Genomic DNA, 45,819 nt, shown 5'->3' on the forward strand with positions numbered 1-45,819 from the left:
CCGTCATGAGCCGCAGGACGGACCGCTCCGGTCAGGGCTGCCGGATCGCGGACACATCGAACTCCAGCACGACCTTGTCGCCGACCAGGACACCGCCGCCCTCCAGCGGGGCGTTCCAGGTGATGCCGTAGTCCTTGCGGCTGATCGGTACCGAGCCCTCGAATCCGACGCGCAGATTGCCGGCCGGGTCCGTGGCGCTGCCCTGGTACTCGAAGTCGATGCCGATCGGCCGGGTGACGTCCTTGATGGTGAGGTCCCCGGTCAGCCGGTAGTGGCTGTCGTCGAGCCGCTCGACACCCGTGGACACGAAGGTGATCTCCGGGAAGTTCGGCGCGTCCAGGAAGTCGTTGGTGCGCAGGTGGCCGTCGCGCTGCGCGTTGCGGGTGTCGATGCTCGCGGTCTTGATGGTGACGGACACGGAGGAGTTGGCGGGGTCCGCGCCGTCGAAGTGGCCGGCGCCCTCGAACTCGTCGAACGCGCCTCGGACTTTGGTGACCATGGCGTGCCTGGCCACGAACCCGATCTGGGTGTGGGCCGGGTCGAGGATGTAGTTCCCTGACAGGGAGGCGAGGGGGGTGGTGGTCATGGGTCTGCTCCCAGGGGGCTCGGGGACGGGATGGGAAGGCGCCCGCCCACGCTAGCCAGGCCCGGCGCGACGGGCGTTCGACCGCGCCCGCACGTCACCCGATCGGCCGGAACGGGCCCATGGCGAGGTCCGCTGCGAGGTTCGCGGCGAGGTCCATGGCGAGGCCCGCTGCGAGGTTCGCGGCGAGCGAGGAGGGGCGGCGCGGACCTCCGCCTGTACGCCGCTCCCGCTCAGGCGGCGGGGTCGATGGTGACCTTGACGTGCTTCATGATCGGCTGGTCGCTCTGGGTGCTGTAGTCGCTGAGCGCGCACAGCACGTTCATCTCGGGCATATAACCGGCCGCGCAGCCGCGGGGGATGTCGTAGGGGATGGCGAGGTAGCCGTTGAGGGACCGCCGGCTGCCGTCCTTCGCGGTGCTCGTGATGTCCACGGGGCCGAGGTCGGCGATACCGCGTTCGCGCATGTCGGCCCGGTTCATGAAGACGAGCGTGCGCAGGTTCTTGATGCCGCGGTAGCGGTCGTTGTCGGAGTAGATGGTGGTGTTCCACTGGTCGTGGGACCGCATGGTGCCCAGTGCCAGGGTCCCCGCGGCGGGGACGACGTCGGGCAGGACGGCGCTGGAGAACTCGGCGCGTCCGGACGGGGTCAGGAAGACCAGTTCACGGGCGGGCTGCTTGATGCGGAAGCCGAGGGGCAGGCGCACACGGCGGTTGAAGTCCTCGAAGCCGTCGAGGGCCCGGGCCATGGTGTCGCGGATACGGTCGTAGTCCTCGATGTACCACTCCCAGGGCGTGGCGCTGTCGGGCAGGGCGGCGCGGGCCATGCCCGCGACGATGGCCGGCTCGGACAGCAGGTGCGAGGAGGCGGGCCGTTTCATGCCGATCGACAGGTGGACCATGCTCATCGAGTCCTCGACGGACGTGCTCTGGACGCCCTTGCGCTGATGGTCCTTCTCGGTACGGCCGAGGCACGGCAGGATGAGTGCCCGGCGGCCGTGGACGATGTGGCTGCGGTTCAGCTTGGTGCTCACCTGGACGGTGAGTTCGCAGGTGCGCAGTGCCGCGCAGGTGACCGGGGTGTCGGGTGCGGCGAGGGCGAAGTTGCCGCCCATGCCGACGAACACCTTCACCTCGCCGCGGCCCATCGCCTTGATCGTGCCGACCGTGTCCAGGCCGTGCTCATGGGGCGGCTCGATCTCGCAGGCCGCGGCGAGACGTTCCAGGAACGCTTCGGTGGGGCGGTGATCGATGCCGCAGGTGCGGTTGCCCTGGACGTTGCTGTGTCCCCGCACGGGGGAGGGGCCCGCCCCTTCGCGTCCCAGATTGCCGCGGAGCAGAAGCAGGTTGACGATCTCCCGGACGGTGTCGACACCGTGCTCGTGCTGGGTGAGCCCCAGACACCAGCTGACGATGCTGCGGTCGGCCTCCCCGTACACGCGCGCCGCCTTGAGGATGTCGGCGCGGCTCAGCCCGGACTGGTTCTCGATCTCCTCCCAGCACGTGGCCTCGCAGAGCGCGCGGTACTCCTCGAAGCCGGAGGTGTGGCGGTCGATGAACTCCCGGTCCAGGGCCCTGGGGTCGGTCTCGGACTGGTCCAGGACCGCCTTGGCCATGCCGCGCAGCAGGGCCATGTCGCCGCCGATGCGGGGCTGAAGGTTCAGGGTGCTGGTCCGCGTCGTCTTGTAGAGGGCCATGTCCAGGAAGTCGTGGGGGACGATGGTGCGGGTCGCCGCCGCCTCGACGAGCGGATTGATGTGCACGATCTGTGCGCCGCGGTGATACGCCTCTGCGAGGGCGGTGAGCATCCGGGGTGCGTTGGAGGCGGCGTTGACCCCGAGGATGAACAGCGCGTCGGCGGACTCCCAGTCCTTGAGATCGACGGTGCCCTTGCCGGTGCCCAGGGAGGCGTGGAGAGCGCGACCACTGGCCTCGTGACACATGTTGGAGCAGTCGGGCAGGTTGTTCGTGCCCAGTTCACGGGCCATCAACTGGTAGAGGAAGCTGGCCTCGTTGCCGAGCCGGCCGGAGGTGTAGAACGCTGCCTGATGCGGATGGTCCAGCCCCCGCAGAGCGCGGCCGACCACCTCGAACGCGTCCTTCCAGCGGATCGGGACGTAGTGGTCCGACTCGGGGTCGTAGACCATCGGCTCGGTCAGCCGGCCCTGGTTCTCCAGGTCGTAGTCGCTCCATCCGGACAGCTCGGTCACCGAGTGGGCGGCGAAGAACTCGCGGCCGACCCGTTTGCGGGTCATCTCCCACGTGACGTGCTTGATGCCGTTCTCGCAGATGTCCAGGTGCAGGCCCTTGGTGTCGTCCGGCCACGCGCATCCGGGGCAGTCGAACCCGGTGTTCTCGTGGTTCATCCGCATGATGGCCCGCGGTCCGTCCACCAGCGCCCGTTCGTCCACCAGAAAGCGGCTCACGCTCCTGGCCGCGCCCCAGCCGGCGGCGGGGTGGTGGTAGGGCTGGAACCGCGGATCGCCCTGGGGTGCGGGACCGACCGAGGGTTCCAGGGGTTCCTGCTCGTCACGGTCGGTACTCAAGGCACTCAACCCTTCCACCATTCGGGCACGGGGCGATAAATCGATACTTTCGGGCAGGCTATGCAGGCGGACCGGCCCACGCCACTCGACTTCGGCGCGCTACGCGGAGTGCGGCTCGACGCACGGTCCCCGGCGCGTGCCCACGGGGACCGTGCGCCGAGCCGCTGGACTGCACCCCGGCAGACGCATGGATAGGCTGAGGGCCCCGTTGGATCAGATCCGATCCCCCACCCGTCCCATGGGCGGCTTCCCGGGCCGGAGATGTCGCCACCTGGTCGAAGGGGAAGCCCGAGGCCCTTCACCGAGCCGTCGAAGGCGGTCGCTCTTGAGGTCGATGAACCGTTGGCAGGCGTTCTCCGCCGTTCCTCGACTCACCGGAGGGATCGTCGTCGGGGCGCTGATCGGTGTGGTCGCGGGCATGCTGTCCAACGCGCCGCTGGGAATTCTCGCCGGTATCGCCGGGGCACAGCTGATCTTCGTCGTGACGGGGTGGATCGTGCTGTGGCCCATGGACGCGGCCACCACGCACAGCAATGTCCGGCGCCAGGAGTTCCGGCCCGTTCTCGAAGAGCTCGTCGTCGTCGCGGCCGCCCTGTGCGGGCTGGTCGGCATCGTGGTGCTGCTCCTGGTCGGCCACTCGGACCTGAATCAGGCCGCGGCCGCGATGGCACTCTGCGGCGTGTTCATGGCATGGGCGTCACTCCACCTGATGTACGCCACCCGCTACGCGCACCTCTACTACCTGCCGGCCGAAGGCGGGATCGACTTCAACTCCCCCGACCGGCCGAAGTACGTCGACTTCCTCTACTTCAGTTACAACCTCGGGATGACCTATCAGGTCTCCGACACCGACGTCTCCAGTTCCCTGATCCGCGCGGTCGCCCTCCGGCACTGCCTGCTGTCCTATGTGTTCGGCGCCAGCATCCTGGCCACCACCATCAACCTCGTCGCCGGAATCGTCACGGGCTGACGGGCTGACGGGCTGACGGGCTGACCGGCCGACGGGCGCGGGCCGGGTGCGCCGGTCCGTACGGCGGGGCGTTCCGCTACGACCTGCCGCGGTTGCTGTCGCCGCTGTCGCCGCCGACCGACAGCACGAGCACGGTCGTCCGCCCCTCGGGGGCGTCATAGGTGAGGGAGTCGCCGGCGCGATGCCCGAGCAGCGCGTGCCCCAGGGGGCTGTCGGCAGTGATCAACGTCCGGTCCAGCACTGCGGCGACCTCGCCGATCTGGAGGGTCATCTCCGTGGAGTCCGCGAACCGTACGGTCACGGTGCTGCCCACGCCGACGGCTTCGGTCGGGGCGGGCCCCGCGACGTCCGCCTCACGGAGGCGCGTACCGATCTCGGTGATACGGGTGTCCAGGCGGTCGAGTTCCGTGGCGCGTTGCAACTCGTCGGCCGAATCGGCCATGTCGCTCACCTGCTCGCCGCCGCTCAAGGTGGCGGCGACTGTCGCGCGCTCGGCCCGCAGATCGGCGAGCTCTCGATCGAGCGCCTCGCGGGCGGCAGTGCTGATGGGTTCGGGTCCACCGGTCATTCCTGCTCCCGTCGTGCGGGCGGCACGGTTGAGTGTCGCAGGCTCTATACGGCATTTTTCACGGTATCAGGCTAATCGGCACGCTGTGGGGGTGGGCCGATCCGGCGGCAGGCTCGCTTCAGCCCCTGCCCGGCAGGTTGAAGAGCCGCTGCGCCCTGCGTGCGTTCTCCCGGCGCAGGGCGGTTCCCCATGGCCAGAGGTCGTCCGCTGCGGACCAGGGGCAGACCGAGCGGTGGGAGATCCGGCAGCGGGATCCCGGGATCGGTTCCGCGTCCCAGGTGTTCCAGGCGATGCCGTCCGGGGTGATGAGCCACCGGCGCCGGGGCTGCACCCTGTGGGACGCGACCGTGATGCCGGGTTCCAGCAGCACCCAGGTCTGCGGGTAAAGGGTGGGGTAGCGGTCCTGCGGGAGTGCGCAGCGCGGGCAGACGGGTGGCGTCGGCGGCGGGGGAGCGGTGGCTCCTTCGCATGCGGCCTGCAGAGCGTCGTCGGGGTGGTACGGGGCGGGCGCGGCGTTCTCGGTGTACCCCATGGTTTTCAGGGTCCGGACCCAGTGTCGGCTCCGGTAGGACGCGATCCGGCCGTGACGCATGAGACAGGTGTCAACCGGAGTGACATCACGCGCCACATGAGGCGCGGACCGGCTCAAGCGTGGTGGGACCGCCTGGCCGGTTCCTTACTGGCGGGTGCCGGACCGGCCGGTTCGCCGGGGACAACTCCCGTGCCCGGACAGGTGAGGAACCCCGATCGGCCCGTCTCGGGCTTGCCCTTGACGCGCGGGTGAGGGTTTAGCGTCTGCGTGCCTTCCGGCCGTCCGGTCGAAGGGGACCACGCCTCCGAGGAGTTCGTCATGTCCGTCGCCGAGTCCGCCCCGTCCCGCGCGCTGCCCACCCCTCGCACGTCGAGAGAAGTGCGGCTGGCAGCCTTCCCCGACGGTCTCCCGCGCCCGGAGCACTTCGAGGTCGTGGACACGGAGATCCCACCGTTGGGCGAGGGCGAAGTGCTGGTGCGGAACCGGTACTTCCAGGTGTTCCCCGCCCTGCGCACGGTCATCGCCGGAGGTGTGGAAGGGGCGCCCTTCCCCGGCGTACGCCCCGGTGAACCGCTGTTCGGAGCCGCTGTCGGCCAGATCGTGGCCAGGGGGGACGCCGTGGCCGAGGGCCGGAGCGGTGGCGCGGCGGGGCCCCAGGCCGGTGAGTGGGTGTCGCACTGGCTGGGCTGGCGGGAGTACGCGGTGATTCCGGCGGGCGGGTACACCCCGCTCGGTGACGTACTGCCCGACCCGGCGGCCCATCTCTCCCAGGGGGCGCTGGGGTACGCGGCACTCAGCCGGGTCGCCGGACTCCGTTCCGGGGAAACGGTGTTCGTGTCGGGCGGGGCCGGTGCGGTGGGTTCCATGGTGGGGCAGACGGCCCGGCTTCTGGGCGCGGGCCGGGTGATCGGAACCACCGGCACGGCGGTGAAGGCGGAGCGCATGACGGCCGACCTGGGATACGACGCGGCCATCCTGCGGGAACCCGGAACCTCGCTCGCCGCCCGGCTGGCCGAGGCCGCGCCCGACGGCATCGATGTGTTCGTCGACATGGTCGGGGGCGAACAGCTCCGGGCCGCCATCGAGGTGGCCCGGCCCGGTGCGCGGTTCGTCCTGATCGGCGCCCTGTCGGGGCAGTTGGCGGAGCGGGGGAACGGAGCTTCCGCCCCGGTCGAGATCGACTCGTTCCAGCTCATCGTCAAGCGGATCACGATGCACGGCATCAGCGGACTCGACCACCCCGAAGCCAACGAGGAGTGGAACCGGAAGTTCGGCGAGTGGCTGCGCTCCGGGGAGATCGCCTTCCCCCATGTGCGTATCCCGGGCATGGACAACGCGGCCCGCGCGTTGTACGAGTTGATCGACGGTCAGCATCTTGGCTCGGTGATCGTCGAGGTATAGGCATAGACATAGGCATAGGTATCGGTGAAGGCGCACGTGCTCGTACGTGCGGCCGAGGGTGCTGGTGCTGTTGAGGCTGTCGGGGGTGGCGGATGCGGATCGGTGACGCGGCGGCAGCGGCGGGGACCACGCCGAGGGCACTTCGGTTCTACGAGGAGCGAGGTCTGCTGCCCCCTCCGCCGCGCACCGCGACGGGCCAGCGCGAGTACGGTACGCGCGACATCGCCCGGGTCAGAGTCATCCGCGATCTGCTGGCGGTCGGACTCACCGTCGGGGACGTACACCGTTGCGCCGACCGTCTCGACGTGCTGATGGACGCCCCGCCGCAGCAGTGCCGCGGCCTCGCGGACGCGGACGGGGGCAGAGGAGGCGAGGGAGTGGCGGCACGGCGGCTCGCCGCCCTTGACGCGGAGATCGCCCGGCTCACCGTACTGCGTGAGCGGCTGGCGGCCGGAGTCGTCCCGGAAGCGATCCCGGACCGGGCGAATTCCGCTGGTGGAGCCGTGAAGGCGCTGCCTAGTATCCGGTCGTGACGACACCCGCGGACGAACAGATCCTGGACGCCCTCGACCGGGCCGACGCCGGATGGCTCGCCCGGCACCTCGACGCGCGGGTCTGTCCGCCGACCGTCCTCGGACGCCTCGTCCGGCACGAGGATTCACGGCTGCGGTATCTGGGGCTCACCCTCCTCGCCGAGCGGGTGGGATCGCCGTACGGTACGGCGGGAGAGGCCGAACCCGCCGAGTCGGCCGGACGTGGCGACCCGGCCGGACGTGGCGACTCGGTCAAAGGCGGCGACTTGGCCGAACTGGGGGATCCGGCAGCGCTGTTGCCCCGTCTTCCGGCAGGTTCGCCGGAGGAATCGCTCGTCCTCGCCGGACTCCATGAACGCTTCGGGCCGCGGCTGCCGCGCGGGAGCAGGCCGGACTGGCGGGCCGCCCGGCTGCCGGTACGGGTACAGGTCGCCTGGCTGCGCGCGGAGGTCCTCACCGATCCCGCCGCCCTCCGCGACGAGACACCCGGGGAGCTCCTGTACCAGGCCGTGCGTGGCAGCGACATCATGAACGCGCACCGGCCCGCGCACCTTGTGGCCGAACTCGTGGACACCCGGAACCCGGTGCTCCAGGCGGAGGCCCTGCGGCTGGCCCGGCAGGGGCTGCACGCCGGACTGCTCTCCCCGGCGACGGTGCGTGCCCGGCTGATCCCCCTGATCGGCGCGGCCGACGCCGATGTCGCGGCCGGCGCACTGGGCGAACTCGCCGCACCGTGGGCCGCGACGAGGCCGCTGGATCCGGCGCTCCTGGCCCCCGGCCTCACCGCGGAGTCCGCGACCGGGAGGCCGGCGGTCGCGGCAGCCACGCTCATCACCGCGGCCCGCCACGGGCACGGCCGGCTCCTTCGGCGGACGGCGGAGGACCAGGACCTTCCGCCCGCCCTGCGCCGCAACGCGCTGGAACTCCTCGGTGATCTCGCGGAACGCGACGACATCGGTGGGCTCCTGGCCGTTGCCGCGCGCGATCCGCTGCTGCTCGGCGGGCCGGTGCTGACCTGTCTGCGCGGACTGCACCGGCGCGGGCACTTCCCGGCATCCCCGGACGTACGGACCGTCGTCGAGCTGGCGCTGGCCGACCATTCGGTCCCGTCGCGCGATGTCGCCACCGTGCTCTACACCTGCCGCCGGGAGATGCTCGATGCCCTGATCGACGCGCCGGCCGATGACCCGAGCTGGCCACGCCGGCTCGACCTGCTCGTCGCGCTGGCCGCTCAGGGCACGGGGGAGCTGCCGATCGGCGCGGCCGTCACCGCTCTGCTCCGGGCCGCTCCCACGCCCGGGCCGTTCCTCGACGCCCTTCGTACGCTGCGTCACGCGGACGCCGAGGAGGCGGTGATCGGTCTGCTTCCCCACGCCCCCGTGCCGGCCCTCACCACCCTGGAGGCCATCGGAGGCCGCCGGACGGTCGAGGCGCTGACCGAAGGGCTCGGTCTCGACATGGACGAGGGCTCGGGCGAAGACACGGAGGCGGGCTCGGTCGCGGGCGAGGACGCGGAGGCGGGCCCGAGCGCGGACACGGGCGCGTACCCCCGCACGGCCACGGGCACGATCGCGCCGCCGTTCCGCGGCGTCCGGGACCGGGCCCTGGAGCTCCTGTGGCATCTGAGCCACGATCCGGAATCACGGCATCGCCTTCTCGTACGTCTCGACCCCACGGACCTGCCCGCCCGCATAGCCGCCGACCTCGGGGGCCCCGACGAGGCCGAACTGGCCGTCCTGAGCGCGCGCCCGGACCCCGACGACCCCGTGGCGGCGCTGTGCCGGCTCGCGGATCACGGGGGCGCCGGGACACTGCCCGTCATCGCCGATCTGCTTCTGCGCATCGTGCGCGACCTCGCCCTGCCCCAGGACGCGAACCCCGCCGCGGTCGGCCCCCGCGCGGCCCGGCCCACGGACGAACGCCGCCCGGACACGGCCGGACCCACCGGTGAACCCGAGGTACCGCAGGAGGTCGTGGACGCCGTGCACGCTCTGGGGTGCCGACTCCACCGGCGGCGGCGGATCCGGCCGGTCTGCCTGCTCGACGCGGCGGACGCGCGGGAGGCGGGCCACGCCCTCGTCGCCACGACGGCACTGGACCTGCTGGACCGCCCAGCGCTGTCCGGCGGAGAGCAGGCGGTGCTGCTGAAGCTGCTGCTCAAGGTGCCGGGCGCGGTGCACCTGCGGCCGCGTGTGCACTCCTTGCTGCGCAGCCGCGACCCGCGGGTGCGCAAGCATGTGATCGCCCTGCTGGCGCGGGATGCCGAGGGGGACGACGCCCAGGCCCTCTCGGCGACCTTGACCGTACTGACCCGGGCCCAGGACATCAGGACCGTACGGCAGGCGCTGCTGGCACTGGGGCACGCGCGTGCCCGCTGGGCGTCCGCGTCGGTCGCGGCCTGCCTCGACCACCCGAACATGAACGTCAAGAAGACCGCCGCGTCGGTCCTGGTCCGCGCCGGCGCACCGGCGGCGGTGCCGCGACTGCTCCACTGGCTGGGCCGGCACGACAACCCCGGGCTGCGTACCGCGCTCGTCGAGGCGTTGCGCGCGATCCTCGGTGACGCCTGCACGGCGACCGTTCTCGCCGCCGCCGAACAGAGCGAGGACGGGCGCGTCCGCGAACTGCTGCTGGCGGGTCTCGACAACGTACTGACCCCACGTGCGGTTCTCGCCCTGGATGCCCAGGCGTCGCCGGCCGTTCCGGCGTTGCTCGGCCTGCTGTCGTCGGGCGGCGTCCGTCTTGCCTCGGGGTCGGTCGCGGAACTGGCGGAGCTCCTGTCCAGGCACGGCGTCATGACGCACCTCGCGCGCGCCGCACAACCGCCCGACGCGGCGGGTCTCGCGATCGAGTCCCTGCTGACCAGGGGGTGGAACGCCTCGGTCGCCCTGCGCATCGCCGGGCACCCCGCACCACCGGTCGCGGACCGGCTGCGGGAGCTGCGGAGGCTGCGGCCCATGCTGGAGGACTGGCTCAGGCTGGCGGAGAGCGCCCCTTCGGCGGATGTACGGCGCCGGGTCCTGCGCTGCACGCTCCTGCTGTGCCCGGCCCCGTGGACGTCCGGTGAGGTGGCGGCGTTCGCCCGGTTCGGCGGGACGGTGACCGATGCGTACGACGAGGTCGCGCACGGGCGGCAGGATACGGCGGCGGGGGAGTACGCCGCGGGACTCATGGCCGTCCTGAATGCCGTGGCGCCCCGGCTGTCCGCCGTCGAGCGGTTCACGGTCGCCCAGGCGGTACGCGCGTCCGCGGCCGGGCCGGCGGGCAGCACGTCCTCGCTGACCCTGCTGCGCAGGTGCGGTGCCGTGCTGGTCCGCGCCGATCTGGACCTGGCTCTCGCCGCCGCCCGCCTCGGGGCCGATCCCTGGCTGACCGGTCCCGCGCTGCTGCGCGAGACCTTCGGAGTGCCGGTGCGGACGTCCCCCTCCACCGGGTCGACGGCGTGGCGGGCCGCGCTGGACGCCGCCGTACGCACGCCCCGTGCCCTGGAGGAGTTCCACCGCCGCGATCACGACCCGGCTCCGGGTTCCCGGGACCGCCTCGACGCACTGATCGACGCCTACCCGGGCGCCGGTCCCGGGGTGCGCGAGCGGCTGGTCGACTGGATGACGCGGCTCCAGCCACTCGACGCACCGGCCTGGACGATCACCGAGACGGCCGTGCCGAAGCGGGAAGCGGCGCAATCACGGGCCAGTACGTCGGCGTCGGCCGTCAGGTCCGTACACCTCGACGATCTCGATCAGCCGCGTTCCGCCGCCCTGCGTACCCGGTTGCTGACCCTGCTGGACGCCCCCGAAGCGGACCGGCGGAACGCAGCCGCCCAGGCCCTGCGGGCGTGGCCCGAACCCGACATCACTCTGGCCGTGCTCCGCGCGTTCCTGCGCGGCCGGGTGGACGACCCGGCCACCGGAACCGGCCTCGGCACCGGCGACGGCTTTGGCACCAGCACCGCGACCGGCACCGCGAACGGCCTTCACACCGGGAACGATCTCGGCACCCGGATCGACCTTGCCCGCGCACTCGTCGCCGTCGACGAGGCGGAGCTGCGCGGCGACGAGGTCCGGCCGGAACGTGTGCTCCGCCTGGCCGCCCGGCTGGACCCCTGGGATCTGCCGCCGCTCGTCCCGCTGCTCCTGGGGTGGTGGGAGAGCGGTTCGCACGACCTCCGCCCGGAAGCCCTGCGCGTACTGCGCGAGGTCCCCGCCGACGTACTGGCACAGCTGCTGGGCGAGCGCATCGACGCGGGTGCCTCGGGGCTCCTGGAATTGCTGTCGAGGCGGCCACTGCTGCGTACTCCCGCTCTGACCCGGGCCCGGCGACGGCTGCGTACCGAAGGACGCGACGCCCTGGCCGACGCGCTCCTCCTGGTCGAGGGGCCGCTGCGCGGACCCGGCGCCGCACGGGCGGACGCCGCCGCACTCGAAGCCCTGCGCAGCCCGGCCCCGGTCGTGGCAGTGACGCCAGGGGCCGGGCCACGCCCCACACTGCCGGAGCTGCTGACCCTGGCCCGTACCGGCACTCCCGGGGAGATACGCCGCGCCCTCACGCTCCTCGCCGAGGAGCACGGCGACCGGGCAGCGGCGAGGAGCCGGAACGCACCGTCGCGGGCCGGCCGGAAGCCGGGGCCGGGGTCGCGGGACGGCGGGCACCCGAGGCCGGGCGACAACGGCGACCAGGTGCTGCGCGAACTGATCGACGCGTTGCTGCGCCACCCGAGGACCGGCGTACGGCTGCACGCTCATCGGACCTCGCGCGCGCTGCTGGACCGCTCGACGCATGCGCGGCAGACGATGATCCTGCTGGACGACCCGCAGCCGGATGTGGTGCGCATGGCGATCCGGACGCTCGCCCACGCGTCCTGGGAACCGGCGGTCCCCGTTCTGGTCGGTCTCCTCGGCCATCCACAGCCCGCGGTCCGCAGCGCGGCCCACGAGGCCATCGGCCGCTTCGGGGCTGCCGCGGTCCCGGCGCTCCGGCACGCCGCCGCCCACGCACGCCCCGACAAACGGTCCCGGTACACCGATGTCCTGGACCGGCTCACGGGCGCCGACGACACGTAGCCGCTCCGCGTCCGTCGCGGAGCGACACGAACGTCGGCGTCCACCGCGTCCCGCCGTCAGCCGTCAACTTCCCGCGCCGCGGCCGCGACCTGGTGCAGCGTGCGTCCGGTGCGCGCCGACCGGGCGTGGTACGGGTCGGGCGAGCCGGGTCCGTCGCGTACGGCCAGCCGGTCGTTGGCCTTGATCAGCAGCCATGCCTCCTGGCCGACGCCGTCCTCCTCGTCGCCCACCCGGAACCGGGTGAGGGCGAACTCGCCGTGCAGTTTGGCCCCGTACAGCCAGAACGTGGCATGACCGAGGGCCAAGGACTCGTCGAAGGGCACGGCGACGCCCTGCCGGTCGTGGCTGAGCGGACGATACGTGCCCTGGTCCCAGACGATCACGGTGCCACTGCCGGACTCGCCCTGCGGAATGACCCCCTCGAACTCCCGGTACTCCAGCGGGTGGTCCTCGGTCGGAACGGCCAGTCGCCGGTCGCTCGGGTTCTCGGAAGGGCCTCGGGGCACCGCCCAGGACTTCAGTACGCCGTCGACCTCCAGCCGGAAGTCGAAGTGCATACGCCGTGCGTCGTGGATCTGCACCACGAAGCGGGGTCGAAGTGTGTCGTCAGCGTCCACGCCCGCGCTCCCTCCGCCCGCCCCCGTACTTCCACTGTGATGCCGTCGGCCGTGGAGCGCACGACGGGCGGGGGAACGGGCGGCGCCCGGTCCCCCGCCCGGGACCGGGCGTGTGCCCGCGTGGCCGACGATGCTCCGAGTTCAGTCGCACATGCCGGGGGCACGGTCCGTTCCCTCTCCGGTCCGGACCAGGCCATTGACGCCGCTTCGAGCACTCCCTTAGAACAAGTAGTGAAAAGTTCGCCCGAGGTGATCATGCCGATCGTTCACCTCTCGGTGTGAATCTGTCATGGACATGCCCCCTCACCCCCCCCCACGCGAAGTGATGTGATGACTGTGCACCTCTCGCGACACGCTGTGCGGCACGTCTCCAAGCGCCGCCGCGCCACCCTGCTCGCGCTCTCCCTGCTCTGCTGCTCCGCGGTCGTGACCGCGCTGCCCGCCGGAGCCTCGGCCGCCCCCCACCCGGCCGCGGCTCCTTCGGCGGTCGCCTTCTCCGACGAATTCGACGGCCCGGCCGGGTCCGCCGTGAACGGCGGCAAGTGGCAGATCGAGACCGGCGACAACGTCAACAACCACGAGCGGCAGTTCTACACCGCGGGCAACAACAACGCGGCACTCGACGGCCAGGGCAACCTCGTCATCACCGCCCGCAAGGAGAATCCCGCCAACTACCAGTGCTGGTACGGCTCCTGCCAGTACACCTCGGCCCGGCTCAACACCTCCGGCAAGTTCACCACGGCGTACGGTCATGTCGAGGCCCGGATGAAGGTGCCGCGCGGACAGGGCATGTGGCCCGCGTTCTGGATGCTCGGTGACGACATCGGCAACGTCGGCTGGCCCAACAGCGGTGAGATCGACGTCATGGAGAACGTCGGCTTCGAACCCGGCACGGTCCACGGAACCCTGCACGGCCCCGGCTACTCCGGCTCGGGCGGCATCGGCGCCGGCTACACGCTCCCGGGCGGGGCCGCCTTCGCCGACGCCTTCCACACCTTCGCCGTCGACTGGGCCCCCGACTCCCTCACCTGGTCCGTCGACGGCACCGTGTACCAGCGGCGCACCCCGGCCGACCTCGCCGGGAAGCAGTGGGTGTTCAACAAGCCGTTCTTCCTCATCCTCAACCTCGCGGTCGGGGGCTACTGGCCCGGCGACCCCGACGGGAACACCACGTTCCCGCAGCAGCTCGTCGTCGACTACGTGCGCGTCACCACCGGCTGACGTACCTCCGGGTGGGCACCCGGCCGGAGCCGCCGCCCCAGGGCGCACCCGCCTGGCATGAGCCCCATGGAACAGCGCGCACTCGGCCGGACCGGCCGTGACGTATCGGTCGTCGGACAGGGCACCTGGCGGCTCGGCGGCGACTGGGGAGAGGCGGCGGAGCCCGACGCCTTCGGCGTGCTGGACGCGGCCGTCGAGTCGGGCGTCACCTTCTTCGACACCGCGGACGTGTACGGGGACGGCCGCAGCGAACGGCTCATCGGCCGGTACCTCAAGGACCGCCCGGACGCGGGCATCCTCGTCGCCACCAAGATGGGCCGCCGCGCCGACCAGGTGCCGGGGAACTACGTCCTCGACAACTTCCGCACCTGGAACGACCGCTCCCGCGCCAACCTGGGCGTCGACACGCTCGATCTCGTCCAGCCGCACTGTCCGCCGAGCAGCGTCCACTCCTCGGACGCGGTCTACGACACCCTTGACACCCTGGTCGCCGAGCAGCGGATCGCCGCCTACGCGGTGAGCGTCGAGACCTGCGCCTAGGCGCTCACCGCCCTCGCCCGCCCGGGGGTGGCGAGCGTCCAGATCATCCTCAACCCGTTCCGCCCGAAGCCACTGGACGAGGTCCTTCCGGCCGCCGTGGCCGCCGGAGCCGGCATCATCGCCCGCGTCCCGCTCGCCTCCGGTCTCCTCTCGGGGAAGTACACCGAGGACACGGTCTTCGCCCCCGGCGACCACCGCACCTACAACCGTCACGGAGAGGCGTTCGGCCAGGGCGGGACGTTCTCCGCATCGACTTCGCCACCGGGGTCGCCGCGGCTGCCGCATTCGCCGGGCTGGCTCCCGAGGGCGCCACCCCCGCACAGACCGCGCTGCGCTGGATCATCCAGCAGCCCGGGGTCACCAGCGTGATCCCCGGGGCGCGCTCGGTGGAGCAGGCCCGCGCCAACGCGGCCGCAGCCCTCCCGCCGCTCCCGCAGAGCACGTCGGACGCCGTGCGGGAGCTGTGCGACCGGCGGATCCGCGCAGCGATCCACGACCGCTGGTGACGAACGGCCGGGCCGCACGGGGCGGCCGACCCTGATCCCCGCGCCGTGCCGGTGGCCGTCGGTGCCGATGCCGCAGGCCGGACGGCGGCATCCGGGAGCCCGGCTCCGTTCCGCGTCGCCCGAGACCCCGGGCGGCGTGGAACGGAGCCGCTAGTCCTCCCCGTCCTCCTCGTCCCCGTCGTGCTTCTTGTTCCGCTCGCCCTGCTGCCGGCCGCGGTCCTGCTGCCCGGCGCCCTGCTCCTGCCCGGAGCTTTCCTGCCCGGCGCCCGGCTGCTGCCCGGCGCCCTGCTGCCCGGAGTCCTGTTGTTGCCCGGCGTTCCCGGCCGAGGTGTCCTGCGGGGCCCCGTCCTGTGACTGTTCGTTCGGGGCCGGTGCGTTCCCGTTGGAACCGCCGTCCGCCGCACCGCCCCGCGCGGGCGCGTCGGTACCGGCCGAAGGGGTGGGGCCCGAAGGGCCGGAGTCCGGCGTCCCGGCCGAACTGGAGTCCGGCGAGAACAGGATCATCCCCAGATACACCGCGGCCAGGAAGGTCGCCGTCCCCGCGATCGCGCTCGCCACCCGCGGGCGCCGCCTGATCGCCTCACGTGCGCCGCGCCGACGTGCGGGAGCGGCCCTGCTGCCCGAGGTGTTCCGCCGCCGGCCCGTGGGCTGCGGGAGCCTGTACGTCGTGGGGCCGACGGGCGCGGCCGGGGTTGCCGCCGGCGGCGGCGTGGCGACCGGCGCGGGGCGGGGAGTGCGTACGGCGGCGGGCGTCGGCATCGGCAGCGGCTCCGGACGACCGCGCCAGGCATCGGTGCGGAACCAGTCGGAGACCTGCTGGGCGCTCGGCCGGTCCTCGGGCTGCTTCGCGAGCAGCCCCAGCAGATACGAGTCGAACGCGGCGGAGATGTCCACGCCCCGCTGTCTGAGGGGTACCGGTGCCGTGTCGACGTGCTGATAGAGCGTCGCGGTCGCGGTGTCGGAGCGGAACGGCGGCTGTCCGAGCAGGAGTTGGTAGATGACGCAGCCGAGGGAGTACATGTCGGATGCGGAGTCGGCCGTGCGGCCGAGGGCGCGCTCCGGCGCCAAGTAGAGGCTGGTGCCCACGATGTGACCGGCCGTCGTCAACGCCGTCGAGGGATCGTCGACGAACTGGGCGATCCCGAAGTCGCCGATCTTCACCGACCCTTCGGCGTCCAGCATCAGGTTGCCGGGCTTGATGTCCCGGTGGACGATGCCCTGACGGTGCGCGGCGGCCAGGCCGGCGGCCGCCTGGCCCGCGATCAGGGCCACCTGCTCGGGATGGACGGTCTCCTGAGTGGCCAGCACATCGCTCAGGCTCTGGCCCTCGACCAGTTCCATCACCAGATAGAAGCGGTCCTCCCAGGCCCCGAAGTCGAACACGGCCACCAGATGAGGGTGGCTCAGCCGGGCGGCGGTCTGCGCCTCCATGCGGAACCGGGCGGTCGACGAGGCGTCGGGATGGTCTCCCAGCAGCAGCTTCACGGCCACGGCCCGGCCCAGCACCTCGTCCGTGGCACGCCACACCTCGCCCATGCCGCCACGACCGATGGGGGATACCAACCGGTACCGACCAGCTACCAGCACCTGTGCACCAATCTCGAATTGTGGGCCCGCTCCGACTGTCGTGGCACCTGCCCCCGTCGGGCTCTTCCGGAGCGGGGACGGGGCGGGGCGCACGACCCGGTCAGGATATCGGTCTGTAGGACCGCGAATGCCCCGCCGGCCACCCCGGACGCCAGGGAAGCGATGCAGGAAGCTGACGGACCGCCGGATACGGACCCGGTAGGCCGGGCGCGGCCCGGTCCACCAGGCGCTCGTACGCGGCCCACGGCATGAACTCGGCCTGTTCCGCCGAGAGATACGGCCCGCCGCCGGGGGCCGTGGAAACCGGTGCCGCTCCCTCGGCTGCTCGGGTCAGCCGGGGGTCCCCACGGCCCGTCCCACGGCTTCCACCAGCGGCAGCACCCGGTGCGCCACCCGCTCGCGCAGCGCCACCTCGGTGCGTGTTCTGACCACCCCGGGGAGCTGGATCAACCGCTGGATCACATCCTCCAGATGCCCGTTGTCCCGGGCCACGACCCGGGTCAGCAGATCCCCGCCCCCCGTCGTGGAGAACGCTTCGATGATCTCGGGGACGGCCGAGAGCGCGTCACCCACCTCGTCCAGATGCCCCTGGGTGACCTCCAGGTGGACAAAGGCCAGGACCGGGTGGCCGAGCGCGGCCGGGGAGAGGGTCGGCCCGGTCCCGGTGATCACACCGTCCCGCTCCAGCCGCTCCAGCCGGGCCTGCAGCGTGCCCCGGGCCACTCCGAGGACGCGCGCGTACTCGCGCACGCTGGTACGCGGCTGCTCGATGAGCAGCCGCAGGATGCGAGTGTCGAGGGCGTCCACCGCCATGGTCCGTTGGTCTCCTTCTGGCGTGCCGAAACCGGCTTTGACTATGCCAATGGCACAGTACTCCCTCATCGATTTGAGCCACTGTCCCGCAGGATGCTTTCCTTTGGTCATCGATGGCGCCGCGCAGCGCCGGACGGCGACGAAGCCGATTCCGGTTCCGCGGCGCCTTTGCCATGCAGAAGAGGGTGTTCTCCAGCCGAAGGGGGCGGTCCGACCGTCGTGAAGAGGATGTTCGTGGCCCCGGATCCGGGGCTTGTACGACTGCGGGTCTCCCTGCGTGCCGTGCTCGGTATCGGCCTGGCCGTGGCCGCGGCCGAACTGGCCGGCCTTTCCCTGACCGCCTCCATCACCGGAGGACTCGCCGCGCTCCTCGCGCTGTTCACGGTCGGCGACCCGACCGTCCGCAGGCAGGCGGTCACCACCCTGCTGCTCCCCGCTGTCGGCTTCCCGGTGCTCGCCCTGGCGAGCACCCTGCACGGACTGCCCCTGCCGCGGGCCGTCTGCTGGCTGGCCGTCGTCTTCGCCGGCGTGTACGCGCGGCGCTGGGGGCCGCGCGGCCACGCGCTGGGGATATTCGGCTTCATGATGTTCTTCAGCACCCAGTTCCTGCACGCCGTTCCGGCCCAGCTGCCGGAGCTGTACGGCGCGATGGCGCTGGCCGTCGCGGCGGCCTGCGCGGTCCGCTTCGGCGCCTGGTGCATCGAGCGCCGCACCCCGTTGCCCGCCCAGCCCGCGCCCCTCACCGGATACGGGTTCGACAGGCCCACCACCCGCCAGGCGCTCCAGGCCACCGCGGCCTGCGGGATCGCGCTCGCGGTGGGGATGCTGCTGTCCCCGGACCGCTGGTACTGGGCGGTCGGCACCGCCTGGTGGATCTTCGTCAACACGGCCTCGCGCGGGGAGACGCTCGTCCGCGGCTTCCGCCGCGTCGTCGGGACCGTCGCCGGGATCGGCGTCGGACTGCTCGTCGCGGTGCCGCTCCACGGGGCACCCGCACCCACCGCCGCACTCGTCGCCGTCTGCGTCTTCGGGATCTTCTACACGGCAGCGCCCTCGTACAGCTGGATGACCTTCTTCGTCACCGTCATGGCCGGACTGCTCTACGGGCTCCTCGGCGTCCTGCACCCCGGGCTGCTCCGGCTCCGCTTCGAGGAGACCGCGGCAGGGGCCCTCGGTGCGGTCCTCGGGGTCGCCCTGATCCTGCCCGTCACCACGCACGCCACCACCGAGGCGTGGATCCAGCGGGCCCTGCACTGCGTGCACCGCTGCACCGCCGCCGCGGCGCTGCGGCTGGCCGGTGACCAGCACGCCGACCCGGCGCCCCTCGCCGCCGAGCTGGAACTGCTGCTGGGCCGGGCCAGGCTGTCGCTCGCCCCGCTCGTCCACCCCATCAGCCCGCTGCGCGCCCGCAAGGCCCGCGCCCGCCAGGTACTGGACCTGCTCGACGCCTGTGCCCGCGAGGTGCGCGGTCTCGCCACCGTGGCGGCCGACCCGGACGCCTCCCACGACGCGCGCCTCACCGCCGCCTGCCACCGCGTGGAGGCCGCGGTGCTGGCCCTGGCGCCTCCGGGGCAGCCCCGTGCGGACCGGTCGGACGTACCGGTTCACGCCCCGCACCACCACCCCGGGGCCGAGGCCGCACTCGCGCATCTGCACGCGCTGGAGGGAGCGCTGGTGGACCTCGCCGCGCCCCTGCGCAGTTCCACCCGGGCACCGCTCGTCCCCGTCTGACCCCGGCACGACGGAGCCCGGCGAGCACCGCCGCCCGACCGGAGCGGATTGGTCCGGACCGCGAAAAGGGCTGCCTGCTACCGTCGGCCGTGAAGATCGCGGCGGACAGTGAAGAGGGGTAGCGCGATGGGCGGCAACAGCGCCGTGCGGGCATTCATAGGATCGTTCACCTCGTCGGGCGGGCCGGGCATCACCGCCGCCGCCGTGGACCGGGACACCGGCGCCCTGACCGTGCTCGGGTCCACGGACGTCCTGGCCGATCCCTCGTTCCTCGCCGTCGGACTGGGGCCGGGGCCGGGCGGCACGGCCCTGTACGCCGTCGGTGAGACCCCCAGCGGCGCGGCTGCCGCCCTCGACATCAGCGGCGACGTACCCCGGCTCATCGGTGACATCCAGGCCGTGGACGGCGGATCGCCCACCCATCTCGCGCTCGCGGCGGGTCACCTGGTCACCGCCAACTACGGCTCGGGCAGTGTCACCGCGCTGCCGGTGCTGGCCGACGGTTCGCTCGGCGCGGCGGTCTCCGTGCTCCAGCACGAGGGCAGCGGTCCGGACGCCCGCCGACAGGAGGGCCCGCACGCCCACCAGGTGCTGGGCGACCCCTCGGGCGCCTGGGTGCTGAGTGTGGACCTCGGCACCGACTCCGTACGCGTCTGCGCCCTGGACGCCGATACGGGAGCCCTGCGGCTGCACGGCGAGACGGCGCTGCGGCCGGGTGCGGGACCACGTCATCTGGCCTTCCACCCGGGGGGCACGCTCGCCTACGTCCTCAACGAACTGGAGCCGACGGTCACGGTGTGCCGCTGGGACGCCGCCGCCGGACGGCTCGAACCGGTCGGCGAGACCCCCGTGCTGCCCGAGCCCCAGTCCGCGGACGACGCGGTGCGTACGTACCCCTCCGAGGTGGTCGTCTCGCACGACGGACGCTTCCTGTGGACCGCCAACCGCGGGCACGACACCATCTCGGTGCTGACCCTCGACGAGACCGGTGAGAAGCCGGTCCTGGTCGCGACCGTGGGCTGCGGTGGCCGCTGGCCGCGCGACCTCACCCTGGACCCCACGGGCCAGTGGCTGTACGCGGCCAATGAGCACTCGGGGAACGTGAGCTGGTTCGCCGTGGAGGCGGAGACCGGAGTTCCGCAGTACGCGGGCTCCATCGAGGCCCCAGCGGCCTCCTGCGTCGTCTTCGCCTGAGACTGCGCGCGGCCCCACCGAGGGGCCCGGCCCGCGGGGGCCGGGCCAGAAGCCGTCACGGGCCGCCCTGAGGCCGGCACAGGGCGGCCGTACGTCACCGCGGTGCGGCTCGGCGCCGAGGTACGGCAGTGGGGCGCGGACCGGGTCCCGGTCCGCGCCCCACTGCTCGTTACGTCGTTACGTCGCTACGCCGGCGCGTGCGGGCGCGGATCAGTGCGCCTGCGCGCCCTGGGGCGTCGCCGGAGTGATGCCCAGTGCCGTGGCGTACATCGACAGCACCAGCTTGCCGATCGCCGGGTACGCGCCCAGCGGCTCGGCCGTCGCGCAGCCGGCCTCCTTCGCCGCCGCGTCCAGCAGACGCGGGTCGATCTCGGGGCCCACCAGGTACGGCGCCAGCGCGAGCTGCGCGGAACCGGAGCTCAGCAGCTGCTCCGCGACCGCCGCGACCGAACCCTCCACGTCGAGTGCGGCGGCCATCACCGGCACCGCGAGGCGGGCGGCGAGCAGCATGCCGGTGATCCCGGCCGCCTGCACGGCCTCGTCGCCGCCCACCGTGGCCAGCACGATGCCGTCGGCGGCGGTCGCCACGGTGAACAGCCTCGCGCGGTCGGCGCGCGCCAGCCCGGCCTCCGACAGCCGCACGTGCAGCGCCTCGGCGAGCAGCGGGTGCGGGCCGAGCACATCGGTCAGCTCGACCTGGGTACCGCTGTCCATCACTGCCTGCCGTATCCGCCGGATCAGGGCGCTGTCCGGCCCCGCGAGCAGCGGTACCACGACGGCGGGCGGGCCGACGGGTTCGGCGACCTCGCGGCCCACGGCCCTGGCCTGCTCGTAGCGCGCGACGCGCTCGGCGGCGGAATGGGCGAGAACGGTGGTCAGCGTGGGGTACTCGGCGTCGTCACCGTCGAGGTAGCCGATCCGCGCGTTGAGGCCGGGCAGCTCGGAACGGGCGATGCTGATCACCTCTTCGGCCAGGCTGCGCGTGGCCGAGGAGGGGGTACCGGGAACGACGAGAACGAGCGCGGCAGCGCCCTCAGGCGCGACCACGGGCTCCGGGCGGCGGTGCCGTCCGGACTGGCGAGGTCGCGGCATTCGTACAGGCAGGCCGGAAGCGGGCCCAGTGGGGGTGCTCATGGCGCCGCATGCTACTGGTTTTGCATGCTCCTCTGTTCGGGGAGGGCCCAGTCAGGCGTCATCTGTCCGCTTATGTCTGATGAGTGACATACCGGTCAACTGCCCCGCTCTGTCTGCCCGGTTTCGGGTCGGGGGACTGCGGCCGGGCAGCGGCGCACGGGCGTCGTCAGGGCTGCCCCGCCTCCGGCGCGAACTCCGGTACGACCCCCTGTGCGGACCCCGGGACGAACAGCAGTGTCGGGTGGAGCGGAAGCCTCAGATCCCCGGTCGCCAGGGCCCGCGCGATCCGCAGCGCACCGGCCAGCGGATCCCCCGAAGCGGGCACCACGCGTGCCTGCGGCACCTGTTGGGCCAGCTCCTCGCGCAGCGGTACCAGCAGGGGGTCACCCATCCTGAACAGGCCGCCGGTCAGGGCCACTTCGCGTCCCGGGCCGTCATCGTCCCCGGCCTCGGGGCACACGGCGGCGGCCGCCTCGGCGATATGGGCGGCGGCCCGGCGCAGAATGCCCGCGGCGACCGTGTCGTCACCGGCGCACGCCGCCACCTCGGGGGCGAACGACGCGAGCAGCGCGGGGCGGTCGGCGCGCGGATAGAGCAGGCCGGGCAGGTCGGGTGCCGGACCGAACACGGCGCTGAGCCGGGACAGCAGCGCCGCGGATCCGCCGCGTCGCCCGTCGTGGGCGCGCATCGCCGCGTCGAGGCCGGCACGGCCGATCCAGGAACCGCCGCCGATGTCACCCAGAAGATGTCCCCAGCCATCGGCCCTGCGCCATGACATCAGGTCGGTGCCGAGCGCGATCAGGCCCGTGCCGCCCGCGACGACCGCACCCGGCCGCTGGCCCACCGCACCCGCGTACGCGGTCACCGCGTCGGCGGCCAGGGCGAACCGGCGCACGCCCAACGCGGTCGTGAGCGCGGCGGGCAGCTCCGCCCGCAGCTGCCCGCCGAGCGTCGCCATCCCGGCGGCCCCCACGGCTACGGCGGCGATCGGCCCGTGGGCGCCCTCCTGCCCTCCTGCCCCCCGTCCGGCTTCGGCCCGCTCCAGCAGCGTCCGAGCGGCGGGCAGCAGCTGCTCCAGCAGATGGGCCGCGTCGATCCCCGCCGGCCCCGTCCGTACGGGTTCGGCACAGACGACCGTGGACAGCGGCTCCCGCGTGCCGGCCGTCGTCCCGAGCGCTACGCGCAGTCCGGAGCCGCCCGAGTCCACACCGAGCACGTAGGGGCCCACTGCCGGTTCGGAGGAAACACCCAGAACCCCGGAAGCAGTTCTGGCCGTCACTCCGGAAACAGCCCCCGAAGCAGTCCCGGCAGTCCCGTGAGCGGCCGTCGATCCCGTTCCGGACGCGGGTCCGGGGGGCGGCGCATCCGTCACGGCAACCGCCAGTCGACCGGCTGCGCCCCCTGGCGCTCCAGCAGTTCGTTGACCCGGCTGAACGGCCGTGAGCCGAAGAACCCGCGGTCCGCCGACATCGGGGAGGGGTGCGAGGACTCGATGGCCGGGAAGTCGCCCAGCTGGGGCCGCAGGTTGCGGGCGTCACGCCCCCACAGGACCGACACCAGCGGTGTGCCGCGCGCCACCAGGGCCCGGATGGCCTGTTCGGTGACCTCTTCCCAGCCCTTGCCGCGATGCGCCGCGGGCCGTCGCGGTGCGGTCGTCAACGCCCGGTTGAGCAACAGCACCCCCTGTCGGGTCCACGGCGTGAGATCACCGTTGGACGGCCGCGGAAGGCCCAGATCCGCGTGCAGTTCCCGGAAGATGTTCTCCAGGCTGCCCGGCAGCGGCCGGACCTTGGGAGCCACGGCGAAACTCAACCCGATCGCATGACCCGGGGTGGGATAGGGATCCTGACCGACGACGAGGACCCGCACCTCGTCGAAGGGTTGCTGGAACGCCCGGAGCACATTTGGCCCCGAGGGCAGGTAGGTGCGCCCCGCGGCGATTTCGGTGCGGAGGAAGTCGCCCATCGCGGCGACGCGTTCGGCCACGGGTTCCAGGGCCTGCGCCCACCCGGGCTCAACGATTTCTTTCAACGGTCGTGCTGCCACGAGCCGCACTCTACTGGTGATACGACCACTCCGATCAACTGCCGGTCAGCCGAGCACCACCGCACGTACGCACAGCACATCCGGCAGATGCGAGGCGAGCTGCCGCCAGCTGTCCCCGTCGTCCGCGCTGGCGTACAACTCGCCGTTGCGATTGCCGAAGTAGATCCCGGCGGGGTCCGCGTCGTCCGTGCAGAGCGCGTCGCGCAGCACCGTGCCGTAGTGCGCGCCTTCCGGCAGGCCCGCCGACAGCGGCTCCCAGGTCCGCCCCGCGTCGCTCGTACGGAACACCCGGCAGCGGTGCTCGGCGGGGACGCGGTCGGCGTCGGCGTTGATCGGGAAGATGTAGGCCGTCCCACCGCGGTGCGGGTGGGCGGCGGCGGCGAACCCGAAGTCGGACGGCAGGCTCTCGCCGATGTCGGTCCAGTGGTCCCCGGAGTCGTCGCTGCGGAACACGCCCCAGTGGTTCTGGAGGTAGAGCCGGTCGGGATCGGCCGCGTCCCGGGTGACCTTGTGGACGCACTGGCCGAACTCCGGGTCCGGATCGGGCAGGAAGACCGCCGACACCCCCTTGTTCGACGGAGCCCAGCTCTCCCCGCCGTCCTTGGTCCGGAACACTCCGGCCGTGGAGACCGCGACGGTCACCGCCCGTGCGTCCCTCGGGTCGGTCAGGATGGTGTGCAGGCCCTCGCCGCCGCCTCCGGGCACCCATTTCGAGCGGGTCGGGTGCTCCCACAGCGGACGGACCAGCTCGAAGCTCTCACCGCGGTCCTCGGACCGGAACAGGGCGGCGGGCTCGGTCCCCGCGTAGACCACGTCGGGCGCCTCGGGGCCGGCGGGCTGCAACTGCCAGACCCGCTCCAGCGACGCCCCGGTGAACTCGGGGAACTTCACCGCGGGTTGTTTCGGCTCGGTCCAGGTCGCGCCCAGATCGTCGGAGTGGAACACGGAAGGGCCCCAGTGCGCGCTGTCGCCGCCGACCAGGATCCGCGGGGTCGGCCCACGGGTGTCGAGGGCGACCGAGTAGATCGCCTGGGCAGGGAAATCGGGGTCCGTGAACTCCCAGGCCCCGCCGCGCCTGCGGCCGAGGAAAAGTCCCTTGCGGGTGCCTACCGCCAGCAGTACTTCGGTCATGACCGAGACCTCCCGAAACGCCGTTGTGCCGGATACGGGACAGTCTGCACCCGGCCACTGACACCGGCTCGTGCGGAACGCGTCCGTGCAGGTCGGAGCGGCGGTGGCGCGAAGGTGCGGCCCCGGCGGAGGCGGCAGCCGGCCGGCACCGGACAACCCGGACCGCGCGGACTCGGCGCCGCCCGGACGCCGCCCGGGCGCGGAATCCCGGTACGGAACCGGGCGTGCGCCCTTGACCGGTCTCCGGCGGCCGACCTAGCGTGCAACCGCCCGTGGAAAGCGCTTGCCCGCGCAGTCGTGGCGGCCCGAGCGCCCGAATCCCAGGAGTACCCGTGGTGACCTTCGAAGGACTGCCCGGCGCAGTCGCCGTCTCGCACCTGAGCGTCTACGACTGGCCCGCCGAGGACGGGTTGCGGGGCGGGACCCCGCACCTTCATCTGACCTGTTCCGAGGGGTACGTGGTCGTCGGGGGCAGCGGCTCCGTGCAGACCCTCACCGGGTCCGGGTTCCGGCGGACGCCGCTGGCCCCCGGAGCCCTCGTCTGGTTCACGCCCGGCACCATCCACCGGCTCGTGAACGAGGACGGCCTGCGCATCGTCGTCCTGATGCAGAACAGCGGGCTGCCCGAGGCGGGCGACGCCGTCCTCACCCTGCCGCCCCGCTTCCTCGGCGACCCGGACACCTATCGCGCGGCCGTCGCGATCCCCGACGGCACCGAAGCGGAGCAGGAGCGGGCCGCCCGTACCCGTCGCGACCTCGCCGTCGAGGGGTTTCTCACCCTGCGCCGTGCCGCCGACGCGGGCGACCCCGAGCCGCTGGCCGCATTCCACCGGGCCGCCGCCGCGCTCGTACGGCCCCGGACCGAGGACTGGCGCGAGCGGTGGGAGCGGGGGGCCGCCGCCGCGTCCGAGGTGACGGGTGCGCAGCTCGACGCACTGGCCCGGGGTGATGCCGGTCATCTCGCGGACGCCTGTGTGCACGCCGAACAGCCCTCCATGCGCGGCAAGTTCGGTATGTGCGGGCGCCTGGACGTCTACCGGGGCTGACGAGCGGGCGGCGCCGCCCCTCGGGCATGTGCTCAAATTCCGGGGAAGAGGCTGGTCCGGGGCGGTGCTGGACGGTAGGGCGGTGCGGTCGGGCCCGGCCCGGCCTGTGGTGCGGTGGTGAGGAGACTGCGGCGATGAGTATCGAGATCACGGACCCGGATGGGCGGGAAGCGCTCGTGGAGGTGACCCCCGGTGTGGCCGGCGGCCCGGCACGGGTCGGTGTCCGGGTCGCGTCCCCAGCAGGGGAGACCGGCTGGTCGTGCACCCCCGCGACCGCCAGGGCGCTGGCGGCCGCACTCGTCCGGGCCGCCGAGGAGACGGAGGACGCGCAGTCGGCGCGGCCCGTCACCGTCAAGGCGCACGAGCTGCTCCGGGGCGATGTGCGGGACACCGGGCGGGCCATGACCGTGGTGAGGGTCAAGGCGGACGGGAACACCGTCCAGGTCACCTGGGCATCGGGCGCCGGACGCAGCTGGACCCAGGGCTACGCGCCGGACGCCGAGATCGCGCTGAGGCGTCGGCTGCGGCAGGAGGAGCGGTGAAGTACGAGGGTTGTCGTAATTCGATGGGTGTCGTAGTACGATCGCTCTCGTACTAGGCCCGGTCGTTCCGCCGTGCCGTCAGTCCAGTCGCACCTGCTGAAACGGAGTCCGGCGTGAGCGCCCTTTTCGAGCCCTATGCCCTGCGGTCGCTGACCATTCCCAACCGCATCTGGATGGCCCCCATGTGCCAGTACAGCGCGGAAGCGTCCGGACCCGACGTCGGCGTCGCGCACGACTGGCACTTCGCGCACTACGCCGCCCGTGCGGCGGGCGGCACCGGCCTGATCCTGGTGGAGGCCACCGCGGTCAGCCCCGAAGGCCGGATCAGTCCCGCGGACCTCGGTATCTGGAACGACCGGCAGGTGACCGCCCTGCGCCGCATCACCGACTTCCTCGCCGGGCAGGGGACCGTCGCGGGCATCCAGCTCGCCCACGCCGGGCGCAAGGGTTCGACCGACCGCCCCTGGCTCGGCGGCGGCCCGATCGAGGCGGACACCCCGGGCGCCGGCGGCTGGCAGCCGCTGGGTCCGAGCCCGCTCGCGTTTGACGAGGGCCACCCGGTCCCGGCCGAGCTGACCACCGACCAGATACAGGCCGTCGTCGCCCAGTTCGCCGACGCCGCCCGCCGGGCCCTGGCCGCGGGCTTCCAGGTCGCGGAGATCCACGGTGCGCACGGCTATCTGATCGGTGAATTCCTCTCCCCGCACAGCAACCACCGCACCGACGCCTACGGTGGCTCCTTCGAGAACCGCACGCGTTTCGCCCTGGAGGTCGTGGACGCGGTCCGTGCGGTGTGGCCCGAGGACCTTCCGCTGTTCTTCCGGATCTCCGCCACCGACTGGCTGACCGAGAACGAAGCCGACGAGCGCGACGGCTGGACCGCCGACGACACCGTCCGCTTCGCGCGGGAACTGCGGGCGCACGGCGTCGACCTGCTGGACGTCTCGACCGGCGGGCTCGCCCCCAGGGCGAAGATCCCGGCCGCCCCCGGCTTCCAGGTTCCGTTCGCCGAGCGGGTCCGCACTGAAGCGGGGCTGCCCGTCGCGGCGGTCGGGCTGATCACCGAACCGGCCCAGGCCGAGAAGATCCTCTCCGAGGACCGCGCGGACGCCGTACTCCTCGGGCGGGAGCTGCTCCGTAACCCCTACTTCGCCCGCAGCGCCGCACGCGAACTCGGCGGAGAGGTATCCGTACCCCAGCAGTACGGCCGCGCGGCCTGACGCGACGTCCGTCCGGCGGTGACGTCCGTCCGGCGGTGACGTCCGCCCGGCTGTGACATCGGGCCCGGCTGTGACATGGGCCCGTCCGTGACGTCCGCCTGTTCCGTGACGTTCGCACGGACGGGCGATCCTCCGGACGTGATGTCTCCGCGGGCCGCCCGCTTCCTGCGGGCGGCCCGCACGCCGTCATCTCCGAAGGCGAAGAACCGAAGGGCTCCGAGCCGGAGGACAGGGCGGCATCCGGCCGGTCATATGAGCATCGCCGTACCTTTGGGCCTGGTTCACCTGCGGTTTTCCATGGCGGGACACTCTGCGGTGAAGGGCCGACGGTCGCCCTCCGAGGCGGCCCGTCATGGATGCGTACGCAAACGGATGCGACGATCCTGCCGTGTCGGTGCCCTTCCGTACAGAGGAGAACACGCCGTCATGCGCCAGCCCCTGCCCGAATGGGCCGACCCGCAGGTCCCGGCAGCATCGCTCGACGCCCAGGGGCTCAGCCGCCGGGGGGTGATGCGCCGCGCGGGTCTCTTCGGCGCCGCGTTCGCCGCCGCGTCACTGGCATCGCCCGCGCAGGCGTTCGGCGGGGGCGGCGGGCACGGGAACGGTCATGGCCACGGCGGCAGCGACCCCGAGCTCGCCTACCTCGTCGGCGACCACCACAACCACTCCGTCTACAGCCACGACGCCAAGTACACCTTCTCCCAGCTGGCCACCGCCGGGCGGAAGTTCGGCCTGGACTGGATGGTCTTCACCGAACACAGCAACATCGGCCACGCCGAGTTCGGCGCGCACCAGGAGCACCGCGAAATCCTGAAGGCCCGCGCGCAGAACAAGCGCATGCTGATCTTCCAGGGCCTGGAGTGGTACATCCCCGGCGCCGAACACTGCACCGTCTTCTCCCCGCCCGGACGGCACGAGGTCGATCTGCTCACCCGCTTCGAGTCGGCGTACGACGGGAAGCTGCTCGGCTACACCGCCGGCGCCCCCACCCACCCCGACACGCCCCGCAACGAGGCGCACGCGGTCAAGGCCCTCAAGTGGCTCGCCGAGCAGCGCCGCACCGGATACGTCGACGACGTCCTCGTCCTCGCCAACCACCCCATGCGGCTCGGCATCGACTCCCCGCACGAGCTGCGCGGCTGGCGCGACGCGGCGCCCGGCATCATGATCGGGATGGAAGGCGCGCCCGGCGCGCAGGCCGGAGCGATCCCCGGCTGGCACCCGCCGACCAACGTCCGCGGTGAGTACAGCAATCAGCCGTCCGCCGACTCCTGGCCGGGCTACCCGCGCGAGGCGTACGTCACCCACGGCGGCTTCGACTGGGCGACGGCCACCGTGGGCGGACTCTGGGACGCGATGCTGGCCGAGGGCAAGCTCTTCACGATCACGTCCAACTCCGACGTCCACCGTGTCGCCCAGGACACCTGGGTCAACGGCGCCTGGCCGCCCGGCGCGACGTTCGACAACACCGGCCACCTCCCCGACCCGTACAACACCACCGAGCCGCAGCCGGGCGGCGACTTCTGGCCCGGCCAGTTCAGCCGTACGCATGTGGGCGTCACCCGGTACGGCTACCGCGACGTGATGGCGGGGCTGCGGGCGGGCCGGGTCTGGGTCGACCACGGCCACCTGCTGGACGCCGTCGACGTCCGGCTGCGTGGCGAACGGGGTCGCGGCGTCACCCTCGGCGGCAGGCTGCGCGCCCGGCGCGGCGAGAAGCTGACCCTGGACGTCACCGTGACCACGGCCTCCCGTCGCAATCCGCACGGCCTGCTCCCCAAGCTGGCCCACGTCGACGTCATCCGCGGCGCCGTCAACGGTCCGGCCGCCGACCGCGACGAGTGGCGGGCACCGGACACCCGTGTCGCGCACACCACGGACGTATCCGGACGCCGGGGTACGTACACGCTGCGCATCCCCGTCGGACGCGCGGACGAGCCCTTCTACCTGCGGCTGCGTGGCAGCGACGGCAAGCGCCACGGAACCGGACCGCTCGGCAGGTCCATCGACCCGCACGGCCCGCTCCCGCACGAGCCGGGGCAGGGCAATCCGTGGCTGGACACCTGGTTCTACACGAACCCGGTCTTCGTGGACGTGACCGGTCGATGAGCCCGCGCAGGGGCCCTCGGGACCGGTCGATGAGCCCGGACAGGGGCCCTCGGTCGGTACGCTGACCGGCAATGTTCACACAAACGGGCCCCACCTTCCGCGAGCTGGCCGTCCAGGCGCTCTCCTCCACCGAGCGCGGATACGACCTGCTCGCCCCGAAGTTCGACCACACGCCGTACCGCACGCCCGACCGCGTGCTCGACGCCGTCACCAGCGCCCTCCGGCCGTTGGGGCCGTTCGACGCCGGGCTGGACGTCTGCTGCGGCACCGGCGCGGGCGTGGGGGTGCTGCGCCGGCTGTGCCGGGAGCGGGTCACCGGCGTCGACTTCAGTGCGGGAATGCTCGCCGAGGGCCGGTCCTCGCTGCCGGAGCGCACCGGGGGACCGGCGGTGGACTGGGTACGGGCCGACGCGCGGGCGCTGCCCTTCACGGCATCCTTCGATCTGGCGCTGAGCCTCGGCGCGTTCGGCCACTTCCTGCCGAAGGAGCGCCCCGGTCTCTTCGCCCAGGTGCACGGGGCGCTGCGACCGGGCGGCCGGTTCGTCTTCCCGTTGGGCGCACCGCCCGCCGTGGGCTCCCGGACCTACTGGACACTGCTGGGATTCGACGCGGCGATGCGGGTGCGCAACGCACTGTGGCGCCCGCGATTCATCATGTACTACCGCACCTTCCGGCTCCCCGACGTCCTGGCCGACCTGACCCGCACCGGGTTCACCATGCGGCTCCTGCCCCTGACGGAACTGGGGCTGCGGGACGACGGGAGCCCGCGCGGCCGACTGGTGGTGGCGACCCGGGAATGAGCCGGCCGCAAACTCCGGCCGACGCCCCGGACGGGAATTACGACGGCTCTCGTACAATGGAGTCCTCAGGACGAAGTGGAGCCACCGTGACCCCCGCAAGCGCCACCACCGCAGTCCCGGCCGTCGTGGCGGGGGCCCGCGCGCTGGCCCATCCCGCGCGCGAGGAGATCCGGATCGAGAGCGTCCTCCACGCGTTGGCCGACCCGATGCGGCTGCGCATCGTCCGCCAGTTGTCGGGTGCGGCCGAGGAACTGGCCTGCTCGCGGTTCGACCTACCGGTGTCCAAGTCCACTTCCACGCACCACTTCCGGGTGCTGCGCGAGAGCGGGGTCATCCACCAGATCTACCGGGGCACCGCCAAGGTGAGCGGTCTGCGGCAGGACGATCTGGACGCGCTCTTCCCCGGCCTGCTCGACAGCGTTCTCCAGGCCGTGGACCGACAGGCGCAACGCCTGGGCGAGGACGGACCGGCCCAACGCCTCCTGGAAGGCTGACGCGTCCCACCGGCCCCGACCCGTCGCACGCACCCCCGGCCGCCACTCAGCCGCCGTCGCCCCGTGCCGCGTCGAGCAGCCCCGCCCAGTCCGGGATCTTCACCGGGCCGCGCCCCAGCGACCGCCCCAGTGCGGCCTCCGCGCGCTCGATCGACAGCCAGCCGTCCCACTCCACCGGTCGCAGCCCCCACTCCCGCAACGCCGACAGCGGATCGGCCGCCACCGGCCGCCGCGCCAGCAGCGGAGCGTCCTCGATCAGCGAGGCGACGGTCTCCTTGGCGCACGAGCGGTTCGAACCGATCACCCCGGTCGGCCCGCGCTTGATCCATCCCGCCACATACTCACCGGGCGAGGGCACCCCGCCCCGCAGCACCCGCCCCGCCAGGTGCGGCACGGTGCCGTGAGCGGCGTCGAACGGCAGGCCGGGCAGTGGCATCCCCCGGTAGCCGACCGCCCGCAGCACGAGCTGTGCCTCGATGTCCTCGTACGAACCGGTGTCCCGTACGCCCCCGGAACCGTCCGGCGCCGTACGGGCGAACCGCACCCCGGCGACCCGGCCGCCCCGCTCCAGCAGCTCGGCCGGGCGCAGGAAGAACCGCAGACGGATACGGCGCTCCCGGTCCGCGGCGGTGGGCGGCGGGCCCGCCGCCCACCCGCGCAGCACCTCCAGATTGCGCCGCACCACCGCGGGCGGCGGCGGCGTGCCGGGTCCGCCGGCCGGGGCCGCGTACGCCGGGTCGAGCGCGAGCTCCGCAGGGTCGACGACCAGGTGCGCCTGCGGCAGGGCGCCCAGCTCCCGCAGCTCCTTCGTGGTGAATCTGGCCTGTGAGGGGCCACGTCTGCCCACGATGTGCACGTCGCGCACCCGGCTCCCGGAGAGCGCGTGCAGCGCGGCCCGGGGAACATCGGTGGAGCGCAGCTCGTCCGCGCCGCGCGCCAGGATCCGGGCCACGTCCACCGCGACGTTGCCGACCCCGATCACCACCGCCGAGCGGGCGTGCAGCGCGAATCCGTCGGCGGCCGTGTCCGGGTGCGCGCTGTACCAGGAGACGAACTCCGTGGCGGAGAAGCTGCCCGGCAGATCCTCGCCCGGTACGCCGAGCGGGCGGTCGGTGGCCGCGCCGACGCAGTAGACGACCGCGTGATAGAGCTCCTTGAGCCGTGCGGGTGAAAGCCCCTGGGCGCCGCCCACCTCGACATGGCCGACAAAGGTGATCCGCTCGTCCTCCAGGACGGCCCGCAGACTGTTCTGAAGCGACTTGATCTTTTCGTGGTCGGGGGCCACCCCGTAGCGCACCAGACCGTACGGGGTGGGCAGCCGGTCCAGTACGTGGACCCGCACATCGGGCACCAGCGACTGCTGCAACAGGGACTGGGCGGTGTAGACCCCGCTGGGGCCCGAACCGACCACGGCGACACGGAGCACGGCGCACCTCTTCCCGAAGTGTCCCTCCAGCATCGCACCGCCAGGCGGAACGGGGGAGAGGCGCGCACCGTCAGCCCATCAGCTTGCGCATCCGGTCGGTCTCCACCGTCTGCTGCGCGACGACATCGCCCGCCATCTCCTCGACCAGCACGTTGTTGCCCTCCGAGAGCGCCTCGGTGGCCATGGTGATCGCTCCCTGATGGTGGGTGATCATCAGCTTCAGGAACAGGGTGTCGAATGCCTTGCCCCGCGCGGCGCGCAACTGCTTCAGCTGCGCCTCGGTCGCCATGCCGGGCATCGTGGAGTGGTCGTGCGTCTCCTCGCGCTTGTCCCCGCCATTGCTTTTCAGCCACCCCTCCATCGTGCCGATCTCCGGCTTCTGGCCTGCGGAGATGCGCTCCGCGAGCCGTTTGACAGATGCCGAGGAAGCGCGGTCCGGGACGAGTTGGGTCATGACGAGGGCCTGACCGTGATGCTGGATCATCATCTGCGCGTAGCGGAAGTCGGCGGAGTTCGCGGGGTCCTGACCGGCCTCCCGCACCGCCTCTTCGGCGGAGAGCGTCCGGGCCGGCTCGCCCGGCTTGCCTGGTGCCACCACCGCCGGACCTGCGTCCGACCCGGCCTTCGGGCTTCCGTCACCCCCGGCCGCATCACAGGCTCCCAGAGTCAGGGCCAGAGCAACGGCCGCTGCCGCGAGAACGGTTGCGCGCACGCGCGTGGACTGACGGCGGATCGACACGGCGACCTCCTGTGCCATGAAAGTTTGTTGCGGACCGTCCTAGCACGCTTCCGCACAGCAATGATCAAAAACTTTTATTACGTCTCTGTTGCCATCTGTTGGTGTGTACATGGAAGGGACGATACTGCCGGAGTCCGTAAACCGTTCAACTACGAACGGATACAAGGGAGGACGCAGTGACCTCGTTGCCCACCACCCGCGTGCGGCGCAGACGTCTGGGCGTGGCAGCAGCCGCGGCCGGGCTCTTCGCCACTCTGCTGACGGCCACCACCGCGGCCGCGACACCCGACCCGGGTGACGCCCCGGCCAAGCGCGGCGGCATCTCCGCGAGCCAGGAGGCCGAAGCCGCGGCAGCCATCAAGAGCGGTGAGATACCCGGCGTGGACGAGATCGTCCACAGCGACAACATCGAGCACCTCACCAACATCCCGAAGGACGCCCTCCAGGGCACCAACACGGATCTGGCCTTCCAGGGCAAGTACGCCTTCGCCGGCAACTACGACGGCTTCCGCATCTTCGACATCAGCAACCCGAAGAGGCCGAGGACGGTCGCGCAGGTCCTCTGCCCCGGCTCGCAGAACGACATCTCGGTCTCCGGGAACCTGCTGTTCCTCTCCACCGACTCCTCGCGCAGCGACAACTCCTGTGCCAGCGCCACCCAGCCCGCCACGGAGAAGTCCTCCTGGGAGGGCATGAAGGTCTTCGACATCAGCGACAAGCGCAACCCGAAGTACGTCGCCGCCGTCGAGACCGCCTGCGGTTCGCACACCCACACGCTGGTGCCCGAGCGCAGGAACGTCTACGTGTACGTCTCCTCGTACTCCCCGAGCGCGGCGTTCCCCGACTGCCAGCCGCCGCACGACGGGATCTCCGTCATCAAGGTGCCGCGCAACGCGCCCGAGAAGGCCGCGATCGTGAACTTCCCGGTCCTCTTCCCGGACGGCGGGAACCCGGGTGCCCCGGACAACCCGGGCGTCTCCAAGACGACGGGCTGCCACGACATCACGGTGCTGCCGTCGAAGGACCTGGCCGCCGGTGCCTGCATGGGTGACGGCCTGCTGTTCTCCATCAAGGACCCGGAGAACCCGAAGATCATCGACCGGGTCCAGGACAACGTGAACTTCGCGTTCTGGCACTCCGCCACGTTCAACCAGGGTGCCGACAAGGTCGTCTTCACCGACGAGCTCGGCGGCGGAGGCGCGGCCACCTGCAACGAGGAGATCGGCCCGAACCGGGGCGCCGACGGCATCTACGACATCGTGGGACGCGGCGACCACCGCAAACTCGTCTTCCGCAGCTACTTCAAGATCGACCGCCACCAGGCCGACGTCGAGGTCTGCGTCGCCCACAACGGCTCGATCATCCCGGTGAAGGGCCGCGACCTCATGGTCCAGGCGTGGTACCAGGGCGGCATCTCCGTATGGGACTTCACCAACTCCTCGAAGCCCAAGGAGATCGCCTACTTCGAGCGGGGTCCCATCACGCTCGACGGTGTCACCACGGCGGGCTCCTGGTCGGCGTACTACTACAACGGCTACATCTACTCCAACGACATCGCCAAGGGCTTCGACGTGCTGAAGCTCGATGACCGGCGTACCGACCCGGCGAAGAGGGTACGGCTGAAGGAACTCAACGTGCAGACGCAGCCGGACTACTTCGACCGCTGACCGATCCGCTCCCAGGCATCCGAAAGCACGGGACGCCCGTGTGGCCCGCCGGGCGGTTCCCCGCCCGGCGGGCCACACCCCGTAAGGCCGCGCAGCCGTAATTCATTGACCGATGAGCCGCGCGGGGAGATGCTGTATGCCTGCGTCGACGGCCTCCGGTTCTTCGGTCGTCGCCGTGGCCCGCGGCCGTATCCTCCGGGACCCGGCCGCGGGTGCGCGCCTGGATCCGGCGACGCGGGGGATCGCCGGAGTCAGGCGTGCTCCATGCACACGAGCCCGTCCCGGGCGTCCCAGGAATCGACCACGCCGAAGTCGGCCCGCTCGTACAGTGCGATGGCGCCGCTGCGCCAGCTCCACACCGAGAGCCGCACCCCTGTCGTCGGCGAACGCGTTCCGGGGTGAGCGGATCTCGGACCGGTAGCGGTCGGGCAGCTCGTCCACGCCGCCCACGGCGAGGCCCTTCCCGGCCTCCGTGAACAGGTGGTAAGCGGTCAGCAGCTCGGCGAGGCCGTCCGCGGAGGACAGGTCCCGGCCCGCCACGGCGGTAACGGCGACAGGGGGCTGATCAGTCATGACCACCACCATCGCATCGCACCGGGCTCCGGAGCCTGTGACGCCACCCCCGCGCTCCGTCAGGCGGCGTCCCGGGCGCTTCCGCCCGTCGCCGCCGCCCACTCCACCAGCAACCGCTGGTACTCCGCCTCGCCATCCGGCGACAGCAGCCCGCCGGAGCGCTGCCACAGGTCGCGGATCTCTTCATTGACCACTGCTGCGGAACGCACGGAACGCATCGAACGCACGGAAGGGGACGAGGACGGAATGGGGGACATACGTATAAGGCTACGGCCCCGGTGCGACAATCCGACCCATTGCGTGGCAGGGACATCCCTCACACTCCGGCCGCCCGGTGCCACCACGGGGTGTGAGACCGGCCACCCGGCGTGTTCGCACAGCCCGGCGCCGGCGCTCAGCCGCTACGGGGCAGGCCGACCGCTCCCGACGTCCGGCGAGCCGCCCACGCGGCGTATCCGACGACCGAGAACGCCACCGCCGCCACGCCCAGCAGCACGCCGCCCAGCACATCGGTCAGCCAGTGCACGCCCAGATAGATCCGGGTGAATCCGACCCCGGCCACCGAGACGCCCGCCACGACATACGCGCCCCACCACAGTCGCGGACCCGCTCCGAACAGACGCAGCAACCACAGGAACAGCCCGCAGCTCACCACCGCGGTCATGACGTGACCGGACGGGAACGCCGCGTAGTTGGCGGAGTCCACCGGATCGGGCCACTCCGGGCGCTCCCGGCCCACGGCGCTCTTCAGACCCTGTTGTACGAGGGTGGAGAAGAGGCTCGTCGCCGCCACCCATCCCGCGAGCAGCCGGAACCCACGCCACCACAGGGCGATCACGACGACCGCGACGAGCGCGCGCATCGTCCATGGATCCCACACCCAGTCCGTCAGCACCCGGTTGGCGTGGACCAGCCCCGGCTCGGTCACCGCCCGCCGGTGCAGGGCCTCGGCGACCGTACGGTCCAGCGACATCAGAGGGGACCAGCGCACGGCGACGAGAATCAGCAGCACCGCGGAGAGGGACGCGCTGACGACGCCCGTCCGGAGGGCGGTCGCGGTGGCGGGGGAGTGTCCGGGGCGGTACGAGAGCGGGGTGTGCATGGGGTGATCCTCGCGGACGACCCGGCCCACCGGCTATCCCAGGGCGCTGAGTCCCGGAACGAAGGCGACCAGCAGTGGTACCACCGGCACCAGCGCGGCGGCGGCGGTGAGCCGCAGCCGACGGCCCGCGGTGAGCCGCTCCACCGGTGCCAGCAACCGGTTCACCCGCAGCGGCAGTTGCGCGTGCGGTGTGGGGCACGGGCCGAACACCCCGCGGTCCTCGTTGAGTTCGACCAGGGCGAGCGCGATCGTCAGACGCCCGAAGCGCCGCGAGGCCACATCGTCGGCGGCGAGCTCGACCAGCCGGTGCATCTCGTCCCGGAACGCGGCGAAGACCGGGATCTGCGGGAAACCGGTCGCCAGCGCGGAGGAGCAGTTCAGCAGCCAGTCGTGCCGCGCCTGGGCGTGACCCTGCTCATGGGCCAGTACGGCATCGAGCTGACGGCCTTTCAAGCGGCCCAGCGCGGCGGTGGTGATGACCAGTTGGGGAGCGGCGCCGGGAAGCCACCAGGCATCGGGACGTTCGCCCTCCAGCACCACGAGACGCCCGCTGCCGGGTTCCTCCCCGGGCATCAAGGGGGAGCGGACCAGTAGTTCGGCGCGCCGCTGCCTGCGACGCCGCTGCGCGCGGTGGATCTCCCGGAACAGCATGGCCGCCGTCCAGACGCCCCCGAGGGCCAGCAGCACCGCGATGACGGCCGACCACGGCCCGTACGCCGCCAGTGCGTACGCCTCCACGACGGCGTGCGGCGCGGGGGCGAAGACATGACCGCGGACCGCCTGCCAGGCGGCGGCGGCACTGAACGTCATCGACAGGCCGAAGGAGAGCAGCACCCCCGACACGACGCACTGCCACACCCACAGTGCGACCACGGGCTCGCGCTCCGGCCACTGAGCCCGCGCCATCAGTCGCGGAGTCACCAGAGCGGTCAGCGCACCGAGCGACAGCAGCACGAGGGAGACCAACATGGGCGTCAGCCTATGAGGGGCACGGCATCCACGGGTATGGATGCGACCGGCAAGTGACGTAGGACACTGTTTGAAGCGTGTGCTGTCTCACAGGGTGAGCAGCATCGCGAACATCGCCATCCCCATCGTCAGCCGGCAGGCCGACGTCAGATCGGGCAGGCCCGCCCAGCCACTGCCCGTCCCCGCCGAACCCAGCGTGCCGCCCGCACCGTTCGAAGCGCCCGGTGCGACGGGTCCGGCGGGAACGGCCACCGGTATCAGCCGCCCGGCGGACCGCAGCACATAGAACGCGTAATACACGAGCAGGGCCCCCGTCAGCAGCGGTATCCCCCCGGCCGCCGGTGCGACGCCGTGCGCGCCGGCGGCCCCGTGCCCGGCGTGCCCGCCCTGACCGCCGCCGCCCGCGATGCCCGGGGCCATCATGACGGCCATGTAGACCATCGCCAGCGAACCGACCAGGTGATGCCGATGGTGCCCGCTGATCCGGGCGAACCACAGGGCCCGCAGCGCGGCGCCGCCGAACAGCACCGCGTACACCCCCCAGGCCCACCTCGGGGGTGTGAGCAGGGCGGCCGGGACGGCCATCGTGGCCATACCGAAGCCCATCAACGCCTCCGCCCGCGCGGTTCTGCGTTCCTGCGCGGTCCCCTCGCGCGTGCGCAGCAGGCAATACGCGCCCGTCACACCGCACAGCACCATCAACAGCCAGCCGGACAGGGCCGGTCCGTGCACAGCGCACCTCCCCCTGGAGCAGGCCGCTCAGGACCTGCGACACCGGTGTCGCGTCGACTGATCGATGCCCGTACCGCACCGGTCCTACCCGGCGCATCGAAGTGCGAGGGGAGTGCGCCGGGGCCCGCGGGGGGCGGTTCCGGCCGGGTTAGTCTCGTACGGGACTATCGGCAGCAGCGAATCCGGCAGCGGAGGAGCAGCAGAGACTTCCGCAGCAGAGAAGCAGAGAAGCAGAGAAGCAGAGAAGCAGAGAAACGGAGAGCTCCACCATGGACACCGCCCCGGCCCGCGACTCGCACCGGCTCACCTTCCGCGACGCGACCGAGGACGATGTCCCGGCTCTCGTGACCCTGATCGAGTCCGCCTACCGCGGCGACTCCAGCCGGACCGGCTGGACCACCGAGGCGGACATCCTCCAGGGACAGCGGACCGACGAGGACGGGGTGCGCGCGGTCGTCACCGCACCCACCGGCCGACTGCTCGTGGTCGAGCGGGACGGCGCCCTCATCGCCTGCTGCCAGCTCGAACACCGGGGGGAGGCCGCGTACTTCGGAATGTTCGCCGTCCGGCCCGGACTGCAGGGCGCCGGTCTGGGCAAGGAGATCATCGCCGAGGCGGAGCGCACGGTCCGGGAGGACTGGGGCGTGAGCGAGATGCATATGACGGTGATATCCGTGCGTGAGGAACTGATCGCCTGGTACGAGCGCCGCGGCTACCGCCGTACCGGAAAGCTCACCCCGTTCCCGTACGGCGACGAGCGCTTCGGTATCCCGCAGCGCACGGACCTGGCCTTCGAGCTGCTGGTGAAGGACCTGTAGCAGCCGGCCGGTCCGGCCGCGGACCTGCGGACCCGCCGGACCCGTGCTCCTGGTCAAGGACCTGTGGAGTACGGGCCACGGGCCGGTGCGGCCCCCCGTGGACGCTCAGGCGGTGAACCGGCCCGCGCGGCGGATCTCCGGGAAGTCGGTCGTCGCGCCGTCCAGGCCCAGCGCGCGCACCAGCCGCAGATGGTCCTGGGTGTTCACCACCCAGCCGATCACCTTCAGACCCTCGCCGTGCGCCCGCTCGACGACCTCCAGCGTGAGACGGCGGATGTTCAGCGCGAGTGTCGCCGCGCCCACCGCCGTCGCCCGCTCCACCACGTCACCGCCCCAGCGGCTGGCGATGAGCACGGTCCGGACTCCCGGTACCAGCTGTGCGATCTCGGCGACGGCCTCGTCGTGGAACGAGGACACCTCGACCCGGCCGGCGAGGTCGCGCCGCAGCATCACCTCGGCCAGCGCGCGCGCCGCCGCGACATCCTTGATCTCCGCCTGGACCGGTGAACCCACGGCGTCGAGGACCTCCTCGAAGACGGGCACCCGCTCGCCCTGTCCGGCGTCCAGCCCGCGCAGCTCGGCCAGCGTCTTCTCGGCGATCAGCCCGCTGCCGTCGGTGGTCCGCGCCACGTCGGCGTCGTGCATCACGGCGAGCGCGCCGTCCTTGCTCAGATGGAGATCCAGCTCGATGGCGTCCATCCCGGCCTGTTCCGCGCGGACGAAGGACCGCAGCGTGTTCTCCGGTTCGACCCCCATGACCCCGCGGTGGCCGATGGTGAGAAAAGTCAAGGCAATCTCGCTTCCGTCGTCGGCTGCCCCCTGGGCTGCTCCTGCCCACAGGGCTGTACGGCATTACGGCACTGCGGAGAGTAATGGCCCCGGGGGCGACTGTCTTCCGCCGTGCCGGACCGGTCCCACTCGTCCCGCGCAGGCGGGGGGAACTGGCCGTCATGGCGGTTCACGGCAGGAAAAATGACGGTGACCATGGGGGGTCGGCAGGATAATTTTCTGAGGCCCACTTGTCCGGAGCAACCGCACATGGATACGGTTGCTTGACGCGAGGTTCTCCCGTGGAGGAAGTGTGATGACGGAAATTCTTGTGCACGACGCCGCCGACGGTGCGATAACTACTGCCCAGCGGGTGGTCGAGCACCCGGCCTGGCCCGTGCTCAAGGATGCCGTGGAGGAGATCAGGCCCTGGCAGTCCAAGGACGGCTCCATCGACTTCGAGGCCGAGGGCGCCCCTGCGCGGTCGACGGCCACCGCGGCCGTCGACCGGGTGATCACCGCGGTCGAGGAGCTCTCCCCGCTGCTCCCGCACGACGCCGCGTATCACCGCGCCCTCGTCTCGGACCTGCGCCGCTGGGCCGCGGACGGCTTCCGGGTCCCTGACTTCCTGGACTCCCTGCTCGCCTTCCAGCCCGCCAAGGACCGCGTCGACGGCCTCCAGCACCTGGTCGTCTTCGCGATGTACACGCAGAACGGCAACCCGGACCGCAACCTCGAAGCGGTCGTGCTGCGGATGGTCTGGCCCGAGTGGCTGGCCGACCTCGAAGCCACCCGCTACGACAACCCGCTCTTCTGCGGCATCACCTTCGAGGACTTCACCGCCGGCTACGACACCAACTCCGCGGTGCTCTTCCCGGAGACCATCGCCGTGCGCGAGGCCCCCGAGCGCTTCAGCTGGGGCGGCATCTTCTGCGACCGCGAGGCCGCCCGCTTCCGCCGGGTCACCGAGGCGTCCGTCGACATTCTCGGCGTGGAGCTGCCCGAGGACATCCGCGAGATGGTCGGCGACCAGCGACGCTGCGAGCAGGCGTTCGTGCTCTGGGACATGGTCCACGACCGCACCCACAGCCATGGGGACCTGCCGTTCGACCCCTTCATGATCAAGCAGCGGCAGCCGTTCTGGATGTACGGCCTGGAGGAGCTGCGCTGCGATCTCACCGCCTTCAAGGAGGCCGTGAAGCTGGAGGCCGACGGCTTCGGCCAGGGGCGGGACGTGCAGTACGCCGTGCTGTTCGACCGGATGTTCCGGTTCCCCGTCACCGGTGAGCGCGTCCGCAACTACGACGGCCTCGGCGGCCAGCTGCTCTTCGCCTACCTCCACAAGCACGACGTCGTCCGCTGGACCGACAACACCCTGAAGATCGACTGGGAGCGGGCCCCGCAGGTCACCAACCAGCTCTGTGCCGAGATCGAGAAGCTCTACCGCGACGGCATCGACCGCCCCAAGCTGGTCCACTGGTTCGCCGCGTACGACCTGGTCGCGACCTATCTCGCCCCGCACCCCGGCTCCCGCTGGGCCAAGGGTCCGGACGCCCTGGACCTCACTCAGCCGCCGCGTAAGCTCGTCGACGACGTGCTTCCGGACGAGTTTCCCCTGAGCATGTTCTATGAGGCGCTGTCCAAGAAACTGAAGAACGTGATCGCCTCCACCAAGGGGATCACCGCGACGACTGCCGAGCAGGCAGCCGCGTGAGCGCTCGTGCCGAGGAGGCGGTGGCCATGAACGGAACCGGTAGGGCCAATGGGAGCGGTGCGCTCGAAGGCGCGGTGGTCGCGGTGGCCGGAGCGGCGGGGCCCGCGGGCCGGGCGACGCTGCTGCGGCTCGCCGAGGCGGGCGCGACCGTCGTCGCGTCCGACGCCCACCCCGAGCGGCTCGCCGAGGCGGTCGACGCGGCGAGGTACGCCCACGGAGGCGCGACCGTCACCGGCGACACCGTGGATCTGCTCGACCTCGCCGCGGCCCGGGAGTGGGCGGCCAGGACGGAGAAGGAGTTCGGCCGGATCGACGGCCTGGTCCACCTCGTCGGCGGCTGGCGCGGCAGCGCCTCCTTCGGCGAGACCGAGCTGGCCGACTGGGACGTGCTGGAAAAGCTCCTGATCCGCACGGTCCAGTCCACCTCGCTCGCCTTCCAGGAAGCGCTGCAGCGCAGCGACCGGGGCCGCTACGTGCTGATCAGCGCGGCCGGGGCGAGCAAGCCCACCGCGGGCAACGCCGCCTACGCGTCGGCCAAGGCCGCGGCCGAGGCATGGACGCTCGCACTGGGCGACGCCTTCCGCAGGGCGGGGGGCGACGAGGGGCCGAAGACCGCGGCTGCGATCCTGGTCATCAAGGCACTGGTGCACGACGCGATGCGCGCCGAGCGCCCGAATGCGAAGTTCGCGGGCTACACCGACGTCAAGGAGCTGGCCGAGGCCATCGCCGGCGTCTGGGACAAGCCCGCCGCAGAAGTGAACGGAAAGCGCCTGTGGCTGACCCCGCAACCGTAAGGACCGACGCTCGACGTCACCACGACCCGCAGGTGCGCGGCTTCGCCAGCGACAACTACGCAGGCGCGCACCCGGAGGTCATGGCAGCCCTCGCCCTCGCCAACGGCGGCCACCAGGTCGCCTACGGCGAGGACGACTACACCGGCCATCTCCAGCGGGTCATGCACAGCCACTTCGGGGCCACCGCCGAAGCGTTCCCGGTCTTCAACGGCACCGGAGCCAACGTCGTCGCCCTCCAGGCGCTGACCGACCGCTGGGGCGCCGTGATCTGCGCCGAGTCCGCGCACATCAACGTGGACGAGGGCGGCGCCCCGGAACGGATGGGCGGCCTGAAGCTGCTCACCGTGCCGACCCCGGACGGCAAGCTGACACCCGAGCTCATCGACCGGCAGGCGTTCGGCTGGGACGACGAGCACCGGGCGATGCCGCAGGTCGTCTCGATCACCCAGAACACCGAGCTGGGCACGGTCTACACGCCGGACGAGATCCGCGCGATCTGCGACCACGCCCATGAGCGCGGCATGAAGGTGCACCTCGACGGCGCCCGGATAGCCAACGCCGCCGCGTCGCTGGACGTACCGATGCGTACGTTCACCAACACCGTCGGCATCGATGTGCTGTCCTTCGGCGGCACGAAGAACGGCGCCCTCTTCGGCGAGGCCGTCGTCGTGCTCAACCCCGACTCGGTCCGCGCGATGAAGCACCTGCGCAAGCTGTCGATGCAGCTCGCCTCCAAGATGCGCTTCGTCTCCGTACAACTGGAGGCGCTGCTCGCGCGCGACCTATGGCTGCGCAACGCCCGCCATGCCAACGCCATGGCCCAGCGGCTCGCCGACGGGGTCAGGACGGTCGACGGGGTGGAGATCCTGCATCCCGTCCAGGCCAACGCCGTCTTCGCGCGGCTGCCGCACGACGTCAGCGAGCGGCTGCAGAAGCGCTTCCGGTTCTACTTCTGGGACGAGACCGCCGGAGACGTCCGGTGGATGTGCGCCTTCGACACCACCGAGGACGACGTCGACGCGTTCCTGCAGGCGCTCAAGGAAGAGATGGCGAAGTAGCACCCCCGCGCCTCTCGCACACCCGAGTTCGTAGGGATATGCGGCCGCCCGGAGATCAATTGATCTCCGGGCGGCCGCTTCCGTGCGTTTCCGGGCATGAACTGATGCGGCACGTCCCGCCGGTCTCCAGCCTCGTCCCCATGACGACCGGCGAGCTCGAAGCCGCAGGCGCCGAACTCGCCGAGTCGCCGGACAGGCCGAGCCCCGGTGCGCGGATCACCGTCCACGCACCGGAGTGACGTTTCCCCCCGCCGGGGCCGCGCCGGGCCGGGTCAGCCGAGCTCGCGCACCTCGGCGGGCGTCGGAGCCGTACCGCCGAGATGGGAGGGTACCCACCAGGTGTCGCTCGCGTCCTTCGGGCGCACCGGATAGGCCCGCTGCGCCGCTTCGAGAAGCTCCTGGACCCGCTCGCGCAGCCGCCGGGTGATCGCACCGGCGTACTGGTCGGCGGGCGCCTCCATCGGCTCCCCGACCCGGATGGTGACCGGGATGTGGCTGCGCCGGAAATTGCGCGGCCGTCCCTTGGTCCAGAGCCGCTGCGTACCCCACAGGGCCATCGGGATCAGCGGTACGCCGGCTTCCTGGGCCAGCCGTGCGGCGCCCGACTTGAAGCTCTTGAGCGTGAACGACTGCGAGATGGTCGCCTCGGGGAACACACCGACGATCTCACCGGACCGCAGCGATTGGAGCGCGTGCGCGTACGCGTCCTCACCCTGGTTCCGGTCGACCGGGATGTGCTTCATGCCGCGCATCAGCGGACCGGAGATCCGGTGCCGGAAGACCGATTCCTTCGCCATGAACCGGACGAGCCGCTTCTGCGGCAGGGCGCCGAGACCCGTGAAGATGAAGTCCAGATAGCTGATGTGATTGCTGACCAGTACCGCACCGCCGGTCTTCGGGATGTGCTCCGAACCCTGAGTGTCGATCTTCAGGTCCAGCGCCTTGAACAAAGTGCGAGCGGCGCCGACGACCGGCCGATAGACGAGTTCTGCCATCTGGAGAAGACCCTTCTTCAGCGCCTGAGGAGGGTTCTCCCGGCGGAAGTTACGCAGCCGTAGGTTTTCGGCATTGTGGCGATGGTGCCCCATGCGCGACGTGGTGGCCAGTCCCGGCGGGTGCGGGGCGCGAGATTCTCGTCACGTGAGAAGAGCGGGAATGTCCTGCCGCCGCCCGGTGCTGAGTCTTTGCGTAGAGCTCTGACAGGAGGCCGGAAGTGGACGTGCAGGCAGGCGGCGACAGGCTCGACGCGTCCCAACTCGGCGCGGAACTGGGGGATCGGGCCACCCTCGTCCAGTTCTCCAGCGCCTTCTGCCAGCCCTGCCGGGCCACCCGCCGCACGCTCGCGGAGGTGGCCGGGATGGTCGAGGGGGTCGCCCACATCGAGATCGACGCGGAGGCGCATCTCACTCTCGTGAGGCAGCTGGACATCAGCAGCACGCCGACCGTCCTGGTGCTCGACGCGCACGGAGAAGTCGTCCGCCGGGCCACGGGGCAGCCGCGCACCGCCGATGTGGTGGCGGCACTGGGACGGGCCATGTGAGAGGGGGATACAGGGATGGGGAGTCATTCTTGCGTGGGGAGGTCACATGACGGACCGTGAGGCATCTCCCACATTGCGGAACGCCCTTGACCTCAGCCACCCGCATCGTCAGTCTGACGCTATGCCGCCAGAACTCCTTCTCTACGGGCGGGTCCATGTGGACCTCGCACGCAACGCGAGTGCGCGCTGTCCGGGTGCCTGAGCAACCACGGTCATGTACGCCACTCCCGCAGAAGGACACCTCCATGACGGCCACACCCGATCTCGCCACCGCCCGGACGGCTTCGCCCGGCCTTCTCCGCTCCGTCTTCAGGCAGCACGCCGCAGGCGTCGCCGTGATCACCGCGGCCGGTGACGGCCCGGTCGGCTTCACCGCCACCTCGCTCAACTCCGTCGCCGCGGAGCCGCCGCTCATCTCGTTCGGCGTGGGCACCTCCTCCTCCAGCTGGCCGGTGATCGCCGACGCCGAGCACATCGGAGTCCACATACTCGGCGAGCACCAGGAGGAGCTGGCCACCAGGTTCGCGCGCAGCGGCGCCGACCGGTTCGGCCCGGCGACGGACTGGCGCGACGGCCCCGAGGGCGTACCGCTTCTGGACGGGGTGTCGGCCTGGCTGGTCTGCCGTGTGGTGGACCGCATTCCGGCGGGGGACCACCGCATCGTCATCGCCCAGGCCGTGGTCGGCGACCCGGCCGGAGGCGGCCGTCCGCTGGTCTACCACCAGGGGCGATTCACGGCTCTGCGAGACTGAGGGCGCCAGGCGGCGCAGGGGCCCACCACGTTGGCAAGGTCACAGTGCGGAGCGCTTGCCCATGAGTGAACCTCTGGGTGTACTGGCGAGTAATATTTCGTTCGGAGCGTCGGTCGCCCCGACCGGAAACCGCCCTATAAGGCGCCTATGCTGCGTGCAACAAGGCAGCCCGGAAATGACGATGCAGTAGGAGAGCCGGCGTGAGCTTGAGGATCGTTGTCTGTGTGAAGTATGTGCCCGACG

The 45,819-nt window shown here is 71.7% G+C and carries 40 protein-coding genes and 1 pseudogene; 21 read left to right on the forward strand and 20 right to left on the reverse strand.

What is annotated here, in order from left to right:
* Positions 1-31: 31 nt before the first annotated feature.
* The gene (locus A6A29_RS06445; protein ID WP_073718868.1) at positions 32-586 is read right to left on the reverse strand and encodes a YceI family protein; all 555 of its coding nucleotides are present in this window, start codon (positions 584-586) and stop codon (positions 32-34) included.
* Between the two features lie 230 nt (positions 587-816).
* On the reverse strand, positions 817-3,150 hold the full coding sequence (locus A6A29_RS06450; RefSeq protein WP_073718869.1) for an FdhF/YdeP family oxidoreductase: 2,334 nt from the start codon (positions 3,148-3,150) through the stop codon (positions 817-819).
* A 313-nt stretch (positions 3,151-3,463) separates the two neighbouring features.
* Between A6A29_RS06450 and A6A29_RS06455 the strand changes: the two genes are divergently transcribed.
* Entirely contained in the window at positions 3,464-4,099 is a 636-nt protein-coding gene (locus A6A29_RS06455) for a DUF1345 domain-containing protein (protein WP_073718870.1), read from the forward strand.
* A 76-nt stretch (positions 4,100-4,175) separates the two neighbouring features.
* Here the strand turns inward: A6A29_RS06455 and A6A29_RS06460 are convergent, their stop codons facing one another.
* Both A6A29_RS06460 and A6A29_RS06465 read right to left on the reverse strand, forming a co-directional pair.
* Positions 4,176-4,667, reverse strand: a complete 492-nt coding sequence (locus tag A6A29_RS06460; protein WP_073718871.1) for a GreA/GreB family elongation factor — start codon at positions 4,665-4,667, stop codon at positions 4,176-4,178.
* A gap of 118 nt (positions 4,668-4,785) precedes the next feature.
* Positions 4,786-5,199: a DUF6083 domain-containing protein gene (locus A6A29_RS06465; RefSeq protein ID WP_073718872.1), complete on the reverse strand. Its 414-nt coding sequence runs from the start codon at positions 5,197-5,199 to the stop codon at positions 4,786-4,788.
* A gap of 318 nt (positions 5,200-5,517) precedes the next feature.
* On the opposite strand from A6A29_RS06465, the gene A6A29_RS06470 reads away from it, so the two are divergent.
* From A6A29_RS06470 to A6A29_RS06480, 3 genes are all read left to right on the forward strand, one after another.
* Complete coding sequence (locus tag A6A29_RS06470; protein WP_073718873.1) at positions 5,518-6,600, forward strand: MDR family NADP-dependent oxidoreductase; 1,083 nt, start codon at positions 5,518-5,520, stop codon at positions 6,598-6,600.
* 92 nt (positions 6,601-6,692) lie between these two features.
* On the forward strand, positions 6,693-7,133 hold the full coding sequence (locus A6A29_RS06475) for a helix-turn-helix domain-containing protein (RefSeq protein ID WP_073718874.1): 441 nt from the start codon (positions 6,693-6,695) through the stop codon (positions 7,131-7,133).
* Positions 7,130-12,193 (forward strand): HEAT repeat domain-containing protein, encoded by a 5,064-nt coding sequence (locus tag A6A29_RS06480; protein ID WP_073718875.1) that lies wholly within the window; start codon positions 7,130-7,132, stop codon positions 12,191-12,193. Before A6A29_RS06475 ends, A6A29_RS06480 begins: the two co-directional genes overlap by 4 nt.
* A gap of 56 nt (positions 12,194-12,249) precedes the next feature.
* Here A6A29_RS06480 and A6A29_RS06485 read toward each other — a convergent pair whose 3' ends face one another.
* Positions 12,250-12,750 carry a DNA polymerase ligase N-terminal domain-containing protein gene (locus A6A29_RS06485; RefSeq protein ID WP_385731565.1) on the reverse strand — a complete coding sequence of 167 codons (501 nt, stop codon included), beginning with the start codon at positions 12,748-12,750 and terminating at the stop codon, positions 12,250-12,252.
* A gap of 390 nt (positions 12,751-13,140) precedes the next feature.
* Here A6A29_RS06485 and A6A29_RS06490 point away from each other — a divergent pair, with 390 nt between their 5' ends.
* Positions 13,141-14,031 carry a glycoside hydrolase family 16 protein gene (locus A6A29_RS06490; RefSeq protein ID WP_073718877.1) on the forward strand — a complete coding sequence of 297 codons (891 nt, stop codon included), beginning with the start codon at positions 13,141-13,143 and terminating at the stop codon, positions 14,029-14,031.
* A gap of 57 nt (positions 14,032-14,088) precedes the next feature.
* Positions 14,089-15,077, forward strand: a pseudogene (locus A6A29_RS06495) (aldo/keto reductase).
* 150 nt (positions 15,078-15,227) lie between these two features.
* Here A6A29_RS06495 and A6A29_RS06500 read toward each other — a convergent pair.
* Together A6A29_RS06500 and A6A29_RS06505 are read right to left on the reverse strand one after the other, a co-directional pair.
* On the reverse strand, positions 15,228-16,613 hold the full coding sequence (locus A6A29_RS06500; RefSeq protein WP_241838333.1) for a serine/threonine-protein kinase: 1,386 nt from the start codon (positions 16,611-16,613) through the stop codon (positions 15,228-15,230).
* Between the two features lie 381 nt (positions 16,614-16,994).
* Positions 16,995-17,477: an Lrp/AsnC family transcriptional regulator gene (locus A6A29_RS06505; RefSeq protein ID WP_073718878.1), complete on the reverse strand. Its 483-nt coding sequence runs from the start codon at positions 17,475-17,477 to the stop codon at positions 16,995-16,997.
* Positions 17,478-17,705: 228 nt separating this feature from the next.
* Here A6A29_RS06505 and A6A29_RS06510 point away from each other — a divergent pair, with 228 nt between their 5' ends.
* Entirely contained in the window at positions 17,706-19,208 is a 1,503-nt protein-coding gene (locus tag A6A29_RS06510) for an FUSC family protein (RefSeq protein WP_073718879.1), read from the forward strand.
* Between the two features lie 126 nt (positions 19,209-19,334).
* Positions 19,335-20,402, forward strand: a complete 1,068-nt coding sequence (locus tag A6A29_RS06515; protein ID WP_073718880.1) for a lactonase family protein — start codon at positions 19,335-19,337, stop codon at positions 20,400-20,402.
* Between the two features lie 210 nt (positions 20,403-20,612).
* Here A6A29_RS06515 and A6A29_RS06520 read toward each other — a convergent pair whose 3' ends face one another.
* From A6A29_RS06520 to A6A29_RS06535, 4 genes are all read right to left on the reverse strand, one after another.
* Entirely contained in the window at positions 20,613-21,536 is a 924-nt protein-coding gene (locus A6A29_RS06520; protein WP_073718881.1) for a sirohydrochlorin chelatase, read from the reverse strand.
* Positions 21,537-21,702: 166 nt separating this feature from the next.
* Positions 21,703-22,764, reverse strand: coding sequence for an N-acetylglucosamine kinase (locus A6A29_RS06525; RefSeq protein ID WP_241838334.1), 1,062 nt, complete (start codon positions 22,762-22,764; stop codon positions 21,703-21,705).
* A gap of 140 nt (positions 22,765-22,904) precedes the next feature.
* Positions 22,905-23,582, reverse strand: a complete 678-nt coding sequence (locus A6A29_RS06530) for a uracil-DNA glycosylase (RefSeq protein WP_073719045.1) — start codon at positions 23,580-23,582, stop codon at positions 22,905-22,907.
* Positions 23,583-23,627: 45 nt separating this feature from the next.
* A complete protein-coding gene (locus A6A29_RS06535; protein WP_073718882.1) occupies positions 23,628-24,713 on the reverse strand; it encodes a WD40/YVTN/BNR-like repeat-containing protein in 1,086 nt (361 codons plus the stop codon).
* 332 nt (positions 24,714-25,045) lie between these two features.
* Between A6A29_RS06535 and A6A29_RS06540 the strand changes: the two genes are divergently transcribed.
* From A6A29_RS06540 to A6A29_RS06565, 6 genes are all read left to right on the forward strand, one after another.
* Positions 25,046-25,759 (forward strand): cupin domain-containing protein, encoded by a 714-nt coding sequence (locus A6A29_RS06540; protein ID WP_073718883.1) that lies wholly within the window; start codon positions 25,046-25,048, stop codon positions 25,757-25,759.
* Between the two features lie 134 nt (positions 25,760-25,893).
* Positions 25,894-26,301 (forward strand): hypothetical protein, encoded by a 408-nt coding sequence (locus A6A29_RS06545; RefSeq protein ID WP_073718884.1) that lies wholly within the window; start codon positions 25,894-25,896, stop codon positions 26,299-26,301.
* A 113-nt stretch (positions 26,302-26,414) separates the two neighbouring features.
* Positions 26,415-27,521, forward strand: a complete 1,107-nt coding sequence (locus A6A29_RS06550; protein ID WP_073718885.1) for an NADH:flavin oxidoreductase/NADH oxidase — start codon at positions 26,415-26,417, stop codon at positions 27,519-27,521.
* A gap of 426 nt (positions 27,522-27,947) precedes the next feature.
* On the forward strand, positions 27,948-29,630 hold the full coding sequence (locus A6A29_RS06555) for a PHP domain-containing protein (RefSeq protein ID WP_073718886.1): 1,683 nt from the start codon (positions 27,948-27,950) through the stop codon (positions 29,628-29,630).
* A 71-nt stretch (positions 29,631-29,701) separates the two neighbouring features.
* Entirely contained in the window at positions 29,702-30,430 is a 729-nt protein-coding gene (locus tag A6A29_RS06560; RefSeq protein WP_073718887.1) for a class I SAM-dependent methyltransferase, read from the forward strand.
* Positions 30,431-30,516: 86 nt separating this feature from the next.
* Positions 30,517-30,924 (forward strand): ArsR/SmtB family transcription factor, encoded by a 408-nt coding sequence (locus A6A29_RS06565; protein WP_073718888.1) that lies wholly within the window; start codon positions 30,517-30,519, stop codon positions 30,922-30,924.
* Positions 30,925-30,970: 46 nt separating this feature from the next.
* On the opposite strand, the gene A6A29_RS06570 is transcribed toward A6A29_RS06565, so the two are convergent.
* A complete protein-coding gene (locus tag A6A29_RS06570; RefSeq protein ID WP_073719046.1) occupies positions 30,971-32,350 on the reverse strand; it encodes an FAD-dependent oxidoreductase in 1,380 nt (459 codons plus the stop codon).
* A gap of 70 nt (positions 32,351-32,420) precedes the next feature.
* The gene (locus A6A29_RS06575) at positions 32,421-33,107 is read right to left on the reverse strand and encodes a DUF305 domain-containing protein (protein ID WP_073718889.1); all 687 of its coding nucleotides are present in this window, start codon (positions 33,105-33,107) and stop codon (positions 32,421-32,423) included.
* Positions 33,108-33,265: 158 nt separating this feature from the next.
* Between A6A29_RS06575 and A6A29_RS06580 the strand changes: the two genes are divergently transcribed.
* Entirely contained in the window at positions 33,266-34,756 is a 1,491-nt protein-coding gene (locus A6A29_RS06580; RefSeq protein ID WP_073718890.1) for an LVIVD repeat-containing protein, read from the forward strand.
* Between the two features lie 102 nt (positions 34,757-34,858).
* Here the strand turns inward: A6A29_RS06580 and A6A29_RS06585 are convergent, their stop codons facing one another.
* The 5 genes from A6A29_RS06585 to A6A29_RS06605 form a co-directional block, all read right to left on the reverse strand.
* Positions 34,859-35,329, reverse strand: a complete 471-nt coding sequence (locus tag A6A29_RS06585) for a hypothetical protein (protein WP_385732996.1) — start codon at positions 35,327-35,329, stop codon at positions 34,859-34,861.
* 59 nt (positions 35,330-35,388) lie between these two features.
* Positions 35,389-35,586 (reverse strand): hypothetical protein, encoded by a 198-nt coding sequence (locus A6A29_RS06590; RefSeq protein WP_073718891.1) that lies wholly within the window; start codon positions 35,584-35,586, stop codon positions 35,389-35,391.
* 137 nt (positions 35,587-35,723) lie between these two features.
* Positions 35,724-36,431, reverse strand: coding sequence for a phosphatase PAP2 family protein (locus tag A6A29_RS06595; protein ID WP_073718892.1), 708 nt, complete (start codon positions 36,429-36,431; stop codon positions 35,724-35,726).
* Positions 36,432-36,464: 33 nt separating this feature from the next.
* On the reverse strand, positions 36,465-37,400 hold the full coding sequence (locus tag A6A29_RS06600) for a M56 family metallopeptidase (RefSeq protein WP_073718893.1): 936 nt from the start codon (positions 37,398-37,400) through the stop codon (positions 36,465-36,467).
* Between the two features lie 87 nt (positions 37,401-37,487).
* Entirely contained in the window at positions 37,488-38,132 is a 645-nt protein-coding gene (locus tag A6A29_RS06605) for a DUF5134 domain-containing protein (RefSeq protein WP_073718894.1), read from the reverse strand.
* Between the two features lie 269 nt (positions 38,133-38,401).
* Here A6A29_RS06605 and A6A29_RS06610 point away from each other — a divergent pair, with 269 nt between their 5' ends.
* Complete coding sequence (locus A6A29_RS06610) at positions 38,402-38,950, forward strand: GNAT family N-acetyltransferase (protein ID WP_073718895.1); 549 nt, start codon at positions 38,402-38,404, stop codon at positions 38,948-38,950.
* A gap of 105 nt (positions 38,951-39,055) precedes the next feature.
* Here the strand turns inward: A6A29_RS06610 and A6A29_RS06615 are convergent, their stop codons facing one another.
* Positions 39,056-39,706, reverse strand: a complete 651-nt coding sequence (locus A6A29_RS06615; RefSeq protein ID WP_073719047.1) for a glycerophosphodiester phosphodiesterase — start codon at positions 39,704-39,706, stop codon at positions 39,056-39,058.
* A gap of 328 nt (positions 39,707-40,034) precedes the next feature.
* Between A6A29_RS06615 and A6A29_RS06620 the strand changes: the two genes are divergently transcribed.
* The 3 genes from A6A29_RS06620 to A6A29_RS06630 are packed head-to-tail and all read left to right on the forward strand — an operon-like array spanning position 40,035 to position 43,284.
* On the forward strand, positions 40,035-41,432 hold the full coding sequence (locus A6A29_RS06620; protein WP_073718896.1) for a DUF6421 family protein: 1,398 nt from the start codon (positions 40,035-40,037) through the stop codon (positions 41,430-41,432).
* 26 nt (positions 41,433-41,458) lie between these two features.
* The gene (locus A6A29_RS06625; RefSeq protein WP_073718897.1) at positions 41,459-42,226 is read left to right on the forward strand and encodes an SDR family oxidoreductase; all 768 of its coding nucleotides are present in this window, start codon (positions 41,459-41,461) and stop codon (positions 42,224-42,226) included.
* Complete coding sequence (locus A6A29_RS06630) at positions 42,205-43,284, forward strand: threonine aldolase family protein (RefSeq protein WP_073718898.1); 1,080 nt, start codon at positions 42,205-42,207, stop codon at positions 43,282-43,284. Before A6A29_RS06625 ends, A6A29_RS06630 begins: the two co-directional genes overlap by 22 nt.
* Positions 43,285-43,556: 272 nt before the next feature.
* Here the strand turns inward: A6A29_RS06630 and A6A29_RS06635 are convergent, their stop codons facing one another.
* A complete protein-coding gene (locus tag A6A29_RS06635) occupies positions 43,557-44,279 on the reverse strand; it encodes a lysophospholipid acyltransferase family protein (RefSeq protein ID WP_073718899.1) in 723 nt (240 codons plus the stop codon).
* A 218-nt stretch (positions 44,280-44,497) separates the two neighbouring features.
* Here A6A29_RS06635 and A6A29_RS06640 point away from each other — a divergent pair, with 218 nt between their 5' ends.
* Both A6A29_RS06640 and A6A29_RS06645 read left to right on the forward strand, forming a co-directional pair.
* Positions 44,498-44,824: a TlpA family protein disulfide reductase gene (locus tag A6A29_RS06640; RefSeq protein ID WP_073718900.1), complete on the forward strand. Its 327-nt coding sequence runs from the start codon at positions 44,498-44,500 to the stop codon at positions 44,822-44,824.
* A 245-nt stretch (positions 44,825-45,069) separates the two neighbouring features.
* On the forward strand, positions 45,070-45,576 hold the full coding sequence (locus A6A29_RS06645; RefSeq protein ID WP_073718901.1) for a flavin reductase family protein: 507 nt from the start codon (positions 45,070-45,072) through the stop codon (positions 45,574-45,576).
* The last annotated feature ends 243 nt before the right edge of the window (positions 45,577-45,819 follow it).

The organism is Streptomyces sp. TSRI0281 (assembly GCF_001905125.1).
Lineage (GTDB): Bacteria > Actinomycetota > Actinomycetes > Streptomycetales > Streptomycetaceae > Streptomyces.

Excerpts from the sequence above, each read along its gene's own strand:
- A6A29_RS06445 (WP_073718868.1), bottom strand. The coding sequence starts at position 586 with ATGACCACCACCCCCCTCGCCTCCCTGTCAGGGAACTACATCCTCGAC.
- A6A29_RS06450 (WP_073718869.1), bottom strand. The coding sequence starts at position 3,150 with ATGGTGGAAGGGTTGAGTGCCTTGAGTACCGACCGTGACGAGCAGGAA.
- A6A29_RS06455 (WP_073718870.1), top strand. The coding sequence starts at position 3,464 with ATGAACCGTTGGCAGGCGTTCTCCGCCGTTCCTCGACTCACCGGAGGG.
- A6A29_RS06460 (WP_073718871.1), bottom strand. The coding sequence starts at position 4,667 with ATGACCGGTGGACCCGAACCCATCAGCACTGCCGCCCGCGAGGCGCTC.
- A6A29_RS06465 (WP_073718872.1), bottom strand. The coding sequence starts at position 5,199 with ATGGGGTACACCGAGAACGCCGCGCCCGCCCCGTACCACCCCGACGAC.
- A6A29_RS06470 (WP_073718873.1), top strand. The coding sequence starts at position 5,518 with ATGTCCGTCGCCGAGTCCGCCCCGTCCCGCGCGCTGCCCACCCCTCGC.
- A6A29_RS06475 (WP_073718874.1), top strand. The coding sequence starts at position 6,693 with ATGCGGATCGGTGACGCGGCGGCAGCGGCGGGGACCACGCCGAGGGCA.
- A6A29_RS06485 (WP_385731565.1), bottom strand. The coding sequence starts at position 12,750 with ATGCACTTCGACTTCCGGCTGGAGGTCGACGGCGTACTGAAGTCCTGG.
- A6A29_RS06490 (WP_073718877.1), top strand. The coding sequence starts at position 13,141 with ATGACTGTGCACCTCTCGCGACACGCTGTGCGGCACGTCTCCAAGCGC.
- A6A29_RS06500 (WP_241838333.1), bottom strand. The coding sequence starts at position 16,613 with ATGGGCGAGGTGTGGCGTGCCACGGACGAGGTGCTGGGCCGGGCCGTG.
- A6A29_RS06505 (WP_073718878.1), bottom strand. The coding sequence starts at position 17,477 with ATGGCGGTGGACGCCCTCGACACTCGCATCCTGCGGCTGCTCATCGAG.
- A6A29_RS06510 (WP_073718879.1), top strand. The coding sequence starts at position 17,706 with ATGTTCGTGGCCCCGGATCCGGGGCTTGTACGACTGCGGGTCTCCCTG.
- A6A29_RS06515 (WP_073718880.1), top strand. The coding sequence starts at position 19,335 with ATGGGCGGCAACAGCGCCGTGCGGGCATTCATAGGATCGTTCACCTCG.
- A6A29_RS06520 (WP_073718881.1), bottom strand. The coding sequence starts at position 21,536 with ATGAGCACCCCCACTGGGCCCGCTTCCGGCCTGCCTGTACGAATGCCG.
- A6A29_RS06535 (WP_073718882.1), bottom strand. The coding sequence starts at position 24,713 with ATGACCGAAGTACTGCTGGCGGTAGGCACCCGCAAGGGACTTTTCCTC.
- A6A29_RS06545 (WP_073718884.1), top strand. The coding sequence starts at position 25,894 with ATGAGTATCGAGATCACGGACCCGGATGGGCGGGAAGCGCTCGTGGAG.
- A6A29_RS06555 (WP_073718886.1), top strand. The coding sequence starts at position 27,948 with ATGCGCCAGCCCCTGCCCGAATGGGCCGACCCGCAGGTCCCGGCAGCA.
- A6A29_RS06560 (WP_073718887.1), top strand. The coding sequence starts at position 29,702 with ATGTTCACACAAACGGGCCCCACCTTCCGCGAGCTGGCCGTCCAGGCG.
- A6A29_RS06575 (WP_073718889.1), bottom strand. The coding sequence starts at position 33,107 with ATGGCACAGGAGGTCGCCGTGTCGATCCGCCGTCAGTCCACGCGCGTG.
- A6A29_RS06585 (WP_385732996.1), bottom strand. The coding sequence starts at position 35,329 with ATGACTGATCAGCCCCCTGTCGCCGTTACCGCCGTGGCGGGCCGGGAC.
- A6A29_RS06590 (WP_073718891.1), bottom strand. The coding sequence starts at position 35,586 with ATGTCCCCCATTCCGTCCTCGTCCCCTTCCGTGCGTTCGATGCGTTCC.
- A6A29_RS06595 (WP_073718892.1), bottom strand. The coding sequence starts at position 36,431 with ATGCACACCCCGCTCTCGTACCGCCCCGGACACTCCCCCGCCACCGCG.
- A6A29_RS06600 (WP_073718893.1), bottom strand. The coding sequence starts at position 37,400 with ATGTTGGTCTCCCTCGTGCTGCTGTCGCTCGGTGCGCTGACCGCTCTG.
- A6A29_RS06610 (WP_073718895.1), top strand. The coding sequence starts at position 38,402 with ATGGACACCGCCCCGGCCCGCGACTCGCACCGGCTCACCTTCCGCGAC.
- A6A29_RS06615 (WP_073719047.1), bottom strand. The coding sequence starts at position 39,706 with ATGGGGGTCGAACCGGAGAACACGCTGCGGTCCTTCGTCCGCGCGGAA.
- A6A29_RS06620 (WP_073718896.1), top strand. The coding sequence starts at position 40,035 with ATGACGGAAATTCTTGTGCACGACGCCGCCGACGGTGCGATAACTACT.
- A6A29_RS06625 (WP_073718897.1), top strand. The coding sequence starts at position 41,459 with ATGAACGGAACCGGTAGGGCCAATGGGAGCGGTGCGCTCGAAGGCGCG.
- A6A29_RS06635 (WP_073718899.1), bottom strand. The coding sequence starts at position 44,279 with ATGGCAGAACTCGTCTATCGGCCGGTCGTCGGCGCCGCTCGCACTTTG.
- A6A29_RS06645 (WP_073718901.1), top strand. The coding sequence starts at position 45,070 with ATGACGGCCACACCCGATCTCGCCACCGCCCGGACGGCTTCGCCCGGC.